The sequence below is a fragment of the Streptomyces dioscori genome, assembly GCF_003024195.1.
GTDB lineage: Bacteria > Actinomycetota > Actinomycetes > Streptomycetales > Streptomycetaceae > Streptomyces > Streptomyces dioscori.
Window position 1 is genome coordinate 1 of sequence record NZ_KZ679047.1, and the last position, 56,660, is coordinate 56,660.

A 56,660-nucleotide genomic window follows, 5' to 3' on the forward strand; every position below is an offset into this window, starting at 1 on the left:
CGTCCGCTTCCCCGCCATCGGCGAACTCCCCTACCTCCTCACCCTCGCCGGCCACGGCTTCTACTGGTTCCGCCTCCACAAGGACGTCACTCCGCTCACCAGTCGCCGATTGACGGTGTGCTCCTGAAAGGACGGGTCGACATGTGCAAGGTCGTAGCACCCCGCCCCAGCGGCCACAGTCCGGCCCACCTGCTGACATCGCTCGCCGACCTGCTTCAGGCATGGCTGCCCGAACAACGGTGGTTCGCGGGCAAGGGCCGGCGGGTCACGGACCTCTCCCTGCTCTCGGTGACCGAACTGCATCCGGCGTGCCTGCACCTCCTGATCAGCACCGGGGACGGCTCCTCCCCGTCCCGCCCCGGGGACTGCTACCAGCTGCTCCTCGGGGTCGGCGAGGTCCTGCCTCCCCGGCTCGCTCACGCCCGCATCGGGCGGGCGAGCCAGGGGCCACTGGCCGGCCTGACCGTGTACGACGCCCTTCAGGAACCGCGGTCGGCCGACCTGCTCCTGGAGCGGCTGCGCACACCGGGAACGGCGGGCCCACTGCGGTTCGAGCGGGACGCGAAGGTGACCGTCCCCGCCGGCCTGACACCGCGGCTGCTCGATGTGGAGCAGTCCAACACCAGCCATGTGTACGGGAACGCGTACATCCTCAAGATCTTCCGGCGGGTCCGCCCCGGCATCAATCCGGACCTGGAGGTGCCCTGGGCCCTGGCCCGCCAGGGGTGCACCCGGGTACCGGCCCCCGTGGCGTGGTTCCGTACCTCGGAGCCGCTGCCCGCGACGCTCGGTGTGCTCCAGCCGTTCCTGCCGGACGCCGTCGACGGCTGGACCCTGGCGCTCGAATCGCTCACCGCGGGACGGGACTTCCGGGAGGAGGCGTACGAACTAGGGCGCGCGACCGCCGAGGTGCATCTCGCGCTGGCAGCGGCGTTCGCCCTCGGCGCGCCGACCGCGGACGGGAACAGACGGCTCGCGGCCGCGATGATCGAACGCCTCGACACGACGAGCCGTTCGGTGCCGGAACTGCTGCCCCACGTGGACGGACTGCGGGGTGCCTTCGACGAGCTGGCCGCCCTCGACTCGGGCCGCCCGGTGCAGCGGATCCACGGCGATCTGCATCTCGGTCAGGTGCTGTGGGCCGGGGAGCGCTGGTCCGTCATCGACTTCGAGGGCGAACCGGCCCGCCCCATCGCCGAACGCCGGCAGCCGCAGTCCCCCGTACGCGATGTCGCGGGCATGCTGCGGTCCTTCGACTACGCCGCCCGCAGCCGCCACCCGTGGCGTCCCGAGTGGGCCCGGCGCTGCCGTGACGCCTACTGCGCGGGATACGCCGTACAGGCACGGTGGGACCCGCGTGCTCAGGGCGCGTTGCTGCGGGCGCACGAGACCGACCGGGCCGTGTACGAGGCCCTGTACGAGGCACGGCACCGGCCCGACTGGCTGCCCGTGCCGATGGCGGCGATCGCCCGGCTCGCCGAGCACGCCCCGTCCTCCTCCGGCGGTCCGCACACGCCGGTCCCTTCCTTCCACTCCTTCCACAGCGCTCAAGGAGGCTGAAAACCGTGACAGCCCGCGATATCTCCGTACCCGTGACCCCGCCGCCGTCCGAGGACGTCCGGTCCGCCGAGGCCGGTCCGTGCGAACCCGGGCCGGGGGGACCCGGCGGGCGACCGCCGGTGTCCTCGATGGAGGTGACGGACCGGGAGCGGCTGCTGTCGGGCACCCATCACGATCCGCACGCGCTGCTCGGGGCGCATCCTGTGGCGGAGGGTGTCATCGTCCGTGCGCTGCGGCCGTTCGCCGAGTCCGTGGCGGTGGCGCTGCCGGACGGGCTGCGGATGCTGCTGGACAGCGAGGGCGACGGTCTCTTCTCCGGGGTGCTGCCGCTCGACGCCGTTCCTGAGTACACGCTGGTGGTCAGATACGCGGGCGGGGTCGAACTGGAGGTGGAGGACCCGTACCGCTTCCTGCCCGCGCTCGGTGAGCTGGATCTTCATCTGGTCCGCGAGGGGCGTCACGAGCAGTTGTGGCGGGCGCTGGGGGCCGAGCCGATGGAGCACCAGGGCGTGGCGGGCACCCGCTTCACGGTGTGGGCGCCGAACGCGCAAGGGGTGCGGGTCGCCGGGGACTTCACGTTCTGGGACGGTACGCAGTTCCCGATGCGCTCGCTGGGCGCGGCCGGGGTGTGGGAGCTGTTCCTGCCCGGTGTCGGCGAGGGCGCTCGGTACAAGTTCGAGATCACGTCCCGGAACGGCGACCGGTTCCTCAAGGCGGACCCGATGGCCCGCCGCGCCGAGGTGCCGCCCGACACGGCGTCCGTCGTCACCACCTCGCACTACGAGTGGAACGACGCGCGGTGGCTGGCGCACCGCGGGGACACGCCGGTGCACGAGGCGCCGTTCTCCGTGTACGAGGTCCATCTCGCCTCCTGGCGACCAGGCCTGACATACCGTCAGCTGGCGGACGAGCTGCCCGCGTACGTCAACGACCTCGGCTTCACCCATGTCGAGCTGATGCCGGTCGCCGAGCACCCCTTCGGCGGCTCCTGGGGCTACCAGGTCACCGGCTTCTACGCACCCACCTCACGGCTCGGCACCCCCGACGACTTCAAGTACCTCGTCGACGCGCTGCACCGGGCCGGCATCGGCGTGATCATGGACTGGGTGCCCGCGCACTTCCCGAAGGACGACTGGGCGCTGGGCCGCTTCGACGGGGAGCCGCTGTACGAGCCCGGGGACGACCGGCGGGCCGAGCACCCCGACTGGGGCACGTACGAGTTCGACTACAGCCGCGTGGAGGTGCGCAACTTCCTCGTCGCCAACGCCGTGTACTGGTGCGAGGAGTTCCACATCGACGGACTGCGCGTCGACGCGGTCGCCTCCATGCTCTACCTCGACTACTCCCGCGACTCCGGTCAGTGGACCCCGAACGTCTTCGGCGGCCGGGAGGACCTCGACGCGATGGCGTTCCTCCAGGAGATGAACGCGACGCTGTACCGGCGGGTGCCGGGGATCGTGACCATCGCCGAGGAGTCGACCGCCTGGAACGGCGTCACCCGGCCCACCACCGACGGCGGCCTCGGCTTCGGCCTGAAGTGGAACATGGGCTGGATGCACGACTCCCTGGAGTACATCAAGCACGAGCCCGTGCACCGCAAGTACCACCACGACGAGATGACGTTCTCGATGGTGTACGCGTACAGCGAGAACTACGTCCTGCCCATCTCCCACGACGAGGTCGTCCACGGCAAGCAGGCGCTGGTGTCGAAGATGCCCGGCGACTGGTGGCAGCAGCGCGCCAACCACCGCGCCTACCTCGGCTTCATGTGGGCCCACCCCGGCAAGCAGCTCCTCTTCATGGGACAGGAGTTCGCCCAGGGCGCCGAATGGTCCGAGGCGCACGGGCCCGACTGGAAGCTGCTGGATCCCGCGTACGGCGCGGAGGCTGACCACCGGGGGGTGCGTGACCTCGTCCGCGAGCTGAACCGTCAGTACCGGGCGGCCGGTGCGCTGTGGGAGCGGGACACCGAACCCGCCGGGTTCGCCTGGGTCGCCGGGGACGCCGCCGAGGACAACGTCTTCGCGTTCCTGCGCTTCGGGACGGACGGGGTGCCGCTGCTCGCGGTCTCCAACTTCTCCCCCGTCGTGCGGCACGAATACCGGCTCGGGGTGCCGGACGACGTGCCTGCGTGGCACGAGGTGCTGAACACGGACGCGCTGTGCTTCGGCGGGGGTGGGGTCGCGAACAGCGATCCCGTGAAGCCGGACGCGCTGGCCTGGCACGGCCGCGCGACCAGCATCCGCGCGACGCTGCCGCCGCTCTCCACGATCTGGCTGCGCCCGGCATAGCCCCGGATTCCTCGCCCCCGCCGCCCCTACCCTTCCCGTCACTGACTCGGGGGCGCTGCCCCCGAACCCCCGGTCCTCAAACGCCGGACAGGCTGAGATGACTACGGGCGGGCCGAAAGTAGGGGCGCAGCCCCACTTCCAGGGGCGCGGGGAACGGTTTAGGGGCGCGGGGAACGGCGCAATCTTTTGTCTCTAGGGGCGCGGGGAACTGCGCGGCCAGCCCCCACCGGGCCCGCAGACTCCGTTCGTTGCTACGGTCGCCACTCCCCCGCAAAGATCCCGCAACGCAGATTGGACACCCGTGGCCGACAACACCTCCCCCTGGCCCCACTCCCCCGTCAAGGTCGGCCTGGTCGGCGCCGGCCCCTGGGCACGGGGAGTGCACGCGCCCGTGCTCGCCGCCGGACCCGAGACGGAGCTGACGGCGGTGTGGGCGCGGCGCCCCGAGGCGGCACAGGAGACCGCCGAGCCGTACGGGGCCGTCGCGGTGGCACGTTTCGAGGAGCTGCTCGACCGGTGCGAGGCGGTGGCGTTCGCGGTGCCGCCGGACATCCAGGCGGACCTCGCCGGGCGTGCGGCCAAGGCGGGCAAGGCCCTGCTGCTGGAGAAGCCGATCGGCCTCGACGTACCGTCCGCGCGGCGGCTCGTCGACGCGATCGACGAGGCCGGGGTGGTCTCGCAGGTGGTCCTGACCAACCGCTACCACCCCGCCGCGCAGGAGTTCGTGCGGACCGCGCAGGACATCGAGGTGTCGGGCGCCCGCTCGGCCGGTCTGAGCGGCGCCTTCCTCGGCGGCGACTTCGCGACCCCCTGGCGTCTTGAGCACGGCGCGCTGCTGGACATCGGGCCGCACATCCTGGACCTCCTGGACGCCGCCGTCGGCCCCGTCGTGCGGGTCCGCGGCACCGGGGACCCCCGCCGCTGGATCGAGCTGACCTGCGAGCACGAAAGTGGTGCGGTCAGTCAGGCCTCGCTGTCCGGGTCGGTCGACGTGGAGCCCGGCATCATGCGGGTCGAGCTCTTCGGCCCCCGGCACGGGCTCGTGTACGACAGTGCGGACCTCGACCACGACGAGTGCTGGCCGGTACTGCGGCAGGCCTTCGCCTCGGCGGTACGGACCGGGGTGTCCGGCGAGCTCGACGCCCGCCGCGGCCTCTACCTTCAGGAACTCATCGCGCAGGCCGCGGAGGGCGTCCAGGGCTGAGCCCCAGTTCTCAGCCCTTCAGCCGCTCGTCCAGTTCCTCGGCGTCGGCGACGAACCACGTCTGCCGCCCGCGGTTGCATTCCCGTACGAAGTCGCGCAGCGCGGAACTGTCGGCCGTGTGACGGGAGATGTCCCCGAGGACCACGAGTCCGAGACGGTAGTTCGCGAACTTCTGGACGATGTCCCCGGCGACGCGCGTGCTGAGGCGGAAGAACGTCTCGTCCAGCCGCTCGGCGGGGACGACGGCCCACCGCGCGCCCTGGTAGGAGGCCTCGCCGATGACGTCCAGGGCATCCCGTTCGCTGCCGATGGGCTCGCCCTCGGCGGCGCACAGGAAGACGGGCACGTCATGGATCGTCCGCAAGGTGTTCATGAACGGCGAGGCTAGTTCGCCGCGCGCACGGAAGCCACGTAATTCATGGGCGCGGGATTCATGGCCGGGGGCTCAGGTGCTCGCGCTGTAGCGGCGCAGCGCGGGCATGGTCGCCGCCAGGATCAGCATGGAGACGACGACCAGCAGGCCGCCGCCCGCGACCGCCGTCCGGGCACCCAGCGCGGACCCTGCCGTGCCGTGCAGCACGTCGGCCAGTCGCGGGCCGCCCGCCACCACGACCGTGAAGACGCCCTGCATCCGGCCGCGGAGTTCGTCGGTGACGGCCGAGAGGAGGATGGCGCCGCGGAAGACCATGGACACCATGTCGGCGACTCCGGCGGCGGCGAGGAACGCCACGGCGATCCAGAGGTTGGCGCTCAGCCCGAACCCGGTGATGGCCACTCCCCAGGCGACCACCGCGACGATGACCATGAGGCCGTGCCGGCGCGCCCGCGAGAAGGTGCCCGACATGAGTCCGCCGAGCACCGCGCCGATGGGGACCGCCGCGAAGAGCAGTCCGAGCGCCAGGCCCTCCCCGTACGGCGCGTACGTCTGCGAGGCGAGCTGCGGGAAGAGCGCGCGCGGCATCCCGAAGACCATCGCGATGATGTCGGCGAGGAAGGACAGCAGCAGCACCTGGTTGAGCGAGATGTAGCGGAAGCCCTCCGCGATGCCCTTCAGGCCCGCCCGGCCGGCCTTCGCCGTGGCGGTGGCCAGGGGTGGCAGCGCGGGCAGCCGGTAGACGGCCCACACCGTGGCGCACAGGGCCACTGCGTCGATCAGATAGAGCTCGGCGAGGCCTACGACGGGTATGAGCGCTCCGGCCAGCAGCGGTCCCGCGACCAGGCCGGTCTGCATGACGGTCGAGCCGAGCGCGTTGGCCGCGGCCAGCTCCTCCTTCGGTACGAGCCGGGCGATGGAGGCCTGGCGGGCCGGGGAGTTGAGGCCGAAGAACGCCTGCTGGACGGCGAGCAGCACCATCAGGACGGCCACCGAGCCGAGTCCGGTGACGGCCTGGATCCAGAAGAGCAGGGAGGTGACGGCTATGCCGGTGTTGGTGACGAGCAGGAGTTTGCGCCGGTCCACGGTGTCCGCGATCGCGCCTCCCCAGAGCGCGAAGACCACGAGCGGCAGCAGCCCGGCGAAGCTCGCGTAGCCGACCCAGGCGGAGGATCCGGTGATGTCGTAGATCTGCTTGGGTACGGCGACGGCGGTGAGCTGGCTGCCCACGGCGGTGACGATGGTCGAGGACCACAGGCGGCGGTACGCCGGGCGGCGCAGCGGCCGGGTGTCCATGGCCCAGCGGCGCCACCCGCTCCGCGGCCCGTTCGCCGGGTCCGCGGGTCGCGACGGCCCGTGGGTTCCGGTCCGTGCTTCCGCGCTGTCGTCCGCACTGCTCTTACTGGTGTCCACACCCGTCCTGCTTGCTCTGCTCGCTCTGATTGCCCTGATTGCTAGATACATCTTTCGATCAGAAGTTCACTATCGCCGATGCGGAGCGATCTTCGCGCGGCGGGTCGGTCCGTGGACGGACGGGCCTGCCGGTCAGCAGGTGTCCGGTCAACGGGTATCCGTTCAACGGGTCAGGAGAGCCGCCGCCTGCTCGCGGGCGTGCTCCAGCGCCCCGGGGAAGATGCGCAGGCCGAAGGCGACGAGCGCACCCTCGTGGAGCAGCATCAGGCTCCGGCCCAGGGATTCGGCGGCGTCGGGCGCGAGCGGGCGTACGAGATCGGTGAACAGGCCGAGCATCCACAGCTTCTGGCCGGTGATGATCGTGTACGCCGGGTGGGCCGGATCGTCGATCTCAGCATGGGCGTTGACCATGCTGCAGCCCCTCGGGCTGTTGGCGTCCATCCACTCGCGGGACACGTCGAAGACGGTCAGGACGCTGTCCAGCGGCGACACGCAGACGTCCAGCCGGGCGGCGAGGCAGGCCCGCCAGCGTTCGTCGCGGTCGGCGAGGTACTCGACGACGATCTGCTCCTTGGAGCCGAACCGGTCGTAGAGCGTCTTCTTCGTGACGCCGGCCTCGGCGGCGATCAGATCGACGCCGACGGCGTGGATCCCCCGCTCGTAGAACAGCCGCCCGGCCGCGGCCAGGGCGCGGCGGGCGGCGGGGGTCAGCGGTACTCGGCGGGGCGTGTCCGTGCTGCTCATCCACTCATTGTAGACCGATCTGTATACTCGACCGAAACGGGTATACAGATCTGTTTACTCCTGGAGGTGTGCGGTGCTGTGAACGTTCTTCTGTCGATCGCGTTCGTGGGGGCCTGGAGCTCCGGCTTCATCGGGGCGAAGCTCGGGGCGGGCAGCGCCTCGACGGTCACGCTTCTCATGTGGCGCTTCCTGCCGCTGGCCCTCGTCCTCGGCCTCGCCGCCCTGACCACCGCCCGGTCCCGGTCCTCCTGGCGCGGCCTCGGCCCCCGTGACCTCCTCCGGTCGGCCGGCGTCGGACTGCTCTCGCAGAGCGGCTATCTGCTGACCGTCTACTACGCGATAGAGCTGGGCGTCTCCAGCGGGACCACGGCTCTCATCGACGGTACGCAGCCACTGGTGGCCGGAGCCCTGGCCGGGCCGCTGCTGGGGGTGATGGTGTCCCGTACGCAGTGGCTCGGTCTCGGGCTGGGCGTGGCCGGGGTCGCCGTCGTCACCACGGCCGACGCGGGTGCCGCGACGGGCGTCGCCTGGTGGGCGTACCTCATCCCGTTCCTCGGCATGCTCAGCCTGGTCGCGGCGACCTTCCTGGACCGGAGGTCCCGCGCGGACGTCCCCCCGATGGTGTCGATGACGGTGCACGCCGTCACCAGTGCCGTGGTGTTCACGGCGCTCGCCGCCGTCAGCGGGGGCCTGACTCCCCCGGCGGACGGTTCCTTCTGGACCGCGGTGGTGTGGCTGGTGACGCTCTCGACGTTCGGCGGGTACGGGCTGTACTGGCTGATCCTCCGGCGCTCCGGCGTGACCAAGGTCAACACGCTCATGTTCCTGATGGCCCCCGTCACGGCCGTGTGGGGTGCGCTGATGTTCGGCGAACCCTTCGGGGCGCAGACGGCGGCGGGGCTCGCGCTCGGTCTGCTGGCCGTCGCCGTCGTGCATCGGGGCGACCGGGGTGGCCGAGGCGGTCGGAGCGGCCGGAGCGATCAAGCGCACCCGCGTGCGAGGGCCGCCCGGCAGCGGCTCGCGGTGACCAGCCCACTCACACCCCGGCGATCAGCGTCGCCCCGAGCACGATCATCGTCACGGCGATCAGGGCGTCCAGTACCCGCCACGCCGACGGCCGGGCCAGGAGAGGGCTGAGGAGCCGGGCGCCGAAGCCGAGGGCCGCGAACCAGACCAGGCTGGCGAGCACCGCGCCGAGTCCGAAGGTCCAGCGCCAGGGCCCGCGGTCGGCCGCGATGGAGCCGAGCAGGAAGACGGTGTCCAGGTAGACGTGCGGGTTCAGCCAGGTCATCGCCAGACAGGTGAGCACGGCCCGGCGGCGCGAGGCCGCCGTACCCACGGCAGCCGCCACCCTCGTGACGCCTGCCGGCGAGGCCCCACCCGCCCCCACCACTGTTCGCCCCGCCTCCTCGGTCTCAGCTCCCGCTTCGACGGTCAGCGCCGCGGGCTTCAGGACCCGGCGTGCGGCCAGGCAGCCGTACCCGATCAGGAACAGGCCGCCGATCAGCCCGACCGCGGCGAGCACCGAAGGCCAGGCGACCACGACAGCGCCGACACCGCCGACGCCCAGCGTGATGAGTGCCGCGTCGGAGAGGGCGCAGATGGCCACCACGGCGAGTACCGCGTCCCGTCGGACGCCCTGGCGCAGGACGAAGGCGTTCTGGGCGCCGATGGCGACGATCAGGGAGAGGCCGGTGCCGAACCCGGCGGCCGTGGCGGTCAGAGCGCTGTTCACACCGTCCACGCTAGGAAGCCGACCGGGGAAAAGTACAGCTAAAGATTCTTACGTATCCTTAGCGTTCGTGATGACAGACCTTCCCCTCGACCAGGTGCGGACGCTGCTGACCGTGGTGGACGAGGGCACCTTCGACGCCGCGGCGGCCGTGCTCCATGTGACGCCGTCCGCGGTGAGCCAACGGGTCAAGGCCCTCGAACAGCGCACAGGGCGCGTGCTGTTGATGCGTACGAAGCCGGTCCGGCCGACCGAGTCCGGTGAGGCCGTCGTGCGCTTCGCCCGGCAGCTGGCCCGGCTGGAGCGCGACACGCGGGCCGAACTGGGCATGTCGGGGACCGAGGAACCGGCACGGCTGTCGATCGCGGTGAACGCCGACTCGCTGGCGACCTGGTTCCTGCCCGCGCTCTCCCGCGTGTCCGAGGACCTGCCCGTCTGCTACGAACTGCGCCGCGAGGACCAGGACCACACGGCCGCGCTGCTGAGGGAGGGCCTGGTGATGGCGGCCGTCACCTCGTCGCCCGACGCGGTGACCGGCTGTTCGGTCCGCAGTCTGGGACGGATGCGGTACGTCCCGGTGGCCGCCCCCGCTTTCGCCGCGCGGTGGTTCGAGGAGCGGCCGGGCCCCGCGCTGCGGGACGCGTTCGCCGTCGCGCCCGTGGTGACATTCGACCGGCGGGACGACATCCAGGACGCCTTCGTCCGCACGCTCGCCCGCGGCTCGGACGGGGCACGGAACGCCCACGGCCCCCGGGGCGCGAGTGCGGTACGCCATCTCGTGCCGACCTCCGAGGGTTTCGTGGAAGCCGTCGCCGCCGGGATGGGCTGGGGCATGGTCCCCGAGGTGCAGGCGGCACCCCTGCTCGGCGCGGGGCGGCTCGTCCGGCTCGCGGCGGACCGGCAGATCGACGTGCCGCTGTTCTGGCAGCAGTGGAAGCTCGACTTCCCGGCACTGGCGGCCGTCGCCGAGGCCGTCTCCGCGGAGGCCGCCGAGGCCTTGGACGCCGGCCCGGCCGCTTGAACACCCACGGGGCGGGGCCGGTCGGAAGGATCGCGCCGCCCGCCCGGGGCCGGTCGAAAGGATCGCGCCGCTCGCCCGGGACCGGTCGGAAGGATCGGGCGGCCCGCCCAGGGCCGGTCGAAGCGCTCAGGCGGCCGGCCCGGACCCCGCTTCCCTCTCCAGGTAACTGATCACCTGCGCGGCGAGGCTGTCCTGCGCGGAGTCGGTGCGGGCGCCCACTCCCACGGACGGCTCCTGCGGGCCGATGCCGCCCGACCACAGGTACCGCTCGGTCCACTCGTCGTCGACCTTCAACTGCACCTGGATGTCCACCAATGACACACAGCTCTCCGGGGCGGCGGCGTACAGCACGGAGGTGACCCGGCGCAGCGGGTAGACGTCGAAGCCCTCGATGAACTGGGAGTTGCGCCAGTCGAGGAACGCGCTCTCGCCGTCGGTCCCGACCCGCACGTCGAGTTGGCCGTCCTCCAGATGAATACCGAAGTGCACGGTCGTACGGTTCTCGACGGTCACCCGGAACCGGAAGTAGACCAGCCCCTCGGCCGCGTCGTCACGCCCCCGCGGCGGCTCGGCCTTCTCCAGACCGTGCACGCGAACGCGCAGGCCGGCCTGCCCGTCGTCGTACTCCTGCCAGTCACCGACCACATTCGGCTCGTACACGCTCCACCTCTCGACCCCAGAGGGCTGCTTCCTATCCGGGCGGACGACGGGGTGTCAAATGAGCGGAATGGGCGTTGGCCAGGGATTTCACCCCACTTGATCACTGATCAAGCCGTGCGCAGCCAGAACCCTCGCCCCAGGTGTCCCGGGCGCCCTCCCGACGTGCTGCACATCACGTCCCGCGCCCTGCGCCGTCAGACCGCCGCCGGCCCCGGGTGCGGAACGGCCGGACCCCTCCCACCTGCTGACAAATCGGACTGTCGTGTTGACGAAGGGGCCGTCCGGGTGCGGAGATGCTCCTGCGACATGACGACCGACCGTGAGGCAGGGCGAGCGAGCGATGGCATTGCAGATCAGCGCCACCAACCCGGAGCATCCCGCGCTCCTGCTCGACCTGCCGTGGGACATCCCTCTGGAGGAGTGGCCCGAGCACCACCTGGTGCCGTTGCCGCGGGGCATCTCGCGGCACGTGGTCCGGTACGCGCGCGCCGGCACGGAGGTCGTGGCGGTGAAGGAGCTGGCGGAACGGCCCGCGCTGCGCGAGTACGAGCTGCTGCGCGGCCTCGACCGGCTCAACATCCCCTCGGTGGACCCCCTGGCCGTGGTCACCGGCCGTACCGACAAGGCCGGCGATCCGCTGGAGTCCGTCCTCATCACCCGGCACCTGGGTGGCTCGATGCCCTACCGGTCGATGTTCGAGACGACCATGCGGCCCGCCACCATGCACCGCCTCATGGACGCGCTGGCCGTCCTGCTGGTCCGGCTGCATCTCGCGGGGTTCGCCTGGGGCGACTGCTCGCTGTCCAACACGCTGTTCCGCCGGGACGCGGGAGCGTACGCCGCGTATCTCGTCGACGCCGAGACGGGTGAGGTGCATCCGCAACTGAGCCCGGGGCAGCGGGAGTACGACCTCGATCTGGCACGTGTCAACATCAGCGGGGAGCTGCTTGACCTGGAGGCTTCGGGGGCGCTGCACCCCTCGGTGGACCCGATCGAGTTCGGCATGGAGATCTGCAAGCGCTACGACGGGCTGTGGCGGGAGCTCACCCGCACGTCCGTGTACCCGGCGGGCAAGCACCACTACATCGACCGCCGGATCCGGCGCCTGAACGAACTCGGCTTCGACGTCGCCGAGATGCAGATCGCGCACTCCTCGAACGGCGACACCGTCACGTTCGTGCCGAAGGTCGTCGACGCCGGTCATCATCAGCGCCAGTTGCTGCGGCTGACCGGCCTGGACACCGAGGAGAACCAGGCACGGCGGCTGCTGAACGACCTGGAGAGCTGGATGGCCACCCAGGACGACTACGCGCCGGGCGACCCCCTGGCCGCCCGGCCCGAGGTATTGGCCCACCGGTGGGTCCGGGACGTCTTCCGGCCCACCGTGCGGGCCATACCGCTGGACCTGCGCGGCTCCATGGATCCCGCCGAGCTGTACCACGAGCTGCTCGAACACCGCTGGTACCTGTCCGAGCGCTCGCAGCACGACATCGACCTGGACACGGTCGTCCGGGACTACGTCACGAACATCCTGCCCGGGATGCGGGACTCGCTGTCGCCCCCGGCGGGCGGCGGGACAAACGCTCAGGCCGGCGGGACGACCGCCACCGGCGAGGGCGCGTGATGGACGACCGCGTGGGCCACCGAACCGATCCGTGAGCCCACGGCCGAGCGGTGCGCCCGCCGGCCGACCACCGTCAGCTGCGCCCGGGCCGCCGCGGAGAGCAGTACCTCGCCCGCGCTGCCCATCTCGACGTGCTGGGTCACCTTCACGTCGGGGAAGCGTTCCAGCCACGGCCGCAGCGCTTCCGCGAGGGCCTTCTTCTCGTACTGCTCCAGACCGCCGGCCTCGTCGGCGAGTGCCAGTGAGGCGGGGCTGTAGGTGAAGACGGTGGGCAGCGCCCAGGCCCGCACCACGCGCAGGTCGGCGCCGCGGGTCGCCGCCGCCTCGAAGGCGAAGCCCAGCGCGGCGGCGCTGTCGTCGGGACCGCCCTGCTGGCCGACGACGATCTCGCGGCCCGCCGCCTCCGACTCGGGCCGGTCGCCGGCGCGTACGAGGACGACGGGCCGCGTCGACTCGGCGATGACCTGCTGGCCGACGGAGCCGAGCAGGAAGCCGACGATCGCGCCGTGGCCGCGGGAGCCGAGCACGAGCGTCTCGGCCTCGGCGCCGGCGACGAGGAGCGCCTGGACCGGGACGCCGTCGACGAGGTCGGTGGTCACCGACAGCCCGGAGTGGTGTCCGGTGACGTCGCCCGCGGTCCGCGTCAGGGCATCGAGGGCGTCCGCCTCCTGGGTGTCCGCCGTCCGCTCGTCGCTGTCGGTCTTCGGCCGGGCGTGCACGATGCGCAGCGGAAGGTCCCGGCGTACCGCTTCCCTGGCCGCCCAGTGCACGGCGGCCAGAGATTCGGCGGTACCGTCTGCTCCCACGGTGATCGGGCGGGTCATGTGATGGCCTCCGTAGCGTCGGTCGAGGTGCCCACGCTACCCAGGGCCGGCCGGACGGTTCCCGTCAGCCCGCCAGGAGCGCGAGTTCGGTCCCGGCCAGCAGGAACGCGCCGACACCGAAGTCCGAGGTGGTGTCGTAGGTGATCGGCTGGCTGGACTCCGGGCGGTCGCCCACGTTCTGGACGTACCCGAGGAATCCGTCGGGGTGTACGGCGGTGGTGATCAGGCCCTGCCAGGCCCGCGCCGCCACCGGCAGGAACGCGGCCCGGTCCACGAGGCGGGCACGGATCGCGTAGGCCGTGCCGTGGACGAAGAAGGACGTGCCGCTCGTCTCGGGTCCCGGCAGATGCGCGGCGTCGGCGAGGTTGACGTTCCAGAAGCCGTCCGCGCGCTGTACGCCCGCCAGCGCGGTGACCAGCTTCGTCAGGGTCTCCCGGTACTCGCCGGTGTGCCGCTCGCTGCCCGGCAGGGCCTTGAGGGTCTTGACGTGTCCGCCCGCCACCCAGCCGTTGCCGCGCGACCAGACCACCGGCTTGCCGGCGGGGGACAGGATCCCGCCGGGCAGGAACCGCTTGTCGCGGTACCAGAGGCCGGTGGCGGCGTCGTACAGGCCGGGGCCGCCCTCGGTGCGCTTGGTGTGGCTGTAGAGGGCGTACACCTTCTCCCAGTACTGGGGGTCCTTGCGCAGGACGCCGAGGCGGGCGAACGGGGGCATGGCCATGTGGAGGGCGTCGTCCCACCACCAGTCGTCGTTCTTCGCCGGCTGGTCCGTGTACACCATGCGGTGCAGGGACTCCTCGATCGCGGCGATCTTCTGCGCCTCCGGCTCGATCTCGTAGAGGTCGAGGTAGGCCTGTCCGGCGTTGTGGTTGTCGGCGTGCCGGGTCGTCACACCGCTGCGCAGCCCGTACGCGTGCTTCTCGGCCCAGCCGCGTGCGTACGCGAGGTAGCGGGCGCTGCCGGTGAGCCGGTGCAGGGCGAGCAGGCCGCTGAAGAAGGTGGCGTTGGCCCAGCCGTTGTCGCCGGGGTCGGTGTGCGCGCCGATCCAGTGGTCGGCGACCCGGCGCAGGTCGCGGATGATCGCCGCTCGCGACGGGAGGGTCGGTGCTGGGGGCGGTGCGAGGTGCGGGGCGGGGGGTGCGGGAGCTTCGGCGGCGGACGCGGACGTGGGGAGCAGAGCGGCGGAGGCCGAGAGAGCGGCACCGCCGGCCAACAACTGGCGTCTATCCATGTGAACGACTCCTCTCCATGTGAAATCCATGTGAGGCACATCCTGAACTCCCGCCCCAGCGGTGTCCACGGCCCGGACTCGATTTGGTCAACTTGGCCTGAACCAAGTCGAGTTCACGGCACCGGCCGACGTTCACATCAAGGGACGTCCGCGGTGGACGTCCGGTCGCAGCGCAGACTGTCGAGGTCGACCGCGTCGGCCATCGCCTGCATGCCCTTGTCGTTGGGATGCAGCCGGTCACCGCCGTCGAAGACCGGCATGATGCGCTCGTGGTCGTAGGGGCTGCGCAGGATGCGGTCGAAGTCGGTGACGGCGTCGAACTCCCCGCTGCCCCTGATGAATTGATTGACCTCCTGCCGTACGGACTCGGCGGCCGTGTCCCATTCGGACCAGCCCTTGAAGGGCGCGACGGTGGCGCCGACGACACATTTCCCCGCCCGATGGGCGCGGGTGATGATCTCGCGGTATCCCGCGATCAGGTCGGCGCCCGTGACACCGGTGTGCGCCTTGATGTCGTTGACACCCTCGAAGAGGAACACCGTTCGGACGCCGGGGTGGGACAGGACGTCACGGTCCAGCCGGTTGAGCGCGCTCTGTCCGGCGCCGTCCGCGAGGACCTTGTTGCCGGAGATCCCCTCGTTGGCAACTCCCTTGACTGGCCCGTCGGTTGCTCCCAGGCGCCGGGCGAGATAGTCGGGCCAGCGGCGGTTCAGGTCGCCGCTGGACTGCCAGCCGTCCGTGATGGAGTCCCCGAGCGCGACGACCGCGCCGACGGCGGCGCTCGTGCGCACGGTGACCGCGTCGAGGTAGAACCAGGAGCCGGTGCGTTCGGTCCAGTTGGCCGCCCCGTCCTCCCCGGTGTGGTCGCCGGTGGCGGCGTACGACGTCTGCATGGCCATGCCGTGGCCGGTCGCCGGGCCGCCCGCCGTCCGTGTGTGCACGCTGACGACGAGGTCGGCCGCGGCGGGTAGCCTGCCGGGCAGCGGGTCGCTGTACGCGGTGGCCCCCGCCGGGACGGTGACGGAGTGCGTACCGCCGAAGGTCAGCCGCTTGTTGGTGCCCGGGACCAGCTCCGCACCGGACTTCCGGAGGCCGGCGTAGGCGCTGTCGAAGGTCAGCGGCCGGTCCCCGAGGGCGTTGGAGAGCCGGATGCGCAGGTTGTCCCCGGCCACGCTGGTGCGCACGATCAGGCGGTGGCTGCGGTCGGCGACGGCGTCTCCCACCCGGTCCGCGCTCGCACCCCAGGTGACCACGTCGTGCCGGCCCGCGGGGGCCGGCGGCGCGGCGGTCGCGGGAGTGACCTGGACGGCGGCGGCGACCACCAGCAGTGCCGACAGGCCGCCCACCCGGGAGAGACCGGCCCTCATCGGGTGAAGTCCCGCAGCGTGACGGAGGCTCCGGGCTTCAGGGTCACCGTGCGGGACGACCTGCCGTACGCGACCGTGGTCGTCCGGCCGCCGACGCTGCGGATATATGCCTCGGTCGGCCTGCCGTCACGCCAGCGCAGGTCGACGACGAACCCGCCCCGCGCGCCGACTCCTGTGACGGAACCGGACTTCGCCCATGCGTCGGGCAGTGCGGGAAGCAGTTCCAAATGCCCCGGGCGGGAGTACAGGAGCATCTCGATCATCGCTGCGGGAGTGCCGAAGTTGGCGTCGATCTGGAAGATGCCACGGCCCTTCTCGACCTCGTAGATGTCGAACAGGTTCGGCGCGGAACCGTTGCCGCCGTCCGTCGAGGGGCGGAGGTTGTTGACGATCAGCTGGTAGGCGTTCTCGGCGTTCTTGAGCCGGGCCCAGCACAGGCTGCGCCAGGCGTTCGCCCAGCCGAAGCTCTCCATGCCGCGCGCGGTCAGCAGGGCCGTCGCGCCCTTGACGATCTCGGGCGGGGTGGACTCGTCGGGCCGGATGCGGTCGCCCGGGAAGAGCCCGATGAGCGGGGACAGATGCCGGTGGGTGGTCTCGCCGAGGTTGTCGGGCGACATCCACTCCTCCAGCCAGCCCGTCCTCTCGCTCACCTTCGGCAGATAGAGCCGGTCCTGGAGACCGCCGATGGTCTTCGCATAGGCGGAGTCCTTCTTCAACTCCCGCGCCGCCGTGCGGTAGTTGTCGAAGAGCGCCCACACCAGTTCCTGCGCGTAGGTGATGCCCTTGGCGTCCTGCGGGCCGTGCTCGGGCGACCAGTCGCTGTCGTCGACGAGCACTTCCTTCGAGGTGCCGGGGAGTGTCGTGGTGATCAGCCGCGCCTCCCAGAACTCGCAGGCGCTCTTCAGGAGCGGGTAGATCCTCGTCAGATGGGAGCGCGACCGGGTGAACTCGTAGTGCTCCCACAGGCTCGCGCACAGCCAGGCGTTGCCCGCCGGATGCCACCACCAGCCGCTGCCGCCATGGATGTTGGTGGAGAACGCGACGGCCCAGCCGGCGACCTTCCCGGTGGAGTTGCGGTAGCGGTTGCGCGGGTCGTTGAAGAGGTCGTGGGTGAGCTTCCGCCACGACGGGAACTGGGCGAGGCAGTAGTCGGTGAGCGCGTCGAAGCTCTGCGACAGGCCCGCCCGGTCGGCCATCCAGTAGTTCATCTGGATGTTGATGTCGGTGTGGTAGTCGCCCATCCAGTCCGGGTCGTTGCCGTCCAGCCACAGCCCCTGGAGGTTCAACGGCAGACTCCCCCGTGACCCGGAGATCATCAGATAGCGGCCGAACTGCAGGTAGGCGGCCTCCAGTTCGGGATCGGGCACGTCGTCGCGGGCACGCGCCCTGATCCGCTCCCAGGTGTCCAGGGAGCGCTGCTCGGCGGACGAGGTGCCGAGCGAGAGGTCCAGCTGCTCGAACAGCGCCTTGTGGTCGGCCACATGGGTGCGCAGGAGCGTGTCCGCCGGGTGGGCCGCCGCGGCGGCGACCTTGGTGCGGGCCAGCTTCTCCGGGTCGAGGGACGGATCGCGGTAGTGGGAGGCGGCGTCCGGAGCGTAGTTGGTGCCGCCGCTCACCACCACGGTGAGGTCCTTGCACCCGCTGAACTCGATCAGCGCGCCCTTCACCCGGACGCTGCCGCCGGTCCCGTACGCCTTCACGGCCGCCCCGTACCGCAGCCCGTTCGGGAAAGCGGCGCCGAAGGAGGTGCCCTGGACGGTCTCCTCGTGCGTGCCGTCCAGGGTCACGGTGCCGGTGTAACGGCCGCCGCCGCTCTGGGTGAAGTGCAGGACGATCGCGTCGTCGGGGCGGCTGGCGAACACCTGCCGCTCGTAGGTGACTCCGGAACGGACGTACGACGTGCCGATCACGCCCTGGGCCAGGTCCAAGGTGCGGCGGTAGCCGGAGACGGCGGACAGGTCATGGTCCGGGATGTCGACGGTGAGCCGGGCCAGCAGCGTGAAGGAGCCGAAGTCGTCGCGGCCGTAGGGGAACTGGCCATCGGAGTCGAGGGTGTCGTTGAGGCCGCCGGTCCACATCGTGGCATCGGTGATGAGCAGCAGTTCCCGGCCGGGGTCGTTGCTCGCGAGGGCGCCGAGCCGGCCGTTGCCGACGGGCAGGCCCTGTTCGATCATCGAGTGCTCGTCGGCGGGCGCCTGCCACCACAGCCGGTTGCGTGAACTCCCCTTCAGGGGCGTCGAGTCGGTGGGGCGTTGCGGTGCGGCGGTCGCGGTGAAGGCGGGCAGGCCGCCGAGGGCGGTGGCGACGCCGGTCGCGGCGGCGAGGGAGAGGAGTCTTCGTCTGCTGGGCGCGGCGGGGCGGCTCTTGTCCATGGTGCGGCTCCAGGGGAAGAGAGGTGAGGAGGACAGCGGTCAGGACGACTTCGGTACGTCGATGCGGTCGATGTCCGGGGCGTAGCCGGAGCCGCTGTCGAAGGTGATGGTGTTGGCGCCGGCCTTGAGCGAGACAGGCACGCTGACGGTCTCGGCGGTCCCCCAGTCCCCGGTGGAGGGGAACTTGTGACTCGTCGGGCCGTTGCCGTTCGCGGAGACCTCGACGGAGCGGGGGTCACCGCTGACGTAGGCGACCTTCACCTGGTACGTGCCGGCCTTGGCGACGACGACGTCGTTGAAGCGGAGCGAGCCGCCGACGTAGAGGTTGCCGACCTTCTTGCCGCCCGAGCAGGCCGGGCAGTCGGCCACGGAGGCGTTCCCGCCGAGGGTGTTGGCGGCGGCTTCGGCCTCGTAACCGGTCGTGGTGAGCGCGGTGCCGCGCGGGGTCACGGTGAACAGCCGGGAGCCGTGCGCGGGCAGGGCCTGGGTCACCTTGTCCTTGTAGGTGCCGAGGTTCTCGCGGTTCCACAGGTCCCGTACGGCGGCCTTGCCGGTGAAGCCGAGGGCGGCCCAGTCGGCGGAGACGGCGGCGGGCCTGTCGGCGAGGTTGAACAGGGCGACGGTGTAGCTGCCGTCGGCGTTCTTGGCGGCCCACACCTGCTGCGGGTCGGACGGGGTGATCGGCCGGGCGGGCGGCATGCTGCCCTGGTTGAGGGCGATGACCTCGCGGTTGGTCAGCAGCGACACACCGTAGGAGTCCAGCTTGGTCAGGTCGTCACCGGTGTAGAGCGGGGACTTGGCGATGGCCCACAGGGTCGCGTAGCTCTGGCGCTCCGCCTTGGTGAGTCCGTCCATGTCGCCGTTGCCGACGTCCAGGGAGTCCAGGTCGTTCCAGCCGCCGGGGCCCGCGTGGCGGGTCCAGCCGGGGAGGTCGTCCCAGCGGTCGTCGACCGAGTTCTCCCAGCTGACGAGGGTGTTGCAGTAGCACTCGACGTCGGTGTCGATGCGCCAGCCGTTGGAGTACTTCTTCCAGTCGGCGATCCGGCCTATGTCCAGCGACCAGGAGACCTCAAGGTGGATGGGGCGGCCGGTGGCGGCGATGGCCTTGTTCCAGGCGGCGACGTCGGCAACGTTGTCGTACTGGTCGCCGTTCTTGCCGGAACCCGGTCCGACGCCGTCCAGTTTGAGGAAGTCGTAGCCCCAGTCGGCGAAGAGCCGCGCCTGCGAGTCGACGTACTTCTGCGCGCAGGGGTCGGAGAAGTCGAGCTTGTAGGCGCTGTCCCAGCCGTTGGTGGTGCGCAGGTCGCCGTACACGACGTCGGCGGTCGTGCAGTCACCGGCGTTCCAGATCGGGACCTTGCCCTCTCCGTACGCCTCCTTCTGCAGACCGACGGGCAGGTAGATGCCCGCTTTGAGGCCCTTGCCGTGGATGTGGTCGGCGACGGGCTTCATCCCGCGCGGGAAGCGTCCCGGGTCCGCCTTCTGGCGCCCGTACGCGTCGAAGCCGGGCTTCCAGGCCTGGTCCATCCACCATCCCGCGTCGAGGTTGACGTACTCGTAGCCGAACGGCTTGAGCTTGGCGGCCAGGGCGTCCGCCTGCTTGAGGACGTTCTTCTCGGTGAGGTAGCTGTAGTCGCCGTCGGGGTTGAGCCCCGGGTACTTCGAGGACTGCATGCTCCAACTCGACCAGCCCATGTACGGCTTGGCCGCGAGGGCCGACGTACTGGCGGCCGACGTGGCGGCGGCCGTGGTGGGGGTCGGGGTGGCCGCCTGTGCCGACGGGAGGGCGGCGGCCGTCGCGGCGGTCAGCGCCAGGACGAGGAGGGCTCTGAGGGAACGGCGGGCGGGGGCTGTGGGGGCGTACGAGGATGACCGCATGGGTCGGAACCTCCTGTGAGGGGTCGGGCTGTGCGGGGGTGTGGTGCTGCGGCTCAGCGACCGCGTCGGGGTGTACGGCGTAAGCAGCTGGGCCGTAGGGGGCGGCGGCTCATCCCGTGCCGTGGGGCGGGCCGCCGATGAAGGACTGGATCGCGGTGGCCGCGGCGCCGCGCGCCCACTCATCGAAGGCCAACGGGCGGGTCAGCAGGTCGCAGCGGGCGGCGGTGCCGAAGGCGGAGGCGGCGAAGGCGTCGCGGATCTGCTCGGCGAACAGGTCGTACGCCGCCAGCCCCTCACCCGAGATGATCACGCGTTCGGGCCCCATGAGGTTGGCGACGGTCGCGATGGCCCGGCCGATCGCGTCCCCGGCCCGTGCGTAGACCTCGCGGGCGCCGGGGTCGCCCCGCCGGGCCAGTTCGACGGCCTGTGCCGCGTCGGCCACCGGAAGGCCGGTCGCGTCGCGCACCGCGGCGACGATCGCGGGGTCGGCGGCGATCGCCTCGGCGCAGCCCCGGTTCCCGCAGTGGCAGAGCGGACCGGTGGGGTCGATGACCACGTGCCCGATCTCACCGGCGACGCCGTGGGCCCCCGAGACGACCTTGCCGTGCACGACCAGGCCGCAGCCGATGCCCGCTCCCACCGTGACCACGGCGAAGTCGGACAGGCCGACGCCCGCGCCGAACCACTGCTCGGCGACGGTCAGGGCCCGCACGTCGTTGTCGACGGTGACCGGCAGTCCGGTCGTCATCTCCACCAGTTCGCCGAGCGGCAGATCGCGCCACTCCAGGAAGGGCGACAGACGCACCTCGCCCGCGGCCCGGTCCACGTCGCCGGAGACGGCGACACCGATCCCCTGCACCTGGACGCCGAACCCGTCGGCCTCCGCGAGGAGTTCCTGTACGAGGTCGGCGACGGCGGTCAGCACGGGCTGCGGTTCACGGCCACGCAGGGGCACATGGCGGGCGACCCGGATCCGGCAGCACAGGTCCGTCAGTAAGGCGATGATCTCGTCGCCGGTCACCTTGACACCGATGAACAGGGCCCGGCCGCCGTCCACCCGCACGGAGTTGGCGGGCCGCCCCAGCGCGGGACGTGCCTCGTCCCCGGCCTCCTCCACCAGGTATCCGGCCTCGATCAGGGGCCGGACCGCCTTGGTGACGGCGGCGGCCGACAGTCCCGCCCGGCCGGCCATGTCGGACCGGGTGAGCGGGCCGTGGGACAGCACGGTGGTGAAGATCTGGGCAGCGGCCGGCGTGTGGGCCGGGAACGCCTCGGTGCGAGGAGTCGAGCGCATGCCCGGAACCTAGGGTGATTCTTTTCCGTCGTCAATGAAAGAAACAAAGATCGTTTTAAGTGAGGTAACGAAGGTATTTTGGCGCGCAATTATGAAGGCAGATCGTCGAGTTGCCGCTGAAACGAAGGTGATGATGGCGTCGCCCTCCGAGATCTGTCCGGCGTCGGTGTCCCCCTGGCATGCTGCCCCCATGCCGACGACACCGACAGGACTCCGCATTCAGGCGCGCCGGCTCACCCAGCGGGTGCGCGGAGCGGGGCGCGTGCTGCACGACGTGTCGGTCGACATCGCCCCCGGACGGATCGTCGTGATCGCGGGCAGCAGCGGGGCGGGCAAGACGGTCCTGCTGGAATCACTGGCGGGACTGCGTGCCGCCGACGAAGGAGTGGTACTGCACGACGGCGTCCGACCGGGCGCGCCGGGACCGGAGTTCGGGTTCGTCCCGCAGGAGGACACCCTGCACCGGGACCTGCCGCTCCACCGGACCCTGGTGTACGCCGCCGGTCTGCGGATGCCCGCCGGGACCACCGCCGGGTCGGTCACCGCGGCCGTGGACCGGGTCCTGGCCGCCCTGGGACTGTCTCACCGCGCCGGCACCCCGGTGCGCGCGCTCAGCGGTGGGGAGCGCAAACGGGCCGGTATCGCCGCCGAGTTGCTCACCGGCCCGCGGGCGCTCCTCCTCGACGAACCGACCTCCGGGCTCGATCCGGTGACCGGCGCCGCCCTGCTGCGGACCCTGCGTTCGCTGGCCGAGGGCGGCACCACCGTCGTACTGACCACCCACGTCCTCGCCGACCTCCTCCGCGGCGACCACGTCGTGTTCCTCTCCCCCGGCGGGCAGGTCGCGTACGCGGGTGATCCGGGCGGCCTGTGCGGGGCGTTCGGGGTGGACACGGTGGAGGACGTGTACGGCGTGGTGGCCGGAGGTGCCGTACCCGTCGGCGCCTTGGCCGTCGGTGGCGTATCCGCCGGTGGCCTGCCCGATGGAGCTGTCTCCAGAGGCGCCGCCTCCGATGACGCTGTCTCCGATGGTGTGCGGGTCGGACCGGTACCGGACGAGCCGGTCGCGCCCCGCACCGGCCCGGCGACGCGGCCCGTCCCACGACGGCGCGTCGGTGCCCTACGGCAGTGGTCCCTGCTCACCCGGCGCGGCACCGCCCTGCTGCTGCACAGCCGGCTCTCGGTCGCCGTGCTGGCGGGCTCGCCCGTGATGATCGTGGCGATGTTCGCGGTGCTGTTCCGGGCGGGGGCGTTCGACCCGGCCGACCCGGATCCGGGATCGACCGCGATGATCATGTTCTGGATAGCGTTCGGCGCCTTCTTCTTCGGGCTGACGTACGGGCTGCTGCAGATCTGCACGGAACTGCCCGTGCTGCGCCGCGAATGGCTGGCGGGCCTGCGGATCGGCCCGTACGTCGCCTCGAAGCTCACGATCATGCTGCCGGTGCTCGCCGCCGCGGACGCCCTGCTGCTCGCCGTGCTGCGCGCCCTGGACCGGCTGCCCGCGGCGGGCTGGGACACCTACCTCTCCCTGTTCGTGTCGAGCGTGCTGGCGTCCGCCGCCGCACTCGCGCTGGGCCTGCTCGCCTCGGCGGCGGTGACCGATCCCGGGCAGGCGACGCTGATGCTGCCCCTGCTGTGCTTCCCGCAGGTGCTCTTCTCCGGCGCCTTCGTGCCGGTTCCCCGGATGACGGCGGCCGGGGAGGCGATCAGCTGGGCCATGACGAACCGCTGGGCGTTCGAGGCACTCGGAGCCGGCGTCGGTCTGGAAGCACTGTGGCGCGACGGGGCCTCCCGGCTGGGCCCGCCGCTCCTCGACTCGTACGGTGACTCGTTCGCCGGGCCCGCAGGCCGCGGCTGGCTGATCCTGACGGGGTGCACGCTGGTGTTCCTGGCCGCGACCTGGGCGGTGCTGGCGCGCAGGTGCCGGGGCGGTGTGGTGCGCGACCGGGCGGGCAGCTGAGAAACCCCGTCCCCCTCACGTCGTCCGCCGCCCGCCCGTCTGTCAGCAGCCTGCCCTCGCCTCCAGACCGGTCGCGCCCGGCACCCGGTCCCGGTAGGTCTCCCGTACGAACTCCAGGAACACGTCGATGTCCCTGGGCTGCGACGACAGGCCGAGCGAGACACGGACCGCGCCCGCCGACGGCAGGTGCAGCAGCTCCAAGTACTCCTCCAGGGAGGTGAGTCGGCGGCGGGCGGCCGAGCGCAGCAGGCGGGGCGGCAGGGCGAAGGCCGCCTCGCCCGCGCCCGGGTTGCAGAAACAGCCCGTGCGCAGCGAGATGCCCCGCGAGGCGCTGTCGCGGGTGACGATCCGTTCGTCGATGACCTTGCCGTCGGCGTCCAGCAGATTGAGCGCGACGGTCCCGCCGCGGGCCACGAGGTCGCGCGGGCCGTACACCCGGACCAGCGGGGAGCCGTCGCTGTGCCGCAACGCCGCCAGTCCGGCCAGGAGTCGGGCGGTCAGCGCGGTCACATGCGCGTGCACCCGTTCCATGCCGATCGCGTCGATCCACTCCAGCCCGGCCGTCACGTCGGGGATGGAGAGGAAGTTGACCGTGCCGTCCTCGAAGGCCGCCTCGTCGTCGGCGAGGACGTGCCACTGCGCCTGCGCGCTGACCGCGTAGATCGTGCCGCCGGAGAACCAGGGCCGGCGCAGCCGGGCGAGCGCGTCCCGGCGGGCGATCAGACTGCCGACTCCGGTGGGATGGCCGAAGACCTTGTACCAGCTGACGACGGTGAAGTCGGGGTGGTAGCGGCTCAGGTCGAGGGTGTTGACGGGGACGAAGGCGGCCGCGTCGAGCAGGACGTCGTAGCCGCGCGCCTGGGCCGTCTCGATCCAGGCGAGCGGATGCTGGACGCCGGTGAAGTTGCTCTGCGCCGGATAGGCGAGCAGCCCCTGTCTGCGCTCACCGGTCCGTGACGGTCGCCGGCCGACACCGCGTCCACGTCCGCGTCCACGTCCGCGCTCGGGCAGAGCGGCCCGCAGCCGCCGTTCGTCCACGCGGAGACCGGGACCGTCCACGGGTACGTACGTCGTGCGCGCACCGCGTGAACGCGCGTACTCCCGCAGGCCGTTGACCGAGTTGTGGTTGTCGAGCGGCATGACCAGTCTGCTGCGGCGGTGGAACGGGTACGCCTCACCGACCAGGCGCAGGGCGCCCGTCGCGTTCGGGGTGAAGATGACGGCGTATTCGGCCGGGTCGGCACGGAAGTGGCGGAGCACCGCCCGGCGTGCCCGGGCCAGCAGGAGTCCCGAGGCGCGGGAGGCCGGGCTCTCGGAATGGGGGTTCCCGAAGACTCCGCCGGTGATCCGTGTGGCGCTCCCCCGGACGAGTGAGGCCGGTGCGAGGCCGGCTCCCGTGTGGTCGAGGTAGGTGTGGCCGTCGGCGTCGAGGTAGCCGAACTCCTGGCTTCTCAGTTCCGCGAGATCCACGAGATCCCCGCGACCAGCCTGCTTCGCGGGACCTGCGTGGTCCGCCGGTCCCGCGCCGTTCACCGTGCGGGCGTCGCCGTCGGGTATGTGGCCGGTAGTCCCTGTCCTGTCCACGGTTCCTCCCCCATGAGGCCGGGCCCTCCCCGTGTGCCGGGGCGGGGCACGGTTCTCCTCACATGATGCTGAGATCCGCCCGGACAGGAAGGGGTTGCCGATGATCGGCGCGTCCACCCCCGCACGGGCGCCCGGCGGGAGCGCCCGGTCGCGGGGTCCCGCGGCCTGCGCGACGATGCGTGGAGGGCAGGGGAAGGGCCGGACGAAGGAGTGAGCGGCGATGACCGACCTTCTGGGCTCCCTGCCCGAGGACCAGGCGCGGCTGCTCCGTGACGCGGTGCCCGGCGTCGAGCTGGCGTCCGGGCCGATGCTCGCCACGCTCAGCGACCGGCGCGACTTCCCCGGCGACTGGGTCTTCGAGCGGAAGCTCGACGGCGTCCGCGTGCTGGCGGTACGCGAGGGGGAACAGGTCCGGCTCCTCTCGCGCGCCGGCAACCGCCTCAACGAGACGTACCCGGAGGTGGTGGCCGCGCTCGCCGCCCAGTCCTGCGCGGACTTCACCGTGGACGGGGAGATCGTCGCGTTCACGCGCGGCCGCACGGACTTCGGCCGCCTTCAGCAACGCATGGGGCTCACGCGCCGCCGGGACGTCGAGGCGAGCACGGTCGCCGTGACGTACTGCCTCTTCGATCTGCTGAGGCTGGAGGGGGCGGACACGACACGGCTGCCGTTGCGCGTACGCAAGTCCCTGCTGCGTCGCGCCCTGACCTACCGCGCGCCGCTGCGCCTGACGACCCATCGCAACGAGGGAGGGACCGGTCTTCTGGCCGACGCCTGCGCCCGGGGCTGGGAGGGGCTCATCGCCAAGCGCGCCGACAGCCCCTACCTGCCGCGTCGTTCACCGGACTGGCTGAAGCTGAAGTGCTCCCTGGAGCAGGAGTTCGTGATCGGCGGGTTCACCGAACCGGGCGGCAGCCGCGCCGGGTTCGGTGCCCTGCTCCTGGGTCACCACGAGGGCGAGGGCCTGCGGTACGCGGGCAAGGTGGGTACGGGGTTCGACCGCCGTACGCTCCTCGCGCTGCGCGGTGCCCTCGACGAACTCGCCCTGTCCGCCTCGCCGTTCACCGGCCGGGTGCGCGAGGCGGGCGCCCACTGGGCCGAACCGGTACTGGTCGCGCAGATCGCGTTCACCGAGTGGACACGCGACGGCATGCTCCGCCACCCGCGCTTCCTCGGACTGCGCTACGACAAGCCGCCACGGGACGTCGTCCGCGAAAGGCCGTCGTAGGGCGGGGCTGTCGCGGTCAGCTGGTCCGTTCGGCCCTGATGATCACCAGCTCCTCGTTCTCCTCGCGCACCGCGATCCGGCCGGACTCTCTCAGCCACGGCAGACGCGAGCGGAGTACGGGCCCGAACGGGATGTACGCCCGGTCGCCGACCGTGGCCCGCAGTCCCGATTCGGCCAGCCGGTCCAGGGTCTCGTCGGTACCGCTCAGCCCCGACTGGGCGATGAGCAGGACACCTCCGGGCCGCAGGACGCGCGGCACGTCGGCGCAGATGCGGTCCAGGATCGCGCGCCCGTCGAGACCTGCGTTCCAGGCCCGCTCACGGCCCCGGCCGACGGACGGTTCCGACGGGGGCGTGGGCACGTACGGCGGATTGCTGATGATCAGGTCGAAGGACCGTCCCCGTACCGGTTCCAGGAGGTCGCCGTGGTGGACCGTGAGGCGCTGCCGCGACCGCAGGGCGTTGAGCCGGGCGGTGAGCACGGCCCGCCAGGCGATGTCGACCGCTGTGACGCGGGCGCCCTTGCGGGCGGCGCAGATCGCCAGGGTGCCGGTACCGGTTCCGAGATCGAGGACGTCCATGCCGGGGGCGGGGCCCTCGCGGTAGAGGGCCCGGGCCAGAAGGAAGGTGTCGGCCTGCGGCGCGTAGACACCCGGAGGTGCCATCAAGGGGCCGGGTGGGCGTGTCGGGTCGACGAGAAAAGCCATGAGGGGATTCCTCCGTCCGGGCGCCCCTTACGGGTGCGGGAGGTGGGTGCACACGGCCGCTGAACGCCTGGTCGGGCACGTCTTTTCAGCAGCCGAGTGCCCATGGATCACTTCTCCACACCTCTTCCGCCACGGGTGCCCCGCAGGTGGCGGGCGGTCGCGTCCTGTTGTGCAGGCGTCCCGTCGTACGGACGCGGGAACGCCCCCGAACGGTCACTGCTGGAACCGGTGACCATGCGAGGGCGTACGCGCGCGTGGGCAGGCAGGTACTCGGGAGCCTGCCCGGCAGGCGGGAATGTGACGACAGGGCTTAGCGGCCGGACTTCTTCATGTGGCCCGCGGCCCGGTCCTTGAGGTCCTCGGCCTTGCCCGCCATCTGCTCGCCCCGGCCCTCCCCCTCCATGGACTTGTCGTCCATGGCCCTGCCGGTGGCCTCCTTCATCTTGCCCTTCATCTGCTTGGCCTTGCTCTTCGCCTTGCTCATGGTGTTCCGCCTTCGTACGAGGGTTGGACTGCCGTCTTCACCCTGCGCCCGACGGGCGGCCTTCGCAATCCGTGAGATGTCGTCACTCTGGGTCACATTTGCTCGGGGTGGGTGGTCGGCGTACTGGCACGCGCCCGGTCGAGTGGGGACGATGGACCGCGACAGCGATGTGCCGCGACCCCGGAGGGGACGAATGACGCCAGACGCCGGTTCGGGCGCCGACCAGCCCGGCGGCGGCCGGCCGGGCCGCGCCCCGTCCGAGGAGGAGACACCCCGGATCGTCGAACTGGAGGAGGAGATCGGCCAGCTCAAGGAGGCCGTGACCTCGCACGCCGTCGTGGACCAGGCGATCGGCATGATGGTGGCTCTCGGCCGGGTGACACCCCGTCAGGGCTGGTGCGTGCTGCGGGAGGTGTCGCAGCACACGAACCTCAAGCTGCGGAACGTGGCCGAGCTGATCGTCGTATGGGGACAGCGGGGCGATCTGCCGCCCGACGTCCTGGCCGCCCTGGAGGAGACGCTCGACCGGTACGGGCCCGCCCTGCGGCCGGGATACGACCCACCGCCGTGACAAGGGTGTTTTATCCAGGCCCTGTTGGTTACTTCGGTGAATGGCAGTCCGCTGGCAAACCGCTCCCGGGAGGGTTCGGCAGTGAGCTCGCCACGCAGCCGCCCGCCCCGGGAGCACCCCGCGGCGGGCGGCTGGGTCCGTTGGGCCCGGCCGTCCTGCCGCGCCCCCGGTCGGACTCGTCGTCGTGCTCGTGGTCGGCGAGGGCCTCGTCGCGCACCCTGGCGCAGCAGCCGCTGAGCAGTCGCGAGACGTGCATCTGCGAGATACCCAGGTGTTCGGCGATGCGCCCCTGGGTCATCCCTCCGAAGAACCGCAGATAGAGGATGGTCCGCTCGCGCTCGGGGAGCGCGGCGATGCATGGCTTCACCGCTTCGCGGTCGATGACCAGGTCGAACCCGGTGTCGGACTCACCGAGGGCGTCCCCCAGCGCGTACCCGTCGTCGCTGCCGGGAAGTTCGGCGTCGAGGGACAGGGCGGTGAAGCTGTCGAGGGCTTCGAATCCGGCCCGTACGTCGTCCTCGGTCATCTGGGCGTGTGCGGCGATCTCGGCGACGGTCGGCCTGCGGCCCGGGATGGTCTGCGACAGCTCCTTCGCGGCGGCGCGGACCCGGTTGCGCAGGTCCTGGACGCGTCGCGGTACGTGCAGAACCCACATGTGGTCGCGGAAGTGGCGCTTGATCTCACCGGTGATGGTCGGGATGGCGTAGCTCTCGAACGCGTTGCCGCGCTCGGGGTCGTAGCGGTCGACCGCTTTGACGAGGCCGAGTGCCGCCACCTGGGCGAGATCCTCGGTGGACTCGCCCCTCCCCCGGTACCGCAGGGCGATCCGGTTCGCCATGGGCAGCCAGTCCCGCACCAGATCGTCGCGCAGGGCCTGCCGGTCGGCTCCCTCGGGCAGGGCGGCCAGCCGTACGAAGGCCGCTGCCGTGTCGGGGGCGTCGTCATGGGGATGCTGCTTCGTCCTGACGGTGATTGGCATGCTGCGTCGCATCTCCCTCAGAGGGTGCTCACGGAAACAGTCACCGTGGGAGGGCGCACAAACGGGCCCGGCCGGGACACAACCGAGGTCTGGCTCACCAGCTCCCGCGGACGTGCCTCCAGTCCGAAGCACTATGAATGATTTCCCCCGAAGCAGACATCTCCAAACTTTTCATTTCATAACATGACTTTAGGATTATCGCTGGTCATGCGGAGTAAGGAGTGACAACGGCCCATATCGAACCCTGCGGCGCGGTAGTGGTCAGGGATTCGGGGAACTCAGCCACCCAGGAGGTGGAGGCCATGGTTCCGATTCTCTTGGTCCTGCTGCTGGTCCTGATTCTCTTCGGGGCCGGATTCGCCGTGAAAATACTCTGGTGGATCGCCATCGCGGTGCTCGTCATCTGGTTGCTCGGCTTCCTGATGCGCGGCACGACGGGCACGGGAGGCAGGTCACGCTGGTACAAATGGTGAGAGAGCCTCGACGGACCGGCTCCTGGGCGCACGCCGCCCGGGAGCCGTTTCGCGTGCCGGCCCGGAGCGACGAGGGGGCCGTCACGGGAAACCCCTGTTTCGGCTGGTGGGACAGGGTACTCGGGGGAAATGGACTTCAACCCGACATCCCTGGCCGCTTCCGGCGCCGCCGTGGGCGGAATCGTGCCGTTCCTGATCGGCGTCATCCTCGTCGGCGGCCTGATCTGGGCCGTGGTGTGGGGCCGTCGGCAGCGCGCCCGCCAGCCCGCACCGCCCCGCCCCGAGGAGCAGCCCCGCCTTCCCGACTCCGGACCCGTCGGACCGGTAACCGAGCGGCGCGAGCCCGACGGGATCGCCGAGGGCCAGGACCGCCTCACCCCGCACCAGATGGGCGGCGACTCCTCGCACCGCGCGGCCGACCAGGAGCGCCCGACCTGGAACGACAACGACAGTGGCGGCTTCGGCAGCGGCGGCCCCGGGCGCACCTCCTGACCCGCGCCCCCGCCCGCCTGCCCACTTGTCCGTCCGCCCGCCGGTGCGCGCTGCGCCGGACGTCGGAAAAGGCCACCCGGATTACGCGGACATCTGCTTCACTCGGCGCATGCTGAAGATCGGATCCGTCGTCCTGGGTGTGTCGGACGTCCGGCGCGCCGCCGCGTTCTGGACGCGGGCACTCGGCTACGAGCCGCGCGAGGCGGCCGAGGACGACTGGGTGGTGCTGGTCCCCGCCGACGGCACCGGCCCCCAGGTGGCCCTCGGCCTGAGCGACACACCGGTGCAGGAACACCCCCGCGTCCACCTCGACCTGTACGCCGGCGACACCGCCGACCAGGCCGCCGAGGTCGAGCGGCTCGTGTCCCTCGGCGCCCGGCGGGTCGACTGGGACCTGTATCCCGAGGATCCCGACTTCGTCGTCCTCGCGGACCCCGACGGCAACCGCTTCTGCGTCATCGACACAGGACGCGAGTGAGCCCTGCCGTCGTCACCGACGTGCGGCTTTGCGTGCGTCCGACCCGGGCCGCGGTGATCCGCGCAGGTGAGGGGTGCTCGATCACGGGTACCCGGCACGCATGGAACCAGCAGCCAAGCGCCCGTACGCGGAACCGGAACTCCCGCCGAGCCGAGGAGAGATCTCCGCGGCGCTCATCGAGTATCTGCGCGGCACGGGCCCGCTGCCCGGCGATGCGGCTCTCGCAGGTGCCGACCCGCTCGGCGACGACCTCCAGCTGGCGCTCTACGTCTGCTACGAGCTGCACTACCGCGGCTTCGCCGGTGTCGACGGCGCCCGCGAGTGGGACCCCGAACTGCTGCGGGTCCGCGCGGCGCTGGAAAGGCCGTTCCTGGCGGCCCTGCGCGCCGGAGCGACCCGGCACAGCCGCGCGGACGAGGCGCTGGACGAGCTGCTCGTGGAACCCGCCGACGGTGAGGGTGTCTCCCATTTCCTGCAGGACAAGGGCGAGTTGTGGCAGCTGCGCGAGTACGCCGCCCAGCGCTCGGTCTACCACCTCAAGGAAGCCGATCCGCATGCCTGGGTCCTGCCGCGGCTGTGGGGACGCGCCAAGGCGGGCATGGCGGCGGTGGAGTTCGACGAGTGGGGAGGGGGGCGTGCCGAGCGCGTGCACGCCCAGCTGTTCGCCGACCTCATGACCGACCTCGGCCTGGACCCGTCGTACGGGCGCTATCTGGACGCGAGCGGCGCCGAGGCGCTGGCCGTCGTCAACCTGATGTCCCTCTTCGGTCTGCACCGCGAGCTGCGCGGCGCGCTGGTCGGCCACTTCGCCGCGGTGGAGACCACCTCCTCCCCCGGGTCCCGGCGGCTGGCGAAGGCGATGCGGCGCACCGGGGCGGGCCCGGCGGCCGAGCACTTCTACGCCGAGCACGTAGAGGCGGACGCGGTGCACGAGCAGGTGGTACGCCGTGAGGTCGTCGCCGGCCTGCTGGAGGAGGAACCGCATCTGGACGCCGACATCGCGTTCGGTGTCGAGGCCACCGGATGGGTCGAGGACCGGCTGGCGGACCGCCTGCTGGAGGCCTGGCGGTCCGGCCGGTCCTCGTTGCGCGCCGCCGTATGACCACCGCGTGACAACCTTCGCAGCGCTCGCGGAAGGCCGTCCAGAGAGTCGAGAGAAAGGCGGTGAACGGCCGTGCCGAACAGCCCCGCCGAACGCCCGCGCCGGATCGTCGCCCACCGTGAGGGCCCCATGCTCGTCGAGGGGCCGGTCGAGATCGTCCTGGAGGACGGCACGACCGTGTCGTCCGACCGCTTCTGCGTCGCCCTGTGCACGTGCCGGCGCAGCCGTGTCTTCCCCTGGTGCGACACCAGCCACCGCCGCCGTTCGCCGGCGGCGCGCCCCGGCGCCGACCACTGAGCGAGACGCGTGGCCCGGGGCCCGGTCAGACCCCAGACACGTGATTAGCACACGTATTCGAATCACGGGGTAGCCTGGAGGCATGTCCACGCACCTTCAGGGATCACTGTTCGACCAGAGCGACGCCGTCCGCCTCGGGCCGCTCACCGGGCTGCGCCGGACGGTGCTCGGCGACGGGGCGTGGATCGACCTGCTGCCGGGCTGGCTCCACGGGGCGGATCCGCTCTTCGGCCGCCTCGCCGAGGAGGTCCCCTGGCGGGCGGAGCGACGGCAGATGTACGAGCAGGTGGTGGACGTACCGCGACTGCTGGCGTTCTACCGCGCGGAGCATCCGCTGCCGCATCCCGTTCTGGACGAGGCGCGGGACGCGCTGTCCGGTCACTACGCGGACGAGCTGGGGGAACCGTTCACCACGGCCGGGCTCTGCTACTACCGGGACGGCCGGGACAGTGTGGCCTGGCACGGGGACCGGACGGGGCGCGGCGCGCACCGGGACACGATGGTCGCGATCGTCTCCGTGGGCGCCCCTCGTGATCTGCTCCTGCGGCCCCGGCGCGGCGGCGGCACGGTACGGCGTCCGCTCGGGCACGGCGACCTGATCGTGATGGGCGGCTCCTGCCAGCGCACCTGGGAGCACGCGATCCCCAAGAGCGCGCGGGCGGCGGGCCCCCGCGTGAGCATCCAGTTCCGGCCGCACGGCGTGCAGTAGGCAGGAGAGTGCCGGGCCCGTGGGGGCGCCGCCCCGGCGGGCGCCCCCGACGCGTCACGGACGGCCCGCCGACTCCATCGGCTGTGCCGATTTCACGGGCCCCCGGTCGCGGCGGAACCACCTGCGGGGACGGCGCGGCTCCTGGTCCGGCAGCCAGCCGAAGGCGAGGCAGCTGCCGACGACACCGAGGAGGAGGCCGATGAGGAATCCGCCCAGGTTCGAGGTGATCCAGGAGCCCAGGGAGAACAGGACGCCGAGGATCGAGTAGAAGAGCCGCTGTGCGGGGTTGAAGAGGATCAGCAGTCCGCAGATCACCATCAGGACCGGCAGGAGGTAGCCGGCCAGGCCCTGCATGCCGATGTGCATGACGACCTTCAGCGACGCCTTCTGCGTGAGGAGGATCTCCGCTCCGCCCAGGGTGAGCAGCAGCCCGCCCAGGAACGGGCGGTCCGCCCGCCAGCGCCGGAAGGCTGCCATCAGCAGCCCTTGTCGCTGAAGCTCAGCTTCAGCCCGGGCAGTTTGAACACCGCCGCCGTGGTGGCGTAGTTGGTCTGCCGCAGGTTGCCGATGTGGACGGTGTCGGCCTGCTGGCTGAAGACGCCCTTGGGGCCGCGTGTGTGGGACTTGTCGAGTGTGCTGGCGTCGTTGCCGATCTCGATGTTGTCGAAGGACGCGTTGCCCGACAGCTCGGTGGAGTCGGTGGTGAGGTTGGTCGCGGAGACCTTCTGCGCCCCCTCCCCGGCCCTGATGAGCAGGTTGGTGCCGCCGAGGTCGACGCTCTGGCAGAGCTTCTCCAGGGTCGCCTTCTTGATCGCGGAGACCACCACCAGGACCTGGCCGCCGGTGTCGCCCTCGTTCGGGCTGCCCTCGGCCATCTGGTCGAGACCGCCGAACTGTGCGAAGCCCTCCCCGTCGAGGTTGGTCGCGGTGACCGTGAACGGCATGCCGGAGATCGCGAACTGCACACCCAGGGCCCCCTGGGCGGTGAGGATCATGAGGCCCGCGGCGATCAGGGTGGCGGGAACCGCCATCACCGCGGCGCGGCGCGGACGGACCCGCCCACGTCTTGCGGTGCCTACGGGGCTTACGGGGCTTACGGGCGTCTCCGTCGTGGAATCGCTTTCCGGCACTTCGGGGGACTCGGGGGTGGAACCGGCTGACGAGCTGGCGTCCGAGGACGAGGCCATATCTCTGCTCCCAAGGGCATGGTCAACGCTGGGCGGGGCTTCGGGCGGCACGTTGTCCTGGCACGGACAGCGGATGCGGCGCACGTCTCCCCACAACTCCCGGCGGGTGCAAGGGCTTTCACGTTACGCAGCAGTAGCCGCGACGGAAGTTACCCGCGGTAAGTGGCGAGGGTCAAGCACCTTGTGCAAAAAGGAAGTCGGAGATGTGGCGAAGCGATGGAGGCCACCTGATTGAACGTCAACTTCCCTACTGCGTCTTGACGTTGAACATCGTTCAGGTCTACAACTCTCCCTGGCTGCGCATGGATCCGTGGCGCCGGATCCGATCGACGGCGTACGCCGTTCCCGGGCTCCATCCCGTCGCACGGCACCGCATCGCATCCCGTCGCACGGGCCCGCATCCCCTTGCACGGCACTCCGGACCGCCACTCGGCCGCACGAGCGCCTTTCGCGGACCGACCACCTGCGCGCTCCGCGTTCACTCCTCGACGGCACCGGCACGGCCGCTTCCCCCCCTGGGCCGCGCCCGGTCGCCTTGAACCGCCGGCCGTGCCGGAGGTTGTCCTTCGACGCCTCCGGCCGGCCTCCCGGCAGCCGCCGTCGGCCCGTCGCGTTCGGAGAAGGCGCGGCGGGCCGGCGGCGGCCACCTCTTCCACCCCCACTCCCGAAAACGAGGCACCCGCATGCGTACTCGGACTTCCCTCACCCTGGCCGCCGCCGTCACGACCCTCGCCCTTTCGGCGGCCGGCCCGGCCTCCGCGGCCGACGGCTCGGTCCTGACCACCGGCGGCCCCGGCGGAACGGCGGTGGCCGTCGGCGACGTGCTCAGCGCCTCGCTGGCCACCGGCACGAACGCCACGCTGTACTCCAGCGCCACCGGTACGAGCGGCATCTCCTGCTCGTCGTCGGCCTTCGTCGCCACGGTGGTCGACAACCCGGCCGCGCCCGGCACGGCCACCGAGTCCGTCACCAGCCACACCTTCGACAACGCGAGTTGCAGCAGCAACGTGATCGGTGTCCTCGGTGTCACCAGCATCAAGGTCGACAACCTGCCCTACACCACGACCGTGACCTCGGACGGCGCTCTCACCATCACCCCGGCCGCCGGTTCGTCCATCCAGACAACCGCCGTGCTGCGTACGCTTCTTGGCAGCATCACCTGTGTCTACCGGGCGCCCAGCCTGTCGGGCACGGCCAACAACGCCGACAACAGCATCTCGTTCGCGAACCAGCAGTTCACGAAGTTCTCGGGCTCGTCGCTGTGCTTCAGCAACGGCTACTTCACCGCCAAGTACGCCCCGGTGACCGACACCACGCAGGCGGGCAGCCCGGCCGTCCACGTCAACTGACACCACTCGGCGCCCCCCACGCACGGGTGCGGGGCAGGGAGACCACATCTCCCTGCCCCGCACCCGTGCGCGAACTGCTCGGGCGGCCTACTTCAGGTCGCTCTTCTTGATGTAGCCCGAGTCGACGAGCACCTGCTGGTAGTTGGCCTTGTCCACGCCCACCGGCTCCAGGAGGTACGCCGGCACGACCTTCTTGCCGTTGTTGTACGTCCTGGTGTCGTTGAGCGCCGGCTTCTTGCCGTGGACCACGGAGTTGACCATGTACGCGGTGACCAGCGCCAGCTCACGGGTGTCCTTGTAGACGGTCTGCGACTGCTCGCCGTCCATCATCGACTTGATCGAGGGCACCTCGGCGTCCTGGCCCGTGACGAGGGGCAGCGGCTTGGCGGCGGTCCCGTAGCCGTGCGCCTTGAGCGCCTTGATGATGCCGAGCGACATGCCGTCGTACGGGGAGAGGACCGCGTCGATGCTCTGGTCGGAGTACTCGGCGTCGAGCAGCTTGTTCATGCGCTTCTCCGCCGTGGGGCCGTCCCAGCGCAGGGTGGTGACCTCCTTGAGCTCGGTCTCCCCGGATCTCACGATCAGGTCACCGCTCTGGATGTACGGCTCCAGGACCTCCATCGCGGCCTCGTAGAAGTACTTGGTGTTGTTGTCGTCGGGGGATCCCGCGAAGAGCTCGACGGTGAACGGGCCCTTGCCGCTGCCGTTGACGAGCCCGAGGCCCTCCGTGATGTAGTCGGCCTGCAGGGTGCCGACCTTCACGTTGTCGAAGGTCGCGTAGTAGTCGACGTTCGGGCTGCCGAGGATCAGCCGGTCGTAGGAGATCACCGGCACGTTGGCCGAGTTCGCCTTCTCCAGGACGTCGGTGAACACCTTGCCGTCGACCGAGGCTATGACCAGCGCGTCGACGCCGCTGTCGATCATGGCCTCGACCTGGGCGACCTGGTTCTTCGGGTCGTTGTCGGCGTACTTGAGGGTGGTCGTGTAGCCGAACCCCTTGAGCTCGTCGACCATGTTCTGGCCGTCGTTGATCCACCGCTGGGACGTCTTCGTGGGCATGGCGATACCCACGGACGCGGCCTTTCCGTCGCTCCCGCTGTCGGATCCCTCGCCACAGCCGGCGAGAGAGAGGGACAGGACCGTCGAAAGGGCCGCAGCTACGGTGGTGCGGGCGCGCATGCTCATTGTTCCTCACTGGATGAAAGGCAGTCGGCGGAACTCGGCGGCCGGCTGTGCACCTGAGGGCGTCCGATCCCGGCCGGACCGGCAGGTCCTGGTGGAGCCGTCCGCGGCGCACGGTTCCTGGCGGAGTCCGTGGTGCGTTCTTTTCGGTGCCGAGTTCGAGCCGAGGCTGCCCTGACGGGGGTTCGGGACGCCCTGCCTGAAGGACCGCACTGCGTGTACGGACCGACGGGGGACGCCAAGGTTGATCGGTGCCCGGCTGCGTGGAGCCTTCCGGGGGTGGACTGGTTCACCGGGTCGCGGTGAGGGGTGGAGCGTCAGACCGGACGGTATGTCTCTCGCGTTGGGGCTCTGCTGAACCCGCACACGAGCAGGCCGGGATGACCGGCCCCCCACGTGCGCGGACTCGAACGTGGGGTGCGCGGGGCAGCGTATCCCGGTACGGGGTCACTGTGGCGCTCTTTGGTCACATTAGTTGCGCCGGCGCACGATCGGTGCTGTCAAGGCGCGTGACGCTTGGTGCGTTTTGCGGACGATCCCGTCCCAACCTCCGCGCCACAGCTACGCGTTGTCTGATCATCCGGACGCCACGTGTCCGGATGTTGCCGCGAAGGCGCACGCGCACGCGGGGGCGCGCACCCGAGCCGGCACCGAGCGCGGGCATCACAACTCGTTCGAACAGCTTGGCCTGCCGTTCGACACAGAGCGGGACAGGCGGACCGATGACGGACATTCACCTCGGACCGCGGTCCTGAAGTGCGGGGCCGATCTCAGAAACCCGCGTCGCAGCAGCCCTCGCGTCGCATCAGCCGTCCCGCCTCCAGCCAGTCGACCTCTCGCACCGCACCACGGCTCGCGGGCGTGGACACGGGCTCGTACGCGGCCACGAGGTCGTCGGTCGTGTACGGGACCCCGCCCCGGAGCACGGCGACCGTACGGACGAGGGTGTCGAAGTCGGTGAAGGGATCGCCGTCCACCACGGTCAGGTCGGCGAGCCTGCCCGGCCGGACCGTGCCGAGGTCGCCCTCCAGGCCGAAGAGCCGGGCGGGCAGCACGGTCACGGTCCGCAGGGCCTCGGCCGGGGACAGGCCTCCCCGGTGCAGGGCGCGCAGGCCGAGGTGGAGGGAGAGTCCGACGGGGACGAGTGGCTGGTCGGTGCCGAGGGCGACGAGTCCGCCCGCGGCCAGGATCCGCTGGTAGATGTCCGTCTCCGTGCGCAGGGTGGCGAGTTGGGCCGCGGTGGGTGGCACGGTCGCCCCCTGCTGGACGAGGGCGCTGTCCCAGGGCGGCATCACGGCGGTCACCCGGGGATCGTCCGCCAGCCCCGGGTCCGCGCCGAGCAGGGGCGCGGAGCTGAAGGGGGTGGCGATGAGTCCGAAGTCGACGCCCCGCGCGGTGTAGATCTCCAGCAGGTCCTGGTAGGCACGTCCTGTCGGGGTGGTCGCATGGCCGAACTCGTAGCGCTGGGTGGCCTGCAGATGGGTCGTCAGGTCCTGGCCGAGCTGGACGCCCGGCGAGAGCAGATGGCTGCCCGAGCGCACGCCGAGCCGCTCGTGTCCGAATCTCGCCGCTTCTTCCATCACCCAACTCGGCGCCCGTACGTAGGTCTTGACGAAGTCCCAGTCCAGCGCGGCGCCCCGCTCCAGTGAGCGCCGCAGCCCGTCCCTCGTACGGTGGGCGCGTCCCATGCTGTAGGCGACCCGGGAGCCGTCGAGGAGTTCACCGGTGGTCAGCAGTCGTGGTCCGGCGAGCTGACCGGCCGTCACGGCCTCGCGAATGCGCGCCTGTTCGTAGGCGAAGCCGCCGAGGGACACGGCTGTGGTGATGCCATAGGTGAGCTGGCCGACTGTCTGACGGCCTCCGTAGGTGGCCTGCCAGGGGTGGGTGTGCGTGTCCCACAGTCCGGGGACGACGGTCTTGTCCGAGGCGTCGACGACGGTCACCGCCGCGCGTCCGCGGTGCGGTTCGACGGCGGTGACGCGTCCGCCGCGTACGACGATGTCGACGTCCTCCCGCACGGACTCGCCCGTGCCGTCCCAGAGCCGCCCCGCGTGCACCACGGTGTCGGCGGGCACGGGCCTGCGCCGGTCCAGCGGCACGCGGACGGTGCGGGCCGGTCCGCCGCCGACGCCGATCAGCCGCAGCGCGGCTCCGGAGAGGTACAGCAGGGTCCGCGAGTCGCCGGACCAGGAGGGGTGGTCGGCCGGTTCGGTGGTGAGGGTGCGCAGGGCGCCGCGCGGGGTGCCGTCGGGCGTGACGGGCAGCAGGCAGAGCGCGGATTCGACGATCACCGCCATCCAGCGGCCGTCCGGTGACCAGACGGGCCCCGAGTCGTACCGGTCGGCGATCGACACATGCGGAGCCACCGCGTGCAGCCGGTCCTGCCCGGTCGTGGTGTCGACGACCCGGACGAGGTTGTAGCCCTCCCGGAAGCGGAGGTTGAGGCGGTTGCGGTCGCAGAAGGCCACGTACCGGCCGTCGGGCGACCAGCTGGGCCGCCCGGGCAGCCCTCCCGCGCCGAGCGGGTTCGCGAGCACCTTCTCCGTGCCGCTTCCGAGGTCGCGGACGACGAGCCGCCCGGTCAGGTCGAGGCAGGCGAGCTGTGTCCCGTCGGGCGAGAGCGCGGGGTGGACCCGTCCGCCGGTCGCGAGGGCGCTCTCCTCGCCGGTGGCCGGATCCAGCCGGTACACACCGAGCAGGCCGTCCCGGTCGTCCGCGTACAGCAGCGCACGTCCGTCGCGCGACCACGAGGGCCCGAGCAGATACTCCGTGGCCGCCGCCCGGCGCAGCCGCTTCGGCGCCGCGCCGCCCGAACTGCTCGCCAGCCACAGCGAGTTGAGCGCGGCGAAGGCGATGTGCCGCCCGTCGGGCGAGAGCGCGGGCAGATGGATCCCCCGCACCGGCCGGGCCCGTCCCTCCCCCAGGTCGTACTCCTTGACCTCGTAGCGCGGCCGGTCCACGGGCAGCACGCCCTCGAAGGGGATGGCGTCCGCCTCCGACGGCTTCTCCGGCCGTACGAGGGTGAAGTCGCCGTCGACGGTGAGCAGCAGCTCGCCCTCGGGCGTCCAGCGGGGCGGTACCGGTGCGAGGTCCCCGGCGAGCGGCACGGGACGGCCGTCGACGACGAGTGTGCAGGAGCCGTTGGGGGCGGCAGTGGTCCGCAGATACGCGAGGCGGCGGCCGTCCGGTGCGAGGGCGGGGGTCATGAGCTGGGCGGTCGTGGTGTCGGTGTGCTCCACGACGACCGGCCCTGCACCGGAGGCGGGGACGGCGGCGACGGTCCGGGCGTCGAGTCCCACGCCGTTCGCGGTGGTGACACCCTTCGCGCGCACGAACAGGATGCGCTCCCCGTCCGGCGACCAGGTGGGGTCGAAGTCCTCCCAGGCCCCGTCCTGCACGGGACCTGTCTGACCCGGCAGACCGGTCACCCGGCGGATGCCGCCGGTGCGCAGGTCCAGCACGTGGATGCGGTACGGGCTGCCGGCCACCGGGTCGCCGCCGCGCTCGGAGGCGAAGGCGATCCGGGTGCCGTCGGGCGACCAGGCGGGGCCTCGGTCGTCGAAGGGCCCGTCGGTGCGTCTGCGTACGTCGGACCCGTCGGGCCGCATCGTCCAGAGGTGGAAGCCGCCGCCCCGGTAGGCGCAGAAGGCGACGAGGCCGCCGTCGGGCGCGTACACGGGCCGGTTCGGTTCGAGGCCCGCCGGGGTGAGGGGGACGGCCCTGCCTCCCGTGCGCGGCAGCGACCACAGGACGTTCTGGATCTCGACGATCAGCCGGTCCCCGCCGGGCGCGAGCGTCGCCGCGCCGTTGGTGGCCCCGGTGAAGGACAGGGAGAGCCCGGTGCGCGGCTGCGCGGCGGCGGGTGCGAGGCCGATGGCGGTGACGGCACCGGCGGCGCCCGCGGCCGCGAGGAGCCGGCGGCGGGAGAGGGAGAGGGCGGCGTCGCCCCGGTCTCGGTCCATGACTCAGCACGCTCGCGCATCATCAGGCCCGTGGGCAACACCGCCATTCCCGCCAACAGAGTGCTGTGTTGACGAGGTGTCAGCCCTTGGTGGCGCTGCCGTGCAGGGTGCGTGCCAGCTTCGGGCCCAGCCAGCGCTTGAGCCTGCGCAGGGATTCGAGGCGCCCCGCCGCCCGGTCGAGCCGGTAGTAGAGCTGCGGCGGCACGTACGGCAGCAGGGGCGAGTGCCGCTGGCCGAGGAGCGCGAACATCTGCGCCGGGGGCAGGTCGATGTACCGCGGCAGGTTCTCGTACCACTGGGCGCTGTGGCGGGCCGCGCTCTGCACGGACAGCAGCTCCGCCTTGCGCACCTTCTCGTACGCGGCCAGGGCCGGGGCGAGTCCGGCCTGCCCGGACCCCGACCCGGTCTCGCTCGCGGGGCGCCTGCCCAGGGCGTCGGCCAGGGCGATGGCGTCCTCCAGGGCGAGGGTGGTGCCCGCGCCGATGGAGTAGTGGGTGGTGTGGGCGGCGTCGCCGAGCAGGACGACGTTGCCGTGGGACCAGGTGCGGTTGGTGAGGGTGCGGAAGTTCAGCCACTGCGCGCTGCCGCCCGCGGTCGCCCGTCCGATGAGCCGGTGGCCGTCCAGCAGCTTGACGAAGAGCTCTTCGAGACGGGCGAGCCCTTCGGCCTCGTCGGCCCGGTCGAGGCCGAGGCCCGTCCAGGTCTCGGGCGCGCACTCGACGACACAGGTGCTGCGGTCGTCCCCGAACCCGTAGGCGTAGCACCAGATCCAGCCGTGCGGTGTCTCCACGAAGGCGAAGGTGAACGCCTCGAAGACCTTCGTGGTGCCCAGCCAGATGTACCGGTTACGGCCGAGTGCGGTCTCGGTGCCGAAGTGGGCGGCATGGCGCTCGCGCACCCCGCTGCGCACACCGTCGCAGGCGACGACCAGGTCGGCGTCGGGCAGTGCGGCCCCGTCGGCGACCTCGTCCTCGAACTCGACGCGTACGCCCAGGGAGCGGGCCCGCTCGGTGAGGATGTCCAGCAGCCGTCCGCGTCCGATGCCGAAGCCCTCGTCGCCGTGGTGCGTGGTCGTACGGTCGCCGACGTGCGCGACGCCGTCGCTCCAGCGGACCGAGTTCTCCCGCACGGCCCGCGCCGACTCGGGATCACCCACCTCCAGTTTGTCGAGCAGGCTCGCCCAGTAGGTCACCCCCCAGCCGTAGGTCGAACCCGCCGGGTTCCGTTCGTGGACGGTGATCTCGTGGCCCGGGTCCTGGCGCTTCAGCAGGATCGAGAGGTACAAGCCGGCGGGCCCACCGCCGACGCAGGCGATCTTCACGCGCGCATCCCACATTCATCAGTCGAGTGTCACTCAAGGTAGTCGATCGACAGCAAAGAGTAGGGGTGCGGCGGGCGGGCCCGGGACGCACCGCGCCGCGTGTCGGACCGGCCCGGCTGTGATGACAGAGTGAACCTGGGCATCCGGACATCAGCACCGGACGCGCCTGGGAAGGGCTCATGGACACCAACTTGTGGATTCTGGTCATCGTCGCCGCGGTCGTACTGGCGGCGGCGCTCGCGGGTGCGGTCGTCCTGACCGTCCGCCTGGTCCGCACGCGGCGGAACCTGCGCCGCGCCGGGCTGCCGACAGGCCCCCGCTGGGTCTTCTGGGGTGCGATCGCCTATGTCGTGCTGCCGACCGACCTGATGCCCGACCCGGCCTATTTCGACGACATCGCCGTACTGCTGCTGGCGCTGAGGTCGATGCGCGCTTCGTCCGCCCCGCTGCGCCGCGGCGACCGCGAGTCTGCTTGGCTGGCCCCGTCAGACAAGGACCTCTAGGTTCGGGACGATCATGCAGGCAGACATCCGTCAGGTCGCCGACGGCATCCATCTCGTGCACGGCAGCAACACCAACTGGGTGATCCTCACCGAGGGGGACGCCGTCACCCTCGTGGACACCGGCTATCCCGGCGACCGCGAGAAGGTGCTCGCGTCCCTGGCCGCCGTGGGCAGTTCACCCGAGGCCGTCACCGCCGTTCTCGTGACGCACGCCCACAACGACCACCTCGGGTCGGCCGAGTACCTCAGCAGCACCTACGGCACGCCCGTCTACACCCACGAGGCCGAAGTCCCGCACGCGCGCCGGGACTTCCTCCACCAGGTGACCGTCGGGGAGGTTCTCAAGAACGCCTGGCGGCCCGGTGTGGTGCCGTGGGCCGTGCACGCGCTGCGGTCCGGCGGCACCGCCCACGTGCCGGTCGCCCGGCCGCAGGCGTTCCCGGCCGAGGGGGCGCTCGACCTGCCCGGCCGTCCCGTGCCCGTGCACACCCCCGGGCACACGGCCGGCCACTGCGCCTTCCATCTGCCCGAGGCAGGCGTGGTGATATCGGGCGACGGGCTGGTCAACGGCCACCCCACCTCACGCGTGGCCGGACCGCAGCTGCTGCCCGTCATGTTCCATCACGACCGGGGCGGAGCGCTGGCCTCACTCGACGCGTTCGAGGCACTGCCGGGCGACATCCTGCTGCCCGGACACGGGCCCGTGCACCACGGCTCGGTACGGAAAGCGGCGGCGCGGGCGCGGGAACTCGGGGCCTGACCCGGTCCGGCTCAGGCCCCGAGTTCCCTTCGCATCAGGCCTGTTCGGTGGCCGGCGGGATGTCGCCGCGTACCGTCGCGAGGTACGCGGCGATGGCATCCCGGTTACGCGCGAGGCAGTCGATACGCCGGGTCATCCGGTCGAGTTCGCACGCGAGGGTGGCCAGCATCTCCGGGGTCGGATCCGGGAAATGGATGGTGCTGGGCTTGTCGAGACAGGGCAGGATCTGCTTGATGATGCGGGTCGGCAGACCGGCGTCGAGCAGGCCCCGGATCTGCTGCACGCGGTCCACGAGGCGTTCGTCGTAGGAGCGGTAGCCGTTCGTGCAGCGTTCGGGGGTGATCAGCCCCTGCTCCTCGTAGTAGCGCAGCAGCCGCGGGGGCGTGCCCGTGCGCTTCGACAGCTCTCCGATCCGCATCCGGCCGACCTCGCAGTTCGCCACTTGACCTTCACACCGATGTGAGGGTTCGAGCATACGCGGCATGACTTCTCGAACCACCGGAACCGGACCCGTAACCACTCCGAACCGACCGCTTCCCCGACGGAGGACGCTCATGGCGGTCTGCCGCTGGGCGCTCTTCTGGCCCTGGCCACCGCTGTGTTCGTCACCAGCCTCACCGAGACACTGCCCGCGGGGGTGCTGCCCGCTATGAGCGCCGACCTCGGGGTCGGCGAGTCCGCCATGGGGCAGTCGGTGACCGTCTACGCGGCCGGGACCGCGCTCACCGCGATCCCGCTGTCCGCGGCCACCGCCGGATGGCGCCGCAAGCGCCTGCTGCTGACCGCGATGGCCGGCTTCGCCGTCGCCAACACGGTGACCGCCGTGTCCGCGGACTATCCCCTGACCATGGTGGCGCGGTTCGTCGCCGGGGTGGCCGCGGGGGTGGCCTGGGCGCTGCTCGCGGGCTATGCGCGGCGGCTGGTGCCGGTGGCTCTGCAGGGGCGGGCCGTCGCCGTGGTGATGACCGGGATACCCGTCGCGCTGTCGCTGGGGGTGCCGGCGGGGACGTATCTCGGTGAGACGCTCGGCTGGCGGGTGACGTTCTCGCTCATGACCGTGCTCGCCGTCGTCCTGCTCGGGTGGATCGGCGTGGCCGTGCCGGATCTGCCGGGCCGGCGGCGGCGTGACGGGCGGGCGCCGATGCTGGTCGTGTTGCGGGTTCCCGGGGTCTCGCCGGTGCTGTTCGTCACGCTGGCCTTCGTGCTGGCCCACACGATTTTGTACACGTACATCGCGACGTTGCTCGACCGGCTGGGCATGGGTGGGTCGACGGATGTCGTGCTGCTGGTGTTCGGTGCGGCGTCCCTGCTGAGCATCTGGTTCGTGGGGGCACGGATCGACCGGTGGCTGCGGGCTCTGACGCTGGCGGGCGCGCTGCTGGTCGCGGCGGCGGCGGCTCTGCTGGCGGTGCCGGCCGACAGCGCGGCCCTCGTCCACGCGGCGGCGGCGCTGTGGGGGCTCGGGTGGGGCGGCGCGCCCACGCTGCTGCAGACGGCGGCGGCGGACGCGGCTGACGCGGGCGGGGAGTCCGCGGATGCGGCGCAGGCTCTGCTGGTCACGTTGTGGAACACGGCGATGGCGGGGGGCGGGGTGGTGGGGGGTGTCCTGCTGGCCCGCTTCGGCGCGGGGGCGGTTCCCTGGAGTGCGGGGGTGTTGCTGGTGCCGGTGGTTGTGGCGGTGGGGGTGGCTCGGAGGCACGGGTTCCCGTCCCGGGGGTGACGGTGGTTCTGCGCGCGGGGTCCGGCGGGGGTTGACCGCGCCGTTCCCCGCGCCCCTGAGGGGTTCGCACCTGGCTGCGGGCCCACCGTCCCTGACGGGGCGGGCAGGCTCGTACTCGGCCTCTTACGGGGCGGGAGGCTCGTGTTCGACTGCAGGCGCGTCGTGGCTGAGCGCGCAGTTCCCCGCGCCCCTAAAAACAGCGGCATGCGCGCGCCCCGTGCCTTGAGGGGCGCGGGGAACTGCGCGACCAGCCACAACGGACCCACAGCCGAACACAAACCCAGCGGACCCCGCCCCCCAGGGGCGCGGGGAACTGCGCGGCCAGCCACAACCGGGCCGCAGACGGACACGATCCCGGTGGGCCCCGCCCCCCCCAGGGGCGCGGGGAACTGCGCGACCGGCCGCAACCGGGGTGCAGACGGGTACGAGACGGCCGGGCCCCGGTATGAAGGGGCGCGGGGAACTGCGCGACGGGTGGGGCTACCAGCGCGATTCGACCTGGGGCTTGATCCGGCGGTCGTACAGCGCCGAGATCGCCGACAGCGTCTCCCCCGGCAGCGGCGAAAGCTTCCCCGCCGCCGCATTCGCCCGCGCCTGCTCAGGCGTGCGCGCGCCGGGGATGACCGAGGTCACGCCCGGCTGCTGGACGATCCACGCCAGCGCGAGCTGCGCCGGGGTGACACCCTCCGGGGCGAGTGCGGAGAACTCCGCCGCCGCCTCGACACCGGTGGCGTAGTCGACACCGGAGAAGGTCTCCCCCTGGTCGAACGCCTCCCCGTGCCGGTTGAACGTCCGGTGGTCGTTCGCCGCGAACACCGTGTCCTTCGTGTACTTGCCGGACAGCAGCCCGGAGGCGAGCGGCACGCGGGCGATGATGCCGACCCCGGCCTCCCGCGCCGCCGGCAGCACCCGCTGCAGCGGCTTCATCCGGAACGGGTTGAGGATGATCTGGACGCTGGCCACGCCCGGCCGGGCGATCGCCGTGAGCGCCTCGTCGACGGTCTCCACGCTCACGCCGTACGCTGCGACGCGCTCCTCCTCGACCAGCGTGTCGAGCGCGTCGAACACCTCGTCCGACGAATACACCGGGGTCGGCGGGCAGTGCAGCTGTACCAGGTCGATCCGGTCGACACCGAGGTTGCGGCGCGAACGGTCGTTCCACGCACGGAAGTTGTCGAGGACGTAGTTCTCCGGGATCTGGTCGACGCGGCGGCCCATCTTCGTCGCGACCAGCACATGCAGGTCGGGCCGGCCGCTGAGGAACGCGGCGATGGTCTCCTCGCTGCGCCCGTCCCCGTACACGTCCGCCGTGTCGAAGAACGTCACCCCCGCCTCCGCGGCGGCCTCCAGGACCGCCAGGGCGTCCTTGTCGTCCACGTCGCCCCAGTCGGCACCGAGTTGCCAGGTGCCGAGTCCGACGACCGATGCGTGCTGTCCTGACCTGCTGAATTCGCGCTCGTCCATGGGGTCAGTCTGGCACCCGGCCGGCGCCGCGCCGGACGCCGCCCCCGTGCGACGGGGCCGTTCAGGCGACGGCGGCGGGCAGGGCCACGCCGGTCAGCCGCTCGGACTCGGCCCACAGCCTGCGGTTGGCGTCGGCGTCGAGGGCGCGGCGGGTGACCCGCGTGCCGGCGGTCGGGCCGACCAGCCCGAACCTGCGGCCGGGCCCGTAGTAGCCGCCGGCCGTCGCGTCGGGGCTGGTGGCCGCGTACAGGAGCGGTTCGGTGCCCTCCTCGACCTGCTGTTTGGGCAGGAGGAGGCCGAGCCGGAGCATCAGCGTGCGCTCGGGCCTGTCGCGGCCGAGGGTGGCGCCCGCCGTCTGGAGGTTGGTCACGGTGTAGCCGGGGTGGGCGGCGGTGCTGAGGAGGTTCCAGCCCCGCTCGGCCGCGACGTCCGCCAGGTGTCCGGCCATCATCAGGTCGGCCAGTTTGGACTGGGCGTACGACCGGTTGGGGTTGTAGCGGCGGCGCTCCCACTGGAGGTCGTCGAAGTGGATGCGGCCGAAGTTCGCCATTCCGCTGCTCATGGTCGTCACGCGCGGCGCCGGTGCGGCGAGCAGGGCGGGCAGCAGGCGCAGGGTGAGGGCGAACGGGCCGAGGTAGTTGCTGCCCATCTGGAGCTCGAAGCCGTCGGCGGTGGTCAGGCGGGTGGGCGGGGCCATCACGCCCGCGTTGTTCACCAGCAGGTCGAGCGGGGCGCCGTCGGCGAGGATCCCGTCGGCGAACGCGGCGACGGAGGCCAGGTCGGCGAGGTCGACGCGCCGCACCTCCAGTTGGGCCTGCGGATGCCGGGCGAGGATCTCGGCGCGGGCCTGCTCTCCCTTGGCGACGGTGCGCACGGCCAGCACCACGCGCGCCCCGGCTTCCGCGAGACGCCGCGCGGCTTCCTTGCCCGTGCCGCTGTTGGCACCGGTGACGACGGCGAGCTTTCCCGTCCGATCAGGGACGACGTATGACGTGGGCACGGGGACTCCTTCGGTATGCACGGCCCGCCCAGGATTAGGAGACCGGTGGTCTGTTGTGATTCCAAGCTAGCAGACCGCCAGTCTCATAACAACAGACCGGGGGTCTGCTGTCCGGCGCGCAGAGATCGCCGGTCGGTAGACTGCGGCCATGGCAGACACCTTCCAACGCGCCCGCAGCGAGGAGCAGCGCGCCGTTCGCCGCAGGGCGATCCTCGACACCACGGCCGCGATGCTCGGTGAGATGCCCGTCGCGCAGGTGAGCCTGAACGAGCTGAGCCGCCGGGTGGGACTCGCGAAGTCGAACGTGCTGCGCTACTTCGAGTCCCGCGAGGCCGTCCTGCTGGAGCTGCTCGCCACCGCCACGCAGGAACTGCTCGACCACCTCGACACCGCGCTCCCCGACACGGTCGACGCGGACGCCCCCGTCTCCGAGCGCGCGGACCGGGTCGCGGCGACACTGGCGGAGTCCCTCGCCGCGCGCCCGGTGCTGTGCGACCTGATCAGCGCCCAGGCCGCGGTCCTGGAGCGGAACGTGTCGACGCAGGTGGCCGCAGAGCACAAACGCTCCTCCATCGGCCACGCGTTCGCCCTGGCGCACCAGGTCCGCCTGCACGTGCCCGAACTGGACGAGCGGGACGCCGTACGGTTCATCGCCGGGGCACTCATGGTGGCCACGGCGGCCTGGCCGCACGCGCATCCCTCGCCCGCCGTGCTCGCGGTCTACGAGTCCGAACCCGAACTGGCCGTTATGCGCATCGACTTCACCACGGCCCTGCGCGAGTCGCTCGAAGTGCTGCTGTCCGGACTGCTGGCACGCGCGTCGCACTGAGGGCCGACACGATCGTCACACCGACCGGCGGCACGGACGTCACGCCGACCGGCGGAAATTCACTCCCGCCGATGCAACCCGCAGGCGGGTCCTGCGCGTAGAGATGATGACGGCACCGTGATCCGCGGTGCCGCCTGCACGTGTACCGCATTGCGGACGACTACGGGGAGAACCACACAGATGGTCTCAAGAATGATGGGCCGGGGTACGGCGAGGAGCACGGCGGCACTGGGAGCGGTCCTGCTCTCCGTGCTGGCGGTCCCGGCGACCGACGCGGCCGCGGCACCCGCCGACGCCGGCGACCGTGCCGTGAACGGCAGCCGGGCGACGACCGAGAACCTCGCGGCGCCCGACGTGGCGGGGCTGCGCGAAGTGCTGCGGACGGCGCTCACGCAGGGGGCGCCCGGTGCCATGGCGCGGATCGACGACAACGGCACGGTCCACAAGGTCGCCGAGGGCGTCGCGGACCGGACCACCGGACGGGCCATCGACAACGCCGACCGCTTCCGCGTCGGCAGCGTCACGAAGAGCTTCACGGCCGTGGTCCTGCTGCAGCTGGTCGACGAGGGCGTGCTCGACCTGGACACCTCGGTCAACGCCTACCTCCCGGGCCTGCTGCCCGACGACGGCATCACGGTGCGTCATGTGCTGAGCCACCGCAGCGGTCTGTACGACTACACCAACGACATGTTCGCGAACACGGTCCCGGGCTTCGAGGCCGTACGCAACAAGGTCTTCAGCTACCAGGAGCTGGTGGACCTGTCCCTGAAGCAGCCTCTCGGCAACGCGCCGGGCGCGGCCTACTCGTACTCCAACACCAACTTCGTGGTGGGGGGCATGCTCATCGAGAAGCTCACCGGGAAGTCCGTGCGGTCGGCGTACAAGACCCGCATCATCAAGCCCCTCGGGCTGAAGGACACCTCCTACGTGCACCCGACGACGGCGATCGCCGGCCGGCACACCAAGGGCTACCTGCCGCCCGACGTGGCCGACGGGACGCTCGTCGACTCGACCGAGCAGACCGTGTCGTGGGCGCAGAGCGCGGGTGCCGTCATCTCCAGCACCCGGGACCTGGACACCTTCTTCTCGGCCCTGCTGCGCGGCAGGCTGACCTCGGCCGCGCAGCTCGCGCAGATGCAGCAGTGGACGACCGTCAACGCCACCCAGGGGTACGGACTCGGTCTCCGCCGGCGTGACCTGTCGTGCGGGGTCTCGGTGTACGGCCACACGGGCACCGTGCAGGGCTACTACACGTACTCGTTCACGTCGAAGGACGGCGCGCGCACGGTCACGGCGCTCGCCAACACGTCCAACAACGGGACCGTGCTCAACACCATGGCCCGCACCCTGGAGTCCGCCTTCTGCGGCAAGCCGGCCAAGGCCGCGACGGCCCGCAGCCAGGCGCCCGTGGAGCGGCACGAGGACATCGCCCCCGGGGTCGCCCTCGACTGAACGGTGACCTGACAGGTGATCTGACAGGTTCCTGGTGCGCGGGTTCCTGGTGCCGGGCGCCCGGCACCAGGAACCCGCGCACCATCGTGGGGCGTTGTCCTGTCGACGCCCCACGGGGGCGCGCACAGTGATCCGGCACCTGGACGGGCGGCACGATGGACGAGTTGGTACCCGGCGGCAATCTGCCCCTGCCCGGCGGCGCCCTGACCCTCACGGTGCCCGGCCCGTTCGACGTGTCGGCGCTCGTCACCGACGACGGCGGCAAGGTGCGCGGGGACGGCGACTTCGTCTTCTACAACCAGCCCGCCGCCCCCGGCGCGCGGCTGAGCGGGCAGACCCTCACGGTCGATCCGGCCGCGCTGCGGGCGGGGGCGAGCCGCGTCACCGTCGTCGTCAGTCCCGCTGAACCGGGCACCCCGCTGGGACGGCTGCCCGCCCCGACCCTGCGGGTCACCGGACCCGGCGGCCGGCTCCTCGCCCGTTTCACACCGTCGCGTCCGCAGCGGGAGACCGTGCTGCTGCTCGCGGAGATCTACCGCCGCGGGACCACCTGGAAGCTGCGCGCACTGGGCCAGGGATACGCCGACGGTCTGGCCGGAATCGCCCGGGACTTCGGCGTAGAAGTCGCCGAGGACACCGACACGGGTCCGGGCCCGGGCCCGGGCCTCGGCACGGGAGCCGGCACCGGTTCCGGAGCCCTCCATGGCCCCGGCTCCACGCACCGCCCCCGTGCCGGCCACGGATCGGCCCCCGACCCCAGGACCTCCGGACTCACAGCCGCCGGGACGGCGGTCGGCCGTCCCGGGGCCGGTGGTCCCGCGGCTGGTGGTCCCGCGGCTGGTCGGCGGCCCACCGGCGCCGGTTCCCCGGGCGCCGGGGCCACCGGGGCCACCGGGACCACCGGGGCCACCGGGGCCACCGGGGCCAGTCCCCTCGCGGACGGCTTCCTCGCGCTCGTGAACTCCGCCCGCGCCGCCGTGGGTTCCCCGGCCGTCGTGCTCGACTCGCGGCTGACCGCCGCGGCGCGGGCGCATGCCGCGGACATGGCGGCGCGTGGGCGTCTCGGGTCGGAGGGGGCGGACGGGCTGTCCGTGCACCAGCGCGTGACCTCCGCGGGCTACGCGTATCTGACCGTCGGCGAGCATCTCGTCTCCGGGCCGCGCGACGCGGCGGAGTTCGTGGAGTACTGCCTCTCGGGCGACCGGACCCGGCGGACGGTCCAGGACCCGGCGTTCACCGGGGCCGGGGTGGCCTGCGTGCCCGACAGCCGGTCCGGCACGCTCTACTGGACGGCGCTGTGGGCCAGTCCCCTGACCCCGGGCACGCTGGCGCGGACCGCCGCCGAGGTCCGCGCGCTCACCAATGCCGAGCGGGCCGCGGCCGGTCTGCCTCCGCTGGCCGAGGACCCCCTGCTCACTCGGGCGGCGCAGGCGCACAGCGCGGACATGGTGGCGCGCGCGTTCTACTCCCACACGGCCCCCGACGGCAGCGAGCCCTGGGACCGGGCCGCCGCCGCGGGCAGCCCCCGCCGCACCATCGGCGAGAACATCGCCTGCGGCCAGCGCTCCCCCGCCGAGGTCGTACGCGGCTGGATGGACAGCCCCGGCCATCGCGCCAACATCCTCAAGCCCGCCTTCACCCATCTGGGCGTCGGTTTCGCGGGCGGCGGCCCGGCGGGCACGTACTGGACGCAGCTCTTCGGCGCCTGACCCCGGCCATCCGGCCACCTCCTCATCCGCGTTACATCGCCGCAGGTCAGCGGCGTACTAACGATGATGACAACGGTCACCGATGCAGCCTTTGCCGATCTCCGCGAGGTGCGCTTCACTGCGGGTGTCGGACACCCGTCGGACACCGCAACGAGGGGGACTCTCATGAGCGCGCACCACGGCCACGAGCACGGGTCGGGCGGGCACGCGGGGCACTCGCACGGGGTGACCGCGGACGCGGACCGCCGCTGGCTCGCGATCGCGCTGACACTGATCGCGACGTTCATGGCGGTCGAGGTCGTCATCGGTGTCGTCGCCCAGTCGCTCGCGCTCATCTCCGACGCCGCGCACATGCTCACCGACGCCGTCTCCATCGTGCTGGCCCTGATCGCGATGCGGCTCGCCGAGCGGCCGGCCCGCGGCGGCTTCACGTACGGCCTGAAGCGGGCCGAGATCCTCTCCGCCCAGGCCAACGGGCTGACGCTGCTGCTGCTCGGGGCCTGGCTCGCGTACGAGGCGGTGCGGCGGCTGTTCGATCCGCCGGCGGTCGAGGGCGGGCTGATGTTCTACACGGCGCTCGCGGGCATCGCGGTGAACGTCGCCGCGGCCTGGTGCATCTCGAAGGCCAACCGCACCTCGCTGAACGTCGAGGGCGCCTACCAGCACATACTCAACGACCTGTTCGCGTTCATCGGTACCGCGATCGCGGGCCTGGTGGTCCTGCTGACCGGCTTCGCCCGCGCCGACGCCATCGCCACCCTGGTCGTGGTGGCCCTGATGTTCAAGGCGGGCTACGCGCTCGTACGGGAGTCGGGGCGGATCTTCCTGGAGGCGGCGCCCGCGCATCTCGACCCGGACGTCATCGGGGACCGGCTGGCCGCGCACTCCTCGGTCGCCGAGGTGCACGACCTGCACGTATGGACGATCACGTCGGGGACGCCCGCACTGTCCGCGCACGTCCTGGTGGAACCCGTCGCGGACTGCCACACCGTGCGCCGGGACCTGGAGAAGATCCTGCAGTGCGACTACGGCGTCAGCCACACCACCCTCCAGGTCGACCACGCCCCCGAGAACGTCCTCGACGTCCGCACCGGCGGCGGCCCCGCCGACGACACGCACTGCGAGGCCGCGCACGGCCCGGTGCACCGGGACGAACCACACCTGCACTGAGGCCCCGGGGAAGTGATTCGCCGAGGGCAGAACGCGGCGGGGTGCCCGAAACGGGCCGGACTTCCTAGGGTGGAGACGTGAGCAGCCACGCGTCGAACCGAGCCCGCGTCATTCCCCTGCGACCCGTCCCGGCCGAGCCGATCGAGTCGGCGGCGCCTTCGGAGCCGGCCGGACCGGCGCCCAGGGAGCCGTTGTGGCGGGACGTCGTGGGTGAGGTCCTGCGGCGGGAGCGGCTCGCGCAGGAGCGGACGCTCAAGGAGGTCGCCGAGGCGGCCCGGATCTCGATGCCGTACCTCTCCGAGCTGGAGCGCGGCCGCAAGGAGGCCTCGTCCGAGGTCCTCGCGGCCGCCGCGCACGCCCTCGGACTCGGCCTCGCCGATCTGCTCGCCCTGTCGCACCGCCGCCTCGTGCGCCAGGAGCGGCCCACTCCCCTCAGGTCACGTACGGCGCCCCGTCGCACGGAGGCGACCTCCCGGTACGGCGAGGTCCGTCTCGCCGCCTGACGCGCGGAACGGGCCTGCGTCTCCCTCAGGCCCTCAGGCGGCGACCGCGGTCAGCCGCCGGCTCAGCACCTCGTCGGCGAGCCCGTACGCCACCGCCTCGTGCGCGGTGAAGACCTTGTCGCGGTCCATGTCGGCGCGCAGGGTCTCGACGGAGTGGTGGGTGTGCAGGGAGAGGACCTCCTCCACCTGGGAGCGGATCCGGATCATCTCCTTGGCCTGGAGGCCCAGGTCGGAGACGGTGCCCCGCGCACCGCCGCTCGCGGGCTGCCCGAGCAGCACCCGCGCGTGCTCCAGGATGAAGCGCCGCCCGGGGTCCCCGCCCGCCAGGAGCACCGCCGCGGTCGAGGCGGCCTGGCCGACGCAGAACGTCGAGACGGGCGCGCCGACGAAGCTCATCGTGTCGTAGATCGCCATCAGCGAGGTGAACGAGCCACCCGGTGAGTTGAGGTAGATGGCGATCTCCTGTTCGGGGGCCGCCGACTCCAGGTGGAGCAGTTGGGCGATGACGACGTTGGCCACGCCGTCGTCGATCTCGGTGCCGAGGAAGATGATCCGCTCGGAGAGCAGCTTGCTGTAGACGTCGTACGCGCGCTCGCCCTGCGGGGTGCGCTCGACGACGTTCGGGATCGTGTACGAGCTCATGTCAGAGTCCCATCCGTCGCTTCGAGGAGGCCGGGCGGACGTCGTCGAGCGACTCCACGACCCGGTCGACCATGCCGTACTCCCTGGCCTGTTCGGCCGTGAACCAGCGGTCGCGGTCACCGTCGCGGGAGATCGTCTCCGCGCTCTGGCCGGTGTGCTCGGCGGTGATGCGCTCGATGGTCTCCTTGGTGAACTGGAGGTTCTCGGCCTGGATGGCGATGTCGGCGGTGGTGCCGCCGATGCCCGCCGAGGGCTGGTGCATCATGATGCGCGCGTTCGGGAGCGCGTAGCGCTTGCCGGGGGTGCCCACGGTGAGCAGGAACTGCCCCATGCTCGCGGCGAAGCCCATGGCCAGGGTCGCCACGTCGTTGGGGATGAGCCGCATGGTGTCGTAGATCGCGAGTCCCGCGTGGACGGAGCCGCCGGGGCTGTTGACGTAGAGGCCGATGTCGGTGCGGGGGTCCTCGGCGGAGAGCAGGAGCAGTTGCGCGCAGATCCGGTTGGCGGAGACCTCGTCGACCTGGGTGCCGAGGAAGATGATGCGCTGGTTGAGGAGTTGGGCGGCGAGGTGGTCGTCGAACCGTGACGGAGGGGTGTCCCCCTCCTCGGCCCGCGGCCCTCGGTGGAATCCGGTGCTGCTGAGTGCCATCGCTCCTCCTGGTGGTGGCGCGGCCCGGTGTGCCGCGGTGCCTCCACCCTCGGTCCGCCGTCGGCGGCGCGGAAGGAATCTCGGCCCTCAGCAGATTCGCCGACGGCAGAGCGCAGCGGGAGAACGCACCGGGTCGCACGGCGGAGCGTGGGCCGTCACTTGGTCACGGTGGGCGTCACTTGGTCACCACCAGCGAGAACTCGTACAGGTCGCCCCGGCACAGCGATTCGCCGTACTCGACGACGTGGCCCGTCCCGTCGAACGCCGTGCGCCTGACCAGCAGCGCGGCGGAGCCCTCCTTGACGCCGAGCAGCCGGGCCTGGCGGCCGGTGACGTTCACCGCGCGGATCTGCTGGGTGGCCCTGACGACCCGGACGCCCTGGGTGTTCTGCAAGGCTTCCGAGAGTGAGCCCGTGAGCAGGGACTCGTCGAGGTCGGGGAAGCGTTCGGCGGAGAGGTGGACGGTCTCCAGGCAGATGGGGAAGCCGTCGCCGAGACGCAGGCGTTCGATGCGGTGGAGCGTGGTGCCGGGGTCGACGCCCAGGGCCGTGGCGTGGTGCAGGTCGGCCTCCACCAGTTCCGCGGCGAGGAGTTCGGCGCTGGGCCGGTAGCCGCGCGAGCGCAGGTCCTCGGAGAACGAGGTGAGCGTCGACGTCTTGGTGACGTGGGGGTGGGAGACGAACGTTCCCACCCCCCGCACGCTGCGGATGAGGCCGTCCTCGCGGAGGGCCTGGAGCGCGCGCCGGGCGGTCGCCCGGCTGACGTCGTACCGCTCGGCGAGCCGCCGTTCGGTGGGCAGCGCCTCGTCCGGGCGCATCCGGGCGATGTCGGCCTGGAGCCGCCGCCGCAGCGCCTCGTGCTTGAAGGAGTCCGCCTCGAAGGAGCCCGTGCCGAAGGGATCCGTTTCGGGGGAGTCCGTCTTGAGGGAGTCCGTCTCCGGGCCGTCGTCCGAGCGCCTGTCCTCGACCGTCACATTCACTCCGCGGTTCGCGCCTGTCCGCCATCTCCGCCCCCTCGAAGGACGCGGTAGCGGGGCATCAGAGTACGCACCACGTCAAGGGTCGTTCCCGCGGTGTCCGCCTCCGGTGGCGTCGGCCCGCTCCGGCCGGCCACCCACCGCTCCTCCTGAGCGAGCAGGGAAGCCTCGAACTCCTTTGCCCGGTAAGGGTTTCCGGTCTCCAGCGCCCGCGCGATGTGCTCGTACCAGCTGCGCCAGCGGGGCAGGTGGAACGTGCCGACCAGGCCGGCCCAGTGGCGGCCCGAGTAGTCGTGCAGCTTGCTGTGGGGGTGACCCCAGAGGGTGAGCAGGCGGCGCGCGTCGGTCTCGTACAGGTCGGCCTCGGCCGGGGTGGTGGCCCAGGCGCGGGCGTCGGCCAGCCAGGCGTCGAGCCGGTGTTCGGGGCGGGTGGCCAGCAGGGTGTCCAGGTCCTCGATGGTGGTGAGCAGTGCGCGGGCGGCCCGGTGGAAGCCTTCGGCGTCCCGTGCGAGGGCCGCGTCCGCCGCCCGCCACTGCCGCTCGCACGCCGCGTGGGTGAGCACCTGCGCGGTGACGTCGCACAGGTCCCGGCCGAGCGGCCCGGCGCTGTCCTCCTGGCTCGTTTCGTCGGCCAGGAGCTCCCAGGCCTCGGCCAGCGCCGGTGGTACGTCGGGCGACGGGGGGTCGGCCAGGTGCACCGGCAGTTCGTGCCGCAGATCGCCCTCCAGCGTGGGCCGGCCGATGATCACCGAGCCGGGCGGCCCTGGCCCGTCGGACGCGTAGACACTGTCGTGCAGCAGGTCCCAGGCCCGCAGCAGCCCGGGAGTCGTCCGCCCGTACCGGGCCCGCGTCCAGGTCTCCAGCCATGCCTGTACGTCGTCGACGGCGCCCTGCCAGGCGACGTCGGCCAGCAGCTCGTACAGGACCGGGTCGGCGCCGAAGGCTTCCATGCTCGCGCCGATGCCGGACAGTGAGCCGCCGCGTGCGTCGGCGTGCGCGCGGGCGGGGCCTGTGGCGATCTCGTCCAGTTTTCCGTAGAGGCCGGGCCGGCCGCCGAGGCTGTGGAGCATGCACCACACCCAGGGCTTCTTGCGGTAGCCGTCGGTGCGCCGCCAGACCGGCCGGTGTTCGGCCCACAGGTCGAGGATCAGCATGCCGTCGTCGGGGATGGCGTCCAGGAAAGCCGCGGTGCGCTCCGGTGTCCAGTAGCGGGCGCGGTAGGAGAACGGCCAGGCCTGGAGCACCCAGGTGGCCCGCTCGTCCACCGCGGTCATCACGCCGTGCACCGCCCGTGCGACCTGGGCGAGGGCGGCGGGGTCGGTCACCGGTGGGGTCGTCTCGATGAACGGGTCGGCGGCGTAGAGGTGGTCGGTGCCGAACAGCCGGGTCTGCTCGGTCAGGAGGGTGGTGCCGAACTCCTCGAAGAGCGGGTCGCGCGGGTCCAGCATGCCGACCTCGAAGTCCCACCAGGGCAGGGTCGTCGACCGGGCGCCCCGGCTCGCGATCAGCTCCTTGGGGACGTGCCCGGAGAAGCCCTGGAGGACGGGCCGCATGCCGAGGGCGCGTTCCCGGTCGAGGATGCGGCGGCCGAGGTCGATGTGTCCGTCGATCCAGCTCTGCGGGAGCGG

General features: G+C 71.6%; 50 protein-coding genes and 1 pseudogene (1 of these 51 running past the window's edge). 24 read left to right on the top strand and 27 right to left on the bottom strand.

Annotated elements, in window-relative coordinates:
* The first annotated feature begins 141 nt into the window (after positions 1–141).
* The 3 genes from C6Y14_RS24325 (at position 142) to C6Y14_RS24335 (ending at position 5,055) form a co-directional block, all read left to right on the top strand.
* The gene (locus C6Y14_RS24325; RefSeq protein ID WP_107019225.1) at positions 142–1,560 is read left to right on the top strand and encodes a maltokinase N-terminal cap-like domain-containing protein; all 1,419 of its coding nucleotides are present in this window, start codon (positions 142–144) and stop codon (positions 1,558–1,560) included.
* A 128-nt stretch (positions 1,561–1,688) separates the two neighbouring features.
* Entirely contained in the window at positions 1,689–3,851 is a 2,163-nt protein-coding gene (glgB, locus tag C6Y14_RS24330; protein ID WP_107019224.1) for a 1,4-alpha-glucan branching enzyme, read from the top strand.
* A gap of 301 nt (positions 3,852–4,152) precedes the next feature.
* A complete protein-coding gene (locus C6Y14_RS24335) occupies positions 4,153–5,055 on the top strand; it encodes a Gfo/Idh/MocA family protein (protein ID WP_107018944.1) in 903 nt (300 codons plus the stop codon).
* 10 nt (positions 5,056–5,065) lie between these two features.
* Here C6Y14_RS24335 and C6Y14_RS24340 read toward each other — a convergent pair whose 3' ends face one another.
* The 3 genes from C6Y14_RS24340 to C6Y14_RS24350 form a co-directional block, all read right to left on the bottom strand.
* Positions 5,066–5,428 (bottom strand): DUF4180 domain-containing protein, encoded by a 363-nt coding sequence (locus tag C6Y14_RS24340; protein WP_107018945.1) that lies wholly within the window; start codon positions 5,426–5,428, stop codon positions 5,066–5,068.
* Positions 5,429–5,500: 72 nt separating this feature from the next.
* Positions 5,501–6,841 carry an MFS transporter gene (locus tag C6Y14_RS24345; protein ID WP_225891254.1) on the bottom strand — a complete coding sequence of 447 codons (1,341 nt, stop codon included), beginning with the start codon at positions 6,839–6,841 and terminating at the stop codon, positions 5,501–5,503.
* A gap of 162 nt (positions 6,842–7,003) precedes the next feature.
* The gene (locus C6Y14_RS24350) at positions 7,004–7,585 is read right to left on the bottom strand and encodes a TetR/AcrR family transcriptional regulator (protein ID WP_107018947.1); all 582 of its coding nucleotides are present in this window, start codon (positions 7,583–7,585) and stop codon (positions 7,004–7,006) included.
* Positions 7,586–7,663: 78 nt separating this feature from the next.
* On the opposite strand from C6Y14_RS24350, the gene C6Y14_RS24355 reads away from it, so the two are divergent.
* Positions 7,664–8,722, top strand: a complete 1,059-nt coding sequence (locus C6Y14_RS24355) for a DMT family transporter (protein ID WP_107018948.1) — start codon at positions 7,664–7,666, stop codon at positions 8,720–8,722.
* Here C6Y14_RS24355 and C6Y14_RS24360 read toward each other — a convergent pair.
* Positions 8,622–9,320, bottom strand: a complete 699-nt coding sequence (locus tag C6Y14_RS24360) for a LysE/ArgO family amino acid transporter (RefSeq protein WP_107018949.1) — start codon at positions 9,318–9,320, stop codon at positions 8,622–8,624. The genes C6Y14_RS24355 and C6Y14_RS24360 overlap by 101 nt on opposite strands.
* 67 nt (positions 9,321–9,387) lie before the next feature.
* Between C6Y14_RS24360 and C6Y14_RS24365 the strand changes: the two genes are divergently transcribed.
* Positions 9,388–10,338 (top strand): LysR family transcriptional regulator ArgP, encoded by a 951-nt coding sequence (locus tag C6Y14_RS24365; RefSeq protein ID WP_107018950.1) that lies wholly within the window; start codon positions 9,388–9,390, stop codon positions 10,336–10,338.
* Between the two features lie 126 nt (positions 10,339–10,464).
* Here the strand turns inward: C6Y14_RS24365 and C6Y14_RS24370 are convergent, their stop codons facing one another.
* Positions 10,465–10,998, bottom strand: coding sequence for a hypothetical protein (locus C6Y14_RS24370; RefSeq protein WP_107018951.1), 534 nt, complete (start codon positions 10,996–10,998; stop codon positions 10,465–10,467).
* A 340-nt stretch (positions 10,999–11,338) separates the two neighbouring features.
* On the opposite strand from C6Y14_RS24370, the gene C6Y14_RS24375 reads away from it, so the two are divergent.
* Positions 11,339–12,622 carry a DUF4032 domain-containing protein gene (locus C6Y14_RS24375; RefSeq protein ID WP_107018952.1) on the top strand — a complete coding sequence of 428 codons (1,284 nt, stop codon included), beginning with the start codon at positions 11,339–11,341 and terminating at the stop codon, positions 12,620–12,622.
* Here the strand turns inward: C6Y14_RS24375 and C6Y14_RS24380 are convergent.
* The 6 genes from C6Y14_RS24380 to C6Y14_RS24405 form a co-directional block, all read right to left on the bottom strand.
* Positions 12,583–13,446, bottom strand: a complete 864-nt coding sequence (locus tag C6Y14_RS24380; protein ID WP_107018953.1) for a universal stress protein — start codon at positions 13,444–13,446, stop codon at positions 12,583–12,585. The genes C6Y14_RS24375 and C6Y14_RS24380 overlap by 40 nt on opposite strands.
* Positions 13,447–13,510: 64 nt before the next feature.
* Positions 13,511–14,677, bottom strand: coding sequence for a glycoside hydrolase family 88/105 protein (locus tag C6Y14_RS24385; protein ID WP_107018954.1), 1,167 nt, complete (start codon positions 14,675–14,677; stop codon positions 13,511–13,513).
* A 137-nt stretch (positions 14,678–14,814) separates the two neighbouring features.
* Positions 14,815–16,044 carry an SGNH/GDSL hydrolase family protein gene (locus tag C6Y14_RS24390; protein WP_107018955.1) on the bottom strand — a complete coding sequence of 410 codons (1,230 nt, stop codon included), beginning with the start codon at positions 16,042–16,044 and terminating at the stop codon, positions 14,815–14,817.
* The gene (locus tag C6Y14_RS24395; protein WP_107018956.1) at positions 16,041–18,416 is read right to left on the bottom strand and encodes a glycosyl hydrolase family 95 catalytic domain-containing protein; all 2,376 of its coding nucleotides are present in this window, start codon (positions 18,414–18,416) and stop codon (positions 16,041–16,043) included. Before C6Y14_RS24395 ends, C6Y14_RS24390 begins: the two co-directional genes overlap by 4 nt.
* 39 nt (positions 18,417–18,455) lie before the next feature.
* A complete protein-coding gene (locus tag C6Y14_RS24400) occupies positions 18,456–20,294 on the bottom strand; it encodes an alpha-galactosidase D (RefSeq protein ID WP_107018957.1) in 1,839 nt (612 codons plus the stop codon).
* A 109-nt stretch (positions 20,295–20,403) separates the two neighbouring features.
* Entirely contained in the window at positions 20,404–21,588 is a 1,185-nt protein-coding gene (locus C6Y14_RS24405; RefSeq protein WP_107018958.1) for an ROK family transcriptional regulator, read from the bottom strand.
* A 190-nt stretch (positions 21,589–21,778) separates the two neighbouring features.
* Here C6Y14_RS24405 and C6Y14_RS24410 point away from each other — a divergent pair, with 190 nt between their 5' ends.
* Positions 21,779–23,551 (top strand): ATP-binding cassette domain-containing protein, encoded by a 1,773-nt coding sequence (locus tag C6Y14_RS24410; protein ID WP_107019226.1) that lies wholly within the window; start codon positions 21,779–21,781, stop codon positions 23,549–23,551.
* A 42-nt stretch (positions 23,552–23,593) separates the two neighbouring features.
* Here the strand turns inward: C6Y14_RS24410 and C6Y14_RS24415 are convergent, their stop codons facing one another.
* Complete coding sequence (locus C6Y14_RS24415; RefSeq protein ID WP_107018959.1) at positions 23,594–25,021, bottom strand: aminotransferase class V-fold PLP-dependent enzyme; 1,428 nt, start codon at positions 25,019–25,021, stop codon at positions 23,594–23,596.
* A 334-nt stretch (positions 25,022–25,355) separates the two neighbouring features.
* Between C6Y14_RS24415 and ligD the strand changes: the two genes are divergently transcribed.
* Positions 25,356–26,363: a non-homologous end-joining DNA ligase gene (ligD, locus tag C6Y14_RS24420; protein ID WP_107018960.1), complete on the top strand. Its 1,008-nt coding sequence runs from the start codon at positions 25,356–25,358 to the stop codon at positions 26,361–26,363.
* Positions 26,364–26,379: 16 nt separating this feature from the next.
* Here the strand turns inward: ligD and C6Y14_RS24425 are convergent, their stop codons facing one another.
* Complete coding sequence (locus C6Y14_RS24425) at positions 26,380–27,069, bottom strand: HemK2/MTQ2 family protein methyltransferase (protein ID WP_107018961.1); 690 nt, start codon at positions 27,067–27,069, stop codon at positions 26,380–26,382.
* 310 nt (positions 27,070–27,379) lie between these two features.
* Positions 27,380–27,553, bottom strand: a complete 174-nt coding sequence (locus C6Y14_RS24430; protein WP_107018962.1) for a CsbD family protein — start codon at positions 27,551–27,553, stop codon at positions 27,380–27,382.
* A 193-nt stretch (positions 27,554–27,746) separates the two neighbouring features.
* On the opposite strand from C6Y14_RS24430, the gene C6Y14_RS24435 reads away from it, so the two are divergent.
* Positions 27,747–28,124, top strand: coding sequence for an ANTAR domain-containing protein (locus tag C6Y14_RS24435; protein ID WP_107018963.1), 378 nt, complete (start codon positions 27,747–27,749; stop codon positions 28,122–28,124).
* A gap of 193 nt (positions 28,125–28,317) precedes the next feature.
* Here C6Y14_RS24435 and C6Y14_RS24440 read toward each other — a convergent pair.
* Positions 28,318–29,103, bottom strand: a pseudogene (locus tag C6Y14_RS24440) (RNA polymerase sigma factor SigF); the annotation flags it as partial.
* Positions 29,104–29,405: 302 nt separating this feature from the next.
* Between C6Y14_RS24440 and C6Y14_RS24445 the strand changes: the two are divergent.
* The 6 genes from C6Y14_RS24445 (at position 29,406) to C6Y14_RS24470 (ending at position 32,654) form a co-directional block, all read left to right on the top strand.
* Complete coding sequence (locus C6Y14_RS24445) at positions 29,406–29,576, top strand: hydrophobic protein (RefSeq protein WP_107018965.1); 171 nt, start codon at positions 29,406–29,408, stop codon at positions 29,574–29,576.
* A 129-nt stretch (positions 29,577–29,705) separates the two neighbouring features.
* Positions 29,706–30,068, top strand: coding sequence for a DUF6479 family protein (locus tag C6Y14_RS24450; protein WP_107018966.1), 363 nt, complete (start codon positions 29,706–29,708; stop codon positions 30,066–30,068).
* A gap of 109 nt (positions 30,069–30,177) precedes the next feature.
* Positions 30,178–30,546, top strand: coding sequence for a VOC family protein (locus C6Y14_RS24455; RefSeq protein ID WP_107018967.1), 369 nt, complete (start codon positions 30,178–30,180; stop codon positions 30,544–30,546).
* Positions 30,547–30,646: 100 nt separating this feature from the next.
* Positions 30,647–31,648, top strand: coding sequence for an iron-containing redox enzyme family protein (locus C6Y14_RS24460; RefSeq protein ID WP_107019227.1), 1,002 nt, complete (start codon positions 30,647–30,649; stop codon positions 31,646–31,648).
* A gap of 72 nt (positions 31,649–31,720) precedes the next feature.
* Complete coding sequence (locus C6Y14_RS24465) at positions 31,721–31,945, top strand: CDGSH iron-sulfur domain-containing protein (RefSeq protein WP_107018968.1); 225 nt, start codon at positions 31,721–31,723, stop codon at positions 31,943–31,945.
* A gap of 82 nt (positions 31,946–32,027) precedes the next feature.
* A complete protein-coding gene (locus C6Y14_RS24470; RefSeq protein ID WP_107018969.1) occupies positions 32,028–32,654 on the top strand; it encodes an alpha-ketoglutarate-dependent dioxygenase AlkB in 627 nt (208 codons plus the stop codon).
* Between the two features lie 54 nt (positions 32,655–32,708).
* Here the strand turns inward: C6Y14_RS24470 and C6Y14_RS24475 are convergent, their stop codons facing one another.
* Positions 32,709–33,131, bottom strand: coding sequence for a DUF6114 domain-containing protein (locus C6Y14_RS24475; RefSeq protein ID WP_107018970.1), 423 nt, complete (start codon positions 33,129–33,131; stop codon positions 32,709–32,711).
* A complete protein-coding gene (locus tag C6Y14_RS24480; protein WP_107018971.1) occupies positions 33,131–33,841 on the bottom strand; it encodes a DUF6230 family protein in 711 nt (236 codons plus the stop codon). The genes C6Y14_RS24475 and C6Y14_RS24480 overlap by 1 nt, the downstream gene beginning before the upstream one ends.
* A gap of 683 nt (positions 33,842–34,524) precedes the next feature.
* Between C6Y14_RS24480 and C6Y14_RS24485 the strand changes: the two genes are divergently transcribed.
* A complete protein-coding gene (locus C6Y14_RS24485) occupies positions 34,525–35,190 on the top strand; it encodes a Tat pathway signal sequence domain protein (RefSeq protein ID WP_107018972.1) in 666 nt (221 codons plus the stop codon).
* 87 nt (positions 35,191–35,277) lie between these two features.
* On the opposite strand, the gene chvE is transcribed toward C6Y14_RS24485, so the two are convergent.
* From chvE to C6Y14_RS24500, 3 genes are all read right to left on the bottom strand, one after another.
* Entirely contained in the window at positions 35,278–36,375 is a 1,098-nt protein-coding gene (chvE, locus tag C6Y14_RS24490; RefSeq protein ID WP_404828822.1) for a multiple monosaccharide ABC transporter substrate-binding protein, read from the bottom strand.
* Positions 36,376–37,142: 767 nt separating this feature from the next.
* Positions 37,143–40,334 (bottom strand): amidohydrolase family protein, encoded by a 3,192-nt coding sequence (locus C6Y14_RS24495; protein ID WP_107018974.1) that lies wholly within the window; start codon positions 40,332–40,334, stop codon positions 37,143–37,145.
* A 79-nt stretch (positions 40,335–40,413) separates the two neighbouring features.
* Positions 40,414–41,655: an FAD-dependent monooxygenase gene (locus tag C6Y14_RS24500; RefSeq protein ID WP_199854844.1), complete on the bottom strand. Its 1,242-nt coding sequence runs from the start codon at positions 41,653–41,655 to the stop codon at positions 40,414–40,416.
* A 179-nt stretch (positions 41,656–41,834) separates the two neighbouring features.
* Here C6Y14_RS24500 and C6Y14_RS24505 point away from each other — a divergent pair, with 179 nt between their 5' ends.
* A complete protein-coding gene (locus C6Y14_RS24505; protein WP_107018976.1) occupies positions 41,835–42,158 on the top strand; it encodes a YkvA family protein in 324 nt (107 codons plus the stop codon).
* A 13-nt stretch (positions 42,159–42,171) separates the two neighbouring features.
* Positions 42,172–42,918 carry an MBL fold metallo-hydrolase gene (locus tag C6Y14_RS24510; protein ID WP_107018977.1) on the top strand — a complete coding sequence of 249 codons (747 nt, stop codon included), beginning with the start codon at positions 42,172–42,174 and terminating at the stop codon, positions 42,916–42,918.
* Between the two features lie 34 nt (positions 42,919–42,952).
* On the opposite strand, the gene C6Y14_RS24515 is transcribed toward C6Y14_RS24510, so the two are convergent.
* Positions 42,953–43,336, bottom strand: a complete 384-nt coding sequence (locus C6Y14_RS24515; protein ID WP_107019228.1) for a MerR family transcriptional regulator — start codon at positions 43,334–43,336, stop codon at positions 42,953–42,955.
* Between the two features lie 144 nt (positions 43,337–43,480).
* Here C6Y14_RS24515 and C6Y14_RS24520 point away from each other — a divergent pair, with 144 nt between their 5' ends.
* Positions 43,481–44,638: an MFS transporter gene (locus tag C6Y14_RS24520; RefSeq protein WP_107018978.1), complete on the top strand. Its 1,158-nt coding sequence runs from the start codon at positions 43,481–43,483 to the stop codon at positions 44,636–44,638.
* 480 nt (positions 44,639–45,118) lie between these two features.
* On the opposite strand, the gene C6Y14_RS24525 is transcribed toward C6Y14_RS24520, so the two are convergent.
* Positions 45,119–46,102 (bottom strand): aldo/keto reductase, encoded by a 984-nt coding sequence (locus C6Y14_RS24525; protein ID WP_107018979.1) that lies wholly within the window; start codon positions 46,100–46,102, stop codon positions 45,119–45,121.
* 61 nt (positions 46,103–46,163) lie between these two features.
* Complete coding sequence (locus C6Y14_RS24530; RefSeq protein WP_107018980.1) at positions 46,164–47,102, bottom strand: SDR family oxidoreductase; 939 nt, start codon at positions 47,100–47,102, stop codon at positions 46,164–46,166.
* A gap of 148 nt (positions 47,103–47,250) precedes the next feature.
* Here C6Y14_RS24530 and C6Y14_RS24535 point away from each other — a divergent pair, with 148 nt between their 5' ends.
* The 5 genes from C6Y14_RS24535 to C6Y14_RS24555 all read left to right on the top strand — a co-directional run bounded on the left by C6Y14_RS24535 (position 47,251) and on the right by C6Y14_RS24555 (position 52,765).
* A complete protein-coding gene (locus C6Y14_RS24535; protein ID WP_107018981.1) occupies positions 47,251–47,931 on the top strand; it encodes a TetR/AcrR family transcriptional regulator in 681 nt (226 codons plus the stop codon).
* Between the two features lie 180 nt (positions 47,932–48,111).
* Positions 48,112–49,383, top strand: coding sequence for a serine hydrolase domain-containing protein (locus C6Y14_RS24540; RefSeq protein WP_107018982.1), 1,272 nt, complete (start codon positions 48,112–48,114; stop codon positions 49,381–49,383).
* Positions 49,384–49,538: 155 nt separating this feature from the next.
* Positions 49,539–51,092 carry a CAP domain-containing protein gene (locus C6Y14_RS24545; RefSeq protein WP_107018983.1) on the top strand — a complete coding sequence of 518 codons (1,554 nt, stop codon included), beginning with the start codon at positions 49,539–49,541 and terminating at the stop codon, positions 51,090–51,092.
* 165 nt (positions 51,093–51,257) lie between these two features.
* Entirely contained in the window at positions 51,258–52,262 is a 1,005-nt protein-coding gene (locus tag C6Y14_RS24550; RefSeq protein ID WP_107018984.1) for a cation diffusion facilitator family transporter, read from the top strand.
* A gap of 77 nt (positions 52,263–52,339) precedes the next feature.
* Positions 52,340–52,765: a helix-turn-helix domain-containing protein gene (locus tag C6Y14_RS24555; protein WP_107018985.1), complete on the top strand. Its 426-nt coding sequence runs from the start codon at positions 52,340–52,342 to the stop codon at positions 52,763–52,765.
* A 33-nt stretch (positions 52,766–52,798) separates the two neighbouring features.
* On the opposite strand, the gene C6Y14_RS24560 is transcribed toward C6Y14_RS24555, so the two are convergent.
* From C6Y14_RS24560 to C6Y14_RS24575, 4 genes are all read right to left on the bottom strand, one after another.
* A complete protein-coding gene (locus C6Y14_RS24560; RefSeq protein ID WP_107018986.1) occupies positions 52,799–53,407 on the bottom strand; it encodes a ClpP family protease in 609 nt (202 codons plus the stop codon).
* A gap of 1 nt (position 53,408) precedes the next feature.
* Positions 53,409–54,056, bottom strand: a complete 648-nt coding sequence (locus C6Y14_RS24565) for an ATP-dependent Clp protease proteolytic subunit (protein ID WP_107018987.1) — start codon at positions 54,054–54,056, stop codon at positions 53,409–53,411.
* Positions 54,057–54,231: 175 nt separating this feature from the next.
* A complete protein-coding gene (locus C6Y14_RS24570) occupies positions 54,232–55,029 on the bottom strand; it encodes a GntR family transcriptional regulator (protein WP_107018988.1) in 798 nt (265 codons plus the stop codon).
* A gap of 2 nt (positions 55,030–55,031) precedes the next feature.
* Positions 55,032–56,660, bottom strand: the 3' portion of a protein-coding gene (locus C6Y14_RS24575; RefSeq protein WP_107018989.1) for an alpha-N-acetylglucosaminidase. 567 nt of this gene lie beyond the right edge of the window; 1,629 of the gene's 2,196 nt are visible here — the last part of the coding sequence; its start codon lies beyond the right edge, outside the window; its stop codon occupies positions 55,032–55,034.

Excerpts from the sequence above, each read along its gene's own strand:
- C6Y14_RS24325 (WP_107019225.1), top strand. The coding sequence starts at position 142 with ATGTGCAAGGTCGTAGCACCCCGCCCCAGCGGCCACAGTCCGGCCCAC.
- glgB (WP_107019224.1), top strand. The coding sequence starts at position 1,689 with ATGGAGGTGACGGACCGGGAGCGGCTGCTGTCGGGCACCCATCACGAT.
- C6Y14_RS24340 (WP_107018945.1), bottom strand. The coding sequence starts at position 5,428 with ATGAACACCTTGCGGACGATCCATGACGTGCCCGTCTTCCTGTGCGCC.
- C6Y14_RS24350 (WP_107018947.1), bottom strand. The coding sequence starts at position 7,585 with ATGAGCAGCACGGACACGCCCCGCCGAGTACCGCTGACCCCCGCCGCC.
- C6Y14_RS24375 (WP_107018952.1), top strand. The coding sequence starts at position 11,339 with ATGGCATTGCAGATCAGCGCCACCAACCCGGAGCATCCCGCGCTCCTG.
- C6Y14_RS24380 (WP_107018953.1), bottom strand. The coding sequence starts at position 13,446 with ATGACCCGCCCGATCACCGTGGGAGCAGACGGTACCGCCGAATCTCTG.
- C6Y14_RS24385 (WP_107018954.1), bottom strand. The coding sequence starts at position 14,677 with ATGGATAGACGCCAGTTGTTGGCCGGCGGTGCCGCTCTCTCGGCCTCC.
- C6Y14_RS24390 (WP_107018955.1), bottom strand. The coding sequence starts at position 16,044 with ATGAGGGCCGGTCTCTCCCGGGTGGGCGGCCTGTCGGCACTGCTGGTG.
- C6Y14_RS24395 (WP_107018956.1), bottom strand. The coding sequence starts at position 18,416 with ATGGACAAGAGCCGCCCCGCCGCGCCCAGCAGACGAAGACTCCTCTCC.
- C6Y14_RS24400 (WP_107018957.1), bottom strand. The coding sequence starts at position 20,294 with ATGCGGTCATCCTCGTACGCCCCCACAGCCCCCGCCCGCCGTTCCCTC.
- C6Y14_RS24405 (WP_107018958.1), bottom strand. The coding sequence starts at position 21,588 with ATGCGCTCGACTCCTCGCACCGAGGCGTTCCCGGCCCACACGCCGGCC.
- C6Y14_RS24410 (WP_107019226.1), top strand. The coding sequence starts at position 21,779 with ATGCCGACGACACCGACAGGACTCCGCATTCAGGCGCGCCGGCTCACC.
- ligD (WP_107018960.1), top strand. The coding sequence starts at position 25,356 with ATGACCGACCTTCTGGGCTCCCTGCCCGAGGACCAGGCGCGGCTGCTC.
- C6Y14_RS24425 (WP_107018961.1), bottom strand. The coding sequence starts at position 27,069 with ATGGCTTTTCTCGTCGACCCGACACGCCCACCCGGCCCCTTGATGGCA.
- C6Y14_RS24430 (WP_107018962.1), bottom strand. The coding sequence starts at position 27,553 with ATGAGCAAGGCGAAGAGCAAGGCCAAGCAGATGAAGGGCAAGATGAAG.
- C6Y14_RS24435 (WP_107018963.1), top strand. The coding sequence starts at position 27,747 with ATGACGCCAGACGCCGGTTCGGGCGCCGACCAGCCCGGCGGCGGCCGG.
- C6Y14_RS24445 (WP_107018965.1), top strand. The coding sequence starts at position 29,406 with ATGGTTCCGATTCTCTTGGTCCTGCTGCTGGTCCTGATTCTCTTCGGG.
- C6Y14_RS24450 (WP_107018966.1), top strand. The coding sequence starts at position 29,706 with ATGGACTTCAACCCGACATCCCTGGCCGCTTCCGGCGCCGCCGTGGGC.
- C6Y14_RS24455 (WP_107018967.1), top strand. The coding sequence starts at position 30,178 with ATGCTGAAGATCGGATCCGTCGTCCTGGGTGTGTCGGACGTCCGGCGC.
- C6Y14_RS24460 (WP_107019227.1), top strand. The coding sequence starts at position 30,647 with ATGGAACCAGCAGCCAAGCGCCCGTACGCGGAACCGGAACTCCCGCCG.
- C6Y14_RS24470 (WP_107018969.1), top strand. The coding sequence starts at position 32,028 with ATGTCCACGCACCTTCAGGGATCACTGTTCGACCAGAGCGACGCCGTC.
- C6Y14_RS24475 (WP_107018970.1), bottom strand. The coding sequence starts at position 33,131 with ATGGCAGCCTTCCGGCGCTGGCGGGCGGACCGCCCGTTCCTGGGCGGG.
- C6Y14_RS24480 (WP_107018971.1), bottom strand. The coding sequence starts at position 33,841 with ATGGCCTCGTCCTCGGACGCCAGCTCGTCAGCCGGTTCCACCCCCGAG.
- C6Y14_RS24485 (WP_107018972.1), top strand. The coding sequence starts at position 34,525 with ATGCGTACTCGGACTTCCCTCACCCTGGCCGCCGCCGTCACGACCCTC.
- chvE (WP_404828822.1), bottom strand. The coding sequence starts at position 36,375 with ATGAGCATGCGCGCCCGCACCACCGTAGCTGCGGCCCTTTCGACGGTC.
- C6Y14_RS24495 (WP_107018974.1), bottom strand. The coding sequence starts at position 40,334 with ATGGACCGAGACCGGGGCGACGCCGCCCTCTCCCTCTCCCGCCGCCGG.
- C6Y14_RS24505 (WP_107018976.1), top strand. The coding sequence starts at position 41,835 with ATGGACACCAACTTGTGGATTCTGGTCATCGTCGCCGCGGTCGTACTG.
- C6Y14_RS24510 (WP_107018977.1), top strand. The coding sequence starts at position 42,172 with ATGCAGGCAGACATCCGTCAGGTCGCCGACGGCATCCATCTCGTGCAC.
- C6Y14_RS24515 (WP_107019228.1), bottom strand. The coding sequence starts at position 43,336 with ATGCGGATCGGAGAGCTGTCGAAGCGCACGGGCACGCCCCCGCGGCTG.
- C6Y14_RS24525 (WP_107018979.1), bottom strand. The coding sequence starts at position 46,102 with ATGGACGAGCGCGAATTCAGCAGGTCAGGACAGCACGCATCGGTCGTC.
- C6Y14_RS24535 (WP_107018981.1), top strand. The coding sequence starts at position 47,251 with ATGGCAGACACCTTCCAACGCGCCCGCAGCGAGGAGCAGCGCGCCGTT.
- C6Y14_RS24540 (WP_107018982.1), top strand. The coding sequence starts at position 48,112 with ATGGTCTCAAGAATGATGGGCCGGGGTACGGCGAGGAGCACGGCGGCA.
- C6Y14_RS24545 (WP_107018983.1), top strand. The coding sequence starts at position 49,539 with ATGGACGAGTTGGTACCCGGCGGCAATCTGCCCCTGCCCGGCGGCGCC.
- C6Y14_RS24550 (WP_107018984.1), top strand. The coding sequence starts at position 51,258 with ATGAGCGCGCACCACGGCCACGAGCACGGGTCGGGCGGGCACGCGGGG.
- C6Y14_RS24560 (WP_107018986.1), bottom strand. The coding sequence starts at position 53,407 with ATGAGCTCGTACACGATCCCGAACGTCGTCGAGCGCACCCCGCAGGGC.
- C6Y14_RS24565 (WP_107018987.1), bottom strand. The coding sequence starts at position 54,056 with ATGGCACTCAGCAGCACCGGATTCCACCGAGGGCCGCGGGCCGAGGAG.